At 68.3% G+C, this 46,238-nt stretch carries 40 protein-coding genes and 2 pseudogenes; 20 read left to right on the forward strand and 22 right to left on the reverse strand.

The window, feature by feature from the left end; all coding sequences use genetic code 11:
• The 3 genes from cobJ to ACFOJE_RS08580 all read left to right on the forward strand — a co-directional run.
• Nucleotides 1–1,036 (forward strand): precorrin-3B C(17)-methyltransferase (gene cobJ / locus ACFOJE_RS08570; protein ID WP_377813904.1); only part of this gene is annotated, 1,036 nt, incomplete at its 5' end.
• 259 nt (nt 1,037–1,295) lie between these two features.
• Nucleotides 1,296–1,703: a hypothetical protein gene (locus tag ACFOJE_RS08575; RefSeq protein ID WP_377813905.1), complete on the forward strand. Its 408-nt coding sequence runs from the start codon at nt 1,296–1,298 to the stop codon at nt 1,701–1,703.
• Nucleotides 1,700–3,889, forward strand: coding sequence for a heavy metal translocating P-type ATPase (locus tag ACFOJE_RS08580; RefSeq protein ID WP_377813906.1), 2,190 nt, complete (start codon nt 1,700–1,702; stop codon nt 3,887–3,889). Before ACFOJE_RS08575 ends, ACFOJE_RS08580 begins: the two co-directional genes overlap by 4 nt.
• A 13-nt stretch (nt 3,890–3,902) precedes the next feature.
• On the opposite strand, the gene ACFOJE_RS08585 is transcribed toward ACFOJE_RS08580, so the two are convergent.
• The 5 genes from ACFOJE_RS08585 to ACFOJE_RS08605 all read right to left on the reverse strand — a co-directional run bounded on the left by ACFOJE_RS08585 (nt 3,903) and on the right by ACFOJE_RS08605 (nt 9,546).
• Complete coding sequence (locus ACFOJE_RS08585; RefSeq protein ID WP_377813907.1) at nt 3,903–4,829, reverse strand: ABC transporter permease; 927 nt, start codon at nt 4,827–4,829, stop codon at nt 3,903–3,905.
• 63 nt (nt 4,830–4,892) lie between these two features.
• The gene (locus tag ACFOJE_RS08590) at nt 4,893–5,990 is read right to left on the reverse strand and encodes an ABC transporter permease (protein ID WP_377813908.1); all 1,098 of its coding nucleotides are present in this window, start codon (nt 5,988–5,990) and stop codon (nt 4,893–4,895) included.
• 11 nt (nt 5,991–6,001) lie between these two features.
• Nucleotides 6,002–7,549, reverse strand: coding sequence for an ABC transporter ATP-binding protein (locus tag ACFOJE_RS08595; protein WP_377813909.1), 1,548 nt, complete (start codon nt 7,547–7,549; stop codon nt 6,002–6,004).
• Between the two features lie 741 nt (nt 7,550–8,290).
• A complete protein-coding gene (locus ACFOJE_RS08600) occupies nt 8,291–8,878 on the reverse strand; it encodes an IMPACT family protein (protein ID WP_377813910.1) in 588 nt (195 codons plus the stop codon).
• Nucleotides 8,875–9,546 carry a TetR/AcrR family transcriptional regulator gene (locus tag ACFOJE_RS08605; RefSeq protein WP_377813911.1) on the reverse strand — a complete coding sequence of 224 codons (672 nt, stop codon included), beginning with the start codon at nt 9,544–9,546 and terminating at the stop codon, nt 8,875–8,877. Before ACFOJE_RS08605 ends, ACFOJE_RS08600 begins: the two co-directional genes overlap by 4 nt.
• 144 nt (nt 9,547–9,690) lie before the next feature.
• Here ACFOJE_RS08605 and ACFOJE_RS08610 point away from each other — a divergent pair, with 144 nt between their 5' ends.
• From ACFOJE_RS08610 to ACFOJE_RS08625, 4 genes are all read left to right on the forward strand, one after another.
• Nucleotides 9,691–10,764, forward strand: a complete 1,074-nt coding sequence (locus tag ACFOJE_RS08610; RefSeq protein WP_377813912.1) for an Lnb N-terminal periplasmic domain-containing protein — start codon at nt 9,691–9,693, stop codon at nt 10,762–10,764.
• A 162-nt stretch (nt 10,765–10,926) separates the two neighbouring features.
• Nucleotides 10,927–11,589: a tetratricopeptide repeat protein gene (locus tag ACFOJE_RS08615; protein WP_377813913.1), complete on the forward strand. Its 663-nt coding sequence runs from the start codon at nt 10,927–10,929 to the stop codon at nt 11,587–11,589.
• 274 nt (nt 11,590–11,863) lie between these two features.
• On the forward strand, nt 11,864–12,142 hold the full coding sequence (locus tag ACFOJE_RS08620; protein WP_377813914.1) for a DUF2790 domain-containing protein: 279 nt from the start codon (nt 11,864–11,866) through the stop codon (nt 12,140–12,142).
• A gap of 230 nt (nt 12,143–12,372) precedes the next feature.
• The gene (locus ACFOJE_RS08625) at nt 12,373–14,604 is read left to right on the forward strand and encodes a patatin-like phospholipase family protein (protein WP_377813915.1); all 2,232 of its coding nucleotides are present in this window, start codon (nt 12,373–12,375) and stop codon (nt 14,602–14,604) included.
• A gap of 141 nt (nt 14,605–14,745) precedes the next feature.
• On the opposite strand, the gene ACFOJE_RS08630 is transcribed toward ACFOJE_RS08625, so the two are convergent.
• From ACFOJE_RS08630 to ACFOJE_RS08640, 3 genes are all read right to left on the reverse strand, one after another.
• Nucleotides 14,746–15,210, reverse strand: coding sequence for a hypothetical protein (locus ACFOJE_RS08630; RefSeq protein WP_377813916.1), 465 nt, complete (start codon nt 15,208–15,210; stop codon nt 14,746–14,748).
• 142 nt (nt 15,211–15,352) lie between these two features.
• Nucleotides 15,353–16,291 (reverse strand): hypothetical protein, encoded by a 939-nt coding sequence (locus ACFOJE_RS08635; RefSeq protein ID WP_377813917.1) that lies wholly within the window; start codon nt 16,289–16,291, stop codon nt 15,353–15,355.
• Complete coding sequence (locus tag ACFOJE_RS08640) at nt 16,288–17,127, reverse strand: DUF2092 domain-containing protein (protein WP_377813918.1); 840 nt, start codon at nt 17,125–17,127, stop codon at nt 16,288–16,290. The genes ACFOJE_RS08635 and ACFOJE_RS08640 overlap by 4 nt, the downstream gene beginning before the upstream one ends.
• A 277-nt stretch (nt 17,128–17,404) precedes the next feature.
• Between ACFOJE_RS08640 and ACFOJE_RS08645 the strand changes: the two genes are divergently transcribed.
• The 6 genes and pseudogenes from ACFOJE_RS08645 to ACFOJE_RS08670 all read left to right on the forward strand — a co-directional run bounded on the left by ACFOJE_RS08645 (nt 17,405) and on the right by ACFOJE_RS08670 (nt 23,548).
• Nucleotides 17,405–18,175, forward strand: coding sequence for a bestrophin-like domain (locus ACFOJE_RS08645; RefSeq protein ID WP_377813919.1), 771 nt, complete (start codon nt 17,405–17,407; stop codon nt 18,173–18,175).
• Nucleotides 18,176–18,304: 129 nt separating this feature from the next.
• Complete coding sequence (locus ACFOJE_RS08650; RefSeq protein WP_377813920.1) at nt 18,305–19,402, forward strand: AI-2E family transporter; 1,098 nt, start codon at nt 18,305–18,307, stop codon at nt 19,400–19,402.
• A gap of 29 nt (nt 19,403–19,431) precedes the next feature.
• Nucleotides 19,432–20,952: an efflux transporter outer membrane subunit gene (locus tag ACFOJE_RS08655; protein WP_377813921.1), complete on the forward strand. Its 1,521-nt coding sequence runs from the start codon at nt 19,432–19,434 to the stop codon at nt 20,950–20,952.
• On the forward strand, nt 20,945–22,069 hold the full coding sequence (locus tag ACFOJE_RS08660) for an HlyD family secretion protein (RefSeq protein ID WP_377813922.1): 1,125 nt from the start codon (nt 20,945–20,947) through the stop codon (nt 22,067–22,069). The genes ACFOJE_RS08655 and ACFOJE_RS08660 overlap by 8 nt, the downstream gene beginning before the upstream one ends.
• Nucleotides 22,059–23,093, forward strand: coding sequence for a DUF2955 domain-containing protein (locus ACFOJE_RS08665; RefSeq protein ID WP_377813923.1), 1,035 nt, complete (start codon nt 22,059–22,061; stop codon nt 23,091–23,093). Before ACFOJE_RS08660 ends, ACFOJE_RS08665 begins: the two co-directional genes overlap by 11 nt.
• Nucleotides 23,094–23,106: 13 nt before the next feature.
• Nucleotides 23,107–23,548: pseudogene (locus ACFOJE_RS08670) on the forward strand (ion channel).
• Between the two features lie 160 nt (nt 23,549–23,708).
• Here ACFOJE_RS08670 and ACFOJE_RS08675 read toward each other — a convergent pair.
• Complete coding sequence (locus ACFOJE_RS08675; protein ID WP_377813924.1) at nt 23,709–24,773, reverse strand: NAD(P)-dependent alcohol dehydrogenase; 1,065 nt, start codon at nt 24,771–24,773, stop codon at nt 23,709–23,711.
• An 85-nt stretch (nt 24,774–24,858) separates the two neighbouring features.
• Nucleotides 24,859–25,143, reverse strand: a complete 285-nt coding sequence (locus ACFOJE_RS08680; RefSeq protein WP_377813925.1) for a carboxymuconolactone decarboxylase family protein — start codon at nt 25,141–25,143, stop codon at nt 24,859–24,861.
• A gap of 342 nt (nt 25,144–25,485) precedes the next feature.
• Between ACFOJE_RS08680 and ACFOJE_RS08685 the strand changes: the two genes are divergently transcribed.
• Both ACFOJE_RS08685 and ACFOJE_RS08690 read left to right on the forward strand, forming a co-directional pair.
• A complete protein-coding gene (locus tag ACFOJE_RS08685) occupies nt 25,486–26,382 on the forward strand; it encodes a LysR family transcriptional regulator (protein ID WP_377813926.1) in 897 nt (298 codons plus the stop codon).
• A 253-nt stretch (nt 26,383–26,635) separates the two neighbouring features.
• The gene (locus ACFOJE_RS08690) at nt 26,636–27,190 is read left to right on the forward strand and encodes a lipid-binding SYLF domain-containing protein (RefSeq protein WP_377813927.1); all 555 of its coding nucleotides are present in this window, start codon (nt 26,636–26,638) and stop codon (nt 27,188–27,190) included.
• Nucleotides 27,191–27,298: 108 nt separating this feature from the next.
• Here ACFOJE_RS08690 and ACFOJE_RS08695 read toward each other — a convergent pair whose 3' ends face one another.
• Nucleotides 27,299–27,772 carry an Lrp/AsnC family transcriptional regulator gene (locus ACFOJE_RS08695; protein WP_377813928.1) on the reverse strand — a complete coding sequence of 158 codons (474 nt, stop codon included), beginning with the start codon at nt 27,770–27,772 and terminating at the stop codon, nt 27,299–27,301.
• 126 nt (nt 27,773–27,898) lie between these two features.
• Between ACFOJE_RS08695 and ACFOJE_RS08700 the strand changes: the two genes are divergently transcribed.
• A complete protein-coding gene (locus ACFOJE_RS08700) occupies nt 27,899–28,522 on the forward strand; it encodes a LysE family translocator (protein WP_377813929.1) in 624 nt (207 codons plus the stop codon).
• Nucleotides 28,523–28,647: 125 nt separating this feature from the next.
• Here ACFOJE_RS08700 and ACFOJE_RS08705 read toward each other — a convergent pair whose 3' ends face one another.
• The 6 genes from ACFOJE_RS08705 to ACFOJE_RS08730 are packed head-to-tail and all read right to left on the reverse strand — an operon-like array spanning nt 28,648 to nt 38,370.
• Nucleotides 28,648–31,869, reverse strand: a complete 3,222-nt coding sequence (locus ACFOJE_RS08705) for an efflux RND transporter permease subunit (RefSeq protein ID WP_377813930.1) — start codon at nt 31,867–31,869, stop codon at nt 28,648–28,650.
• Between the two features lie 13 nt (nt 31,870–31,882).
• Nucleotides 31,883–33,076 (reverse strand): efflux RND transporter periplasmic adaptor subunit, encoded by a 1,194-nt coding sequence (locus ACFOJE_RS08710; protein ID WP_377813931.1) that lies wholly within the window; start codon nt 33,074–33,076, stop codon nt 31,883–31,885.
• A gap of 14 nt (nt 33,077–33,090) precedes the next feature.
• Nucleotides 33,091–33,873, reverse strand: a complete 783-nt coding sequence (gene fabI / locus ACFOJE_RS08715) for an enoyl-ACP reductase FabI (protein ID WP_377813932.1) — start codon at nt 33,871–33,873, stop codon at nt 33,091–33,093.
• A gap of 10 nt (nt 33,874–33,883) precedes the next feature.
• The gene (locus tag ACFOJE_RS08720; RefSeq protein WP_377813933.1) at nt 33,884–35,068 is read right to left on the reverse strand and encodes an acetate/propionate family kinase; all 1,185 of its coding nucleotides are present in this window, start codon (nt 35,066–35,068) and stop codon (nt 33,884–33,886) included.
• 4 nt (nt 35,069–35,072) lie between these two features.
• Nucleotides 35,073–36,029 (reverse strand): phosphate acetyltransferase, encoded by a 957-nt coding sequence (locus ACFOJE_RS08725; RefSeq protein WP_377813934.1) that lies wholly within the window; start codon nt 36,027–36,029, stop codon nt 35,073–35,075.
• A complete protein-coding gene (locus tag ACFOJE_RS08730) occupies nt 36,010–38,370 on the reverse strand; it encodes a DUF3141 domain-containing protein (protein WP_377813935.1) in 2,361 nt (786 codons plus the stop codon). Before ACFOJE_RS08730 ends, ACFOJE_RS08725 begins: the two co-directional genes overlap by 20 nt.
• A 268-nt stretch (nt 38,371–38,638) precedes the next feature.
• Between ACFOJE_RS08730 and ACFOJE_RS08735 the strand changes: the two genes are divergently transcribed.
• The 3 genes from ACFOJE_RS08735 (at nt 38,639) to ACFOJE_RS08745 (ending at nt 40,388) form a co-directional block, all read left to right on the forward strand.
• Entirely contained in the window at nt 38,639–38,998 is a 360-nt protein-coding gene (locus ACFOJE_RS08735) for a DUF5064 family protein (protein WP_377813936.1), read from the forward strand.
• Nucleotides 38,999–39,179: 181 nt separating this feature from the next.
• Complete coding sequence (locus ACFOJE_RS08740) at nt 39,180–39,602, forward strand: hypothetical protein (protein ID WP_377813938.1); 423 nt, start codon at nt 39,180–39,182, stop codon at nt 39,600–39,602.
• 366 nt (nt 39,603–39,968) lie between these two features.
• On the forward strand, nt 39,969–40,388 hold the full coding sequence (locus ACFOJE_RS08745) for a hypothetical protein (protein ID WP_377813939.1): 420 nt from the start codon (nt 39,969–39,971) through the stop codon (nt 40,386–40,388).
• Nucleotides 40,389–40,477: 89 nt separating this feature from the next.
• On the opposite strand, the gene ACFOJE_RS08750 is transcribed toward ACFOJE_RS08745, so the two are convergent.
• The gene (locus ACFOJE_RS08750) at nt 40,478–41,158 is read right to left on the reverse strand and encodes a DUF3313 domain-containing protein (protein WP_377813940.1); all 681 of its coding nucleotides are present in this window, start codon (nt 41,156–41,158) and stop codon (nt 40,478–40,480) included.
• A 301-nt stretch (nt 41,159–41,459) separates the two neighbouring features.
• Between ACFOJE_RS08750 and gstA the strand changes: the two genes are divergently transcribed.
• Complete coding sequence (gstA, locus tag ACFOJE_RS08755) at nt 41,460–42,068, forward strand: glutathione transferase GstA (protein WP_377813941.1); 609 nt, start codon at nt 41,460–41,462, stop codon at nt 42,066–42,068.
• A 43-nt stretch (nt 42,069–42,111) separates the two neighbouring features.
• Here the strand turns inward: gstA and ACFOJE_RS08760 are convergent, their stop codons facing one another.
• From ACFOJE_RS08760 to ACFOJE_RS08775, 4 genes and pseudogenes are all read right to left on the reverse strand, one after another.
• Entirely contained in the window at nt 42,112–43,011 is a 900-nt protein-coding gene (locus ACFOJE_RS08760) for a sensor domain-containing diguanylate cyclase (RefSeq protein WP_377813942.1), read from the reverse strand.
• A 307-nt stretch (nt 43,012–43,318) separates the two neighbouring features.
• The gene (locus tag ACFOJE_RS08765; RefSeq protein WP_377813943.1) at nt 43,319–43,978 is read right to left on the reverse strand and encodes a potassium channel family protein; all 660 of its coding nucleotides are present in this window, start codon (nt 43,976–43,978) and stop codon (nt 43,319–43,321) included.
• Between the two features lie 211 nt (nt 43,979–44,189).
• Nucleotides 44,190–45,836: a tetratricopeptide repeat protein gene (locus ACFOJE_RS08770; protein WP_377813944.1), complete on the reverse strand. Its 1,647-nt coding sequence runs from the start codon at nt 45,834–45,836 to the stop codon at nt 44,190–44,192.
• 123 nt (nt 45,837–45,959) lie between these two features.
• Nucleotides 45,960–46,238 (reverse strand): annotated as a pseudogene (locus ACFOJE_RS08775) (hypothetical protein); the annotation flags it as partial.

Here is a 46,238-nt window from a genome sequence, read left to right on the forward strand (position 1 = left end):
CGAGCTGCCGGCGCGCATGCGCGCCGCGCTGGCCGCCCACGGGCTGGCCGAGGCTGCGCTGGCCTGCCTGCTGGCGCCGGCGTCGCGCATGGCCGAAAGCGCGCTGGGCGCCGCCGCCGCCGAGATGGGCGTGCCGCTGCGCTTCGCCGCGCAGGCCGAGGGCGAACGCGGTGCCGACTGGCTGCGCCGCCTGTGGCCGCTGGAAGAGGTGATCGAGGCGGACGGCCTGTGCATCGGCCGCGCCGCCCGGCCGGTCGAGGTGGCCCGCCTGGGCCAGGCGCGCGGCCGGCTCAGCGTGATCGGCCTCGGCCCCGGCGCCGCCGAGCTGGTGGTCCCGGCGGTGCGTCGCGCGCTGGACGAGGCCGAGGACATCCTCGGCTACGAGACCTACGTGAACATGGCCGGCCCGCTGCGCGCGGAGCAGGTGCGCCACTGCAGCGACAACCGCGAGGAGCTGCAACGCGCCCGCCACGCCTTCGAGCTGGCGGCCAGCGGGCGCCGCGCGGTGGTGGTGTCCTCCGGCGATCCGGGGGTGTTCGCCATGGCCGCGGCGGTGCTGGAGGCGCTGGAACAGAGCGACGACCCGGCCTGGCATGCGGTCGAGCTGGAGATCCTCCCCGGCGTGTCCGCCGCGCTGGCCACCGCCGCGCAGGCCGGAGCGCCCCTGGGCCACGACTTCTGCCTGATCTCGCTGTCGGACAACCTCAAGCCCTGGGAAGTGATCGAGCGGCGCCTGGAACACGCCGGGCTGGCCGATCTGGTGATGGCCTTCTACAACCCGATCTCCCGCGCCCGCCCGTGGCAGCTCGGCCGCGCCCTGGAAATCGTCAGGGCGCACCGCGCGCCCGAGACGCTGGTGGTGCTCGGCCGCGACATCGGCCGCCCCGGCGCGAAGCTCACCAGCCTGACCCTCGGCGAGCTGACTCCGGAAATGGTCGACATGCGCACCCTGGTGATAATCGGTTCCTCGACCACCCGACGCTTCCCGCGCGCCGGCGGCGGCGAGTGGGTGTACACCCCGCGCTGGTATCGCTGAGGCAGGCGGCGGCAAGGGGAACCGCAGGTCGGTGCGGATCGGCGCGGCCTCCGGGGGCTGACTATGCTTCCTTGGGGATCGCCCCGGCCGTCGTCCGGCGCCCGGGCCATCCGCCCCTGTCCGCAGCGCCATCACCTCCACGGGAAATCCGGCTCGCGGCCGAGGCCCTGCCGGCCCCTCCGCCCGGGCACCGGCGGCATGGCGGCGGAAATCCAGCTGTCGAAGAGCCGGCTCTCTGCCCATTCCCAGGAGCGCTGACATGTTCCCCATCATTCCCTTCGTGGTCGGTATCGCGACCGGCGTGGTCACCAGCCGGCTGCTGCGCGGCGACAAGACCCAGCAGGGCCTGGAGAAGGCCCAGGACAGCCTGCGCGAGGCCACGGTTTCCAGCCTGGAGGCCATCGAGAGCGCTTCGGCGCGGGCCCGCGCCAAGCTGGCGGGCAAGGAAGGCAAGGGCGCCGAGCCGACCGTCCCGGCCAACGAGCCGATGCCGCCGGAAGAAGAGGGGCCGAGCGGCGCGCCCGAGGCCGCGACCCCCGGCAGCGTTCCGCCCGGCGTCAGCCCGAGCGCCGAGCCCGGCGGCGCGGAGCAGCCGCCGGCCTATGCGCCCGCCGCGGTCAACCCGCCGCTGGATTACGTGAAGGACGACAAGGACGAACTCCCGTGAGATTCGCGCCCTCCGGCCGCGACCAGGGGGCGGGCCTTTCGTCTGCCCCGTGGTCCTGCGTCGGCGGCGCCGCGGAGACGGGGGAAAGCCCTAGGGCGGGGGGCTGGTTCACCGGTTTGGAGACGCTGCACCGGGTGTCCGGGCGGGTGCGCTACCGTTACCGCTGCCGGCCCGGCGCGCCGCAGGACCGGCACAGCATCGAGCGCGAGGTGGGCTGCCTGGCGGGCGTGCGGCGGGTCCGGGCCAACCCGCCGATCCGCTCCCTGGTGGTGGAGTTCGCGCCGCAGCGCACCGATGCCGACGCCCTGGCCGGGGCGATCCGCGCGCTGTCGCCACCCGGCCTACCGCCCGCTGCGGAGCACGACGAAAACTCCCGCCTCGGCGTGGCGGTACTGAGCGGCGCCGTCCTGTTCGCCTCCCGCGGCCTGGAGCGGCCCCTGCAGGCGCCGGCCGCCGTCTGCGCTTCGCTGCCGCTGCTCGGCGAGGCGCTCGCCGACCTCTTCGCCAGGGGCATCACCTCCCACGTGCTGGAGGCTCTGGCCGTGGGCATCTCCATCGGCCGCGGCGACTTCCTCGCGGCCAACATCACCACCTTCCTGCTGGCCCTCGGCGGGTACCTGGAGGCGTCCATCGAGCGCCGCTCGGACGACATGCTCAAGCACCTGCTGCGGCCCTCGGCGGACCGGGTGTGGGTCGAGCGCCACGGCGCGGAGACGCTGATCGACGCCGCCGCGGTGCGGGTCGGCGACCGGGTGATCGCCGCCACCGGCACGACGATCCCGGTGGACGGCACCGTGCTCGGCGGCGAGGCGCTGGTCAACGAGGCGACCATGACCGGCGAGAGCGTGCCGGTGCGTCGCCGGCGCGGCGACCGGGTGCTCTCCGCCACCCTGGTCGAGGAAGGGCGCCTGCGCATCCATGCCGAGCGGGTCGGGCAGCAGTCCGCCGCGGCGCGGATCGCCGACTTCGTCGGCCAGTCCCTCGCCCTGAAGAGCCGGACCCAGCTCGAGGCCGCGCGTCTGGCCGACCGGCTGGTGCCCCTGGTGCTCGGCCTGGCCGGCACCGTCGGGCTGCTGACCGTCGACGGCCAGCGGGTCGCGGCGGTACTCCAGGCCGACTATTCCTGCGCCCTCAGGCTGGCCACCCCGGTGGCCTTCAAGGCGGCCATGGCCCGCGCCGGGCGCTCGGCGATCCTGATCCGGAGCGCCAAGGCCCTGGAGGAGCTGGCCTGGGTCGACACCCTGGTCTTCGACAAGACCGGCACCCTGACCACCGGCGTGCTGCAGGTGACCGACGCGATCGCCTTCAGCCCCGCCTACAGCGCGGAAGACCTGACCAACCTGGCCGCCTCGCTGGAGGAGCACTACGTTCACCCGATCGCCCGGGCGGTGGTGGAAGCGGCCCGCGGGCTCGGCCATCCCCGCCACTTCGCCCACCGGGCGGTGCAGTTCGTGGTGGCCCACGGGGTCGCCAGCGCGATCGGCGGGCGGCGCATCGTGGTCGGCTCGCGGCACTTCGTCGAGGAAGACGAGGGCATTTCCACCGCCGCCCATGCCGGGACCATCGAGCGCCTGCGCGGGGAGGGCAAGACCCTGCTCTACGTCGGTTTCGGCGGCGAGCTGATCGGCCTGCTGGGGATGACCGAGCGGCTGCGCGACAACGCCGCGGAAACCCTGGCGCGGCTGCGCGGGTTCGGTATCCGGCGCATTCTCATGTTCACCGGCGACCAGCCGGAGCGCGCCCGGGCGCTGGCCGCCGAGCTGGACCTGGACGGCTTCCATGCCGGCCTGCTGCCGGAGCAGAAGGTCGAGCTGCTGCGGGGGATGGTCGCCGCCGGCGACCGCATCGCCTTCGTCGGCGACGGGATGAACGACGCCCCGGCGCTGAGCGGCGCCCAGGTCGGCATCGCCATGCACGGCGGCGCGGACACCGCGCGTCTGGCCGCCGACGTCGCCCTGCTGGAGGACGACCTGGGCCGGGTCGCCGACGCCCTGGCCCTGGCACAGGCCACGCGGCGCCTGATCGAGGGCAACTTCTGGCTGATCGCCAGCCTCAACACCGGCATCCTCGGCGCGGCGGGCCTGGGGCTGCTCGCGCCGGTAGCCGCTTCCCTGCTGCACAACGGCAGCACCCTGGCCATCCTCCTGCGCGCCCTGACCGGGGCCGGCCTGCCGCGTCGGCCCTGAGCCGCGCCCGCGGTCAATGCCCCGGCTGCCACGGCTGGCCGAGGGACACCGGGGCGTACAGGCGGGTGCGCACGCCGTCGCGGGAGAGCAGCACCAGAACCAGGATGGTCGCCACGTAGGGCAGCATCGCCAGCAGGTTGCCGGGGATCGCGAGGCCGATGCCCTGGGCGACCAGGTGGACGATGCTGGCCAGGCCGAACAGCCAGGCGCCGAGCAGCACCCGCGCCACCCGCCAGCTGGCGAAGACCACCAGGGCCAGGGCGATCCAGCCGCGCCCGGCGGTCATGTTCTCCGCCCACATCGGGGTGTAGGCCAGCGACAGGTAGCTGCCGGCCAGGCCGGCCATGGCGCCGCCGAAGAGCACCGCCAGGGTGCGCACCCGCAGCACCGGCAGGCCCATGGCGCTGGCCGCGTCGGGGTTCTCGCCGACCGCCTGGACGATCAGGCCGAGGCGGCTTTTCGCAAGCGTCCAGGCGACCAGGCCGAACAGGGCGAAGGACAGGTAGACCAGCAGGTCCTGGGCGAACAGCGCCCGCCCGAGCAGCGGGATCTGGCCGAGCAGGGGCAGGGCGAGCGGCTCGAAGCCGGCCAGCGGCTTGCCGACCCAGTCGGCGCCGATGAAGGACGACAGGCCGACGCCGAAGATGGTCAGGGCCAGGCCACTGGCCACCTGGTTGGCGTTCAGGCCCAGTGCCACCAGGGCGAACAGCAGCGACAGCAGCATGCCGGCGAGGCAGGCGAGCAGCACGCCGAGCCAGAGGCTGCCGGTGGCGAAGGCGGCCATGAAGCCGATCACCGCGCCGAACAGCATCATGCCCTCCTGGCCCAGGTTGAGCACGCCGCTCTTCTCGCACACCAGCTCGCCGAGGGCGACCAGCAGCAGCGGCGTGCCGGTGCGGATCATGGCGAAGAGGATGTTGGTCAGCAGGTCGAGATCCATGGTGATTCCTCAAAACGCTTTTTCACGTAGGCGCGAATTCGTTGGCGATGAAGGCGCGCCCCATCAGGCCAGCGCCTGGCGGGGCGCGGCGCGTCTGCTCCATTTCAGCCCCAGGCGAGGCCGGTAGAGGACCAGCACGTCGCAGGCCAAGAGGAAGAACAGCACCATGCCCTGGAACAGCTGGGTGATGGACTGCGGCAGGTTGGCCGCCATCTGCGCGTTCTCGCCGCCCAGGTAGAGCAGGGCCATCAGCAGGCTGGCGAAGAGGATGCCGACGGGGTTGAGGCGGCCGAGGAAGGCCACGGTGATCGCCGCGTAGCCGTAGCCGGGGGAGACCTGCGGCACCAACTGGCCGATCGGGCCGGTGACCTCGACGGCTCCGGCCAGTCCGGCCAGCGCGCCGCTCAGGGCGAGGGCGATCCAGATCAGGCGCTTCTCGCGGAAGCCGACGAAGCCGGCGGCGCGCCGGTCGAGGCCGAGCACCCTGACCTGGAAGCCGAGGAAGCTGCGCTGCAGCAGCACCCAGACCGCCACCAGGGCCAGCAGCGCGAAGTACAGCCCGGCGTGCACGCGCAGATCGTCGAACAGCGCCGGCAGGCGGGTCGCCTCGCCGAACAGCGCCGACTCCGGGAAGTTGTAGCCGGCCGGGTCCTTGAGCGGGCCGTGCACGCAGAACAGCAGCAGGTTCAGCGCGATGTAGTTGAGCATGATGCTGGTGAGGATCTCGTTGGCGTTGAACTGCGTGCGCAGCCAGGCGCAGAGCCCGGCCCAGGCGGCGCCGCCGAGGCTGCCCAGGGCGAGCACCAGAGCCAGCGCCCAGTGCGAGTCCCAGTCGATCAGGTTGACCGCCAGGGCGCTGCCGGCCAGGGCGCCGACCAGCAGCTGGCCTTCGGCGCCGATGTTCCAGATGCGTGCCCGGTAGACCACCGCCAGGCCCAGGGCACAGAGCAGGATCGGCAGCGCCTTGACCAGCAGTTCGGAGACGCCGTAGAGGTCGGCCAGCGGGTCGACCAGCAGCACGCGCAGGGTGGCCAGCGGCGGGTGGCCGAGCACGGCGAACAGCAGCGCGCCGCTGGCCAGGGTCAGGGCGCCGGCCAGGAGCGGCGAGAGCCAGAGCATGGTGCGCGACTGCCGGCCGCGGGGTTCGAGGGAAAGCAGCATGGGTCGGTTCCTCAGGCGGCGTGGGGGGCAGGGAGCGCGGCGTCGAAGCGGCCGGCCATCCAGCGGCCGACCTCCGCCGGGGTGCACTCGGCGGTGGCGCGCGCCGGCGACAGGCGCCCGCCGCTCAGGGCGGCGAGGCGGTCGCTGATGCGGAACAGCTCCTCCAGGTCCTCGGAGATCACCAGGATCGCCGCGCCGGCGTCGCGCAGGGCGATCAGGGCGCGGTGGATGGCCGCCGCGGCGCCGACGTCGACGCCCCAGGTCGGGTGGGCGGCGACCAGCAGCTTCGGGTTCTGCAGGATCTCGCGGCCGAGGATGAACTTCTGTAGGTTGCCGCCGGACAGACTGCGCGCCGGGGCGTCGGCGCCAGGGGTCTTCACCGCGAAGCGGCGGATGACCTCCTCGGCGAAGGCGCGCACGCGGCCCTGGCGGACCATCCCCCGCTCGACCAGGCCAGGCCGCTGGAAGGCGGTGAGCAGGCCGTTGTCGCTCAGGCTCAGCTCCGGCACCGCGCCGTGGCCGAGGCGCTCGGCCGGAACGAAGGCCAGGCCGTGCCGGCGCCGCTGGTCCGGCGGCAGATGGCCGACCGGCCGGTCGCCGAAGCGGATGCGCCCGGCGTCCTGCGCCGTCAGACGCTGTTCGCCGGAGAGCAGGGCGAGCAGCTCATCCTGACCGTTGCCGGCGACCCCGGCGATGCCGAGGATCTCGCCGGCGCGCACCTCCAGCCCGATCTCGGCGAGGGACACGCCGAAGGGATCGGCGTTGCGCCAGGACAGCCCGTCCAGCCGCAGGAAGGGCGCGCCGCCCTGCGCCCTGGGATAGTCGGTCTCCAGCCCCTCGGCGTCGCCGACCATCAGCCGCGCCAGCTCCAGATCCGAGCAGTCGGCCGGCACGCAGTGCCCGGAGACCTTGCCCGCGCGCAGCACCGTGGCGCGCTGGCAGAGAGCGCGCACCTCGTTCAGCTTGTGGCTGATGAACAGGATGCTGCAGCCCTCGGCGGCCAGCCGGCGCAGCACCACGAACAGCTCCTCGGCCTCTTGAGGGGTGAGCACCGAGGTCGGTTCGTCGAGGATCAGCAGCCGGATGTCCTGCATCAGGCAGCGGACGATCTCGACCCGCTGGCGCTCGCCGATGGACAGGCCGTGCACCAGCCGCTGCGGCTCCAGGGGCATGCCGTAGCGCTGCGAAACCTCGCGGATCTTCGCCTCCAGCTGGCGGGGCGTGCCGGCGCGGGGGCCGAGGGCCAGGGCGATGTTCTGCGCCACGCTCAGGGTCTCGAACAGGGAGAAGTGCTGGAACACCATGCCGATGCCGCGCGCGCGGGCCTGGGCCGGGTCGTGCATGGTCACGGTCTCGCCCTGCCAGCGGATCTCGCCGGCGTCGGGCTGCACCGCGCCGTAGATGATCTTCATCAGGGTGCTCTTGCCGGCACCGTTCTCGCCGAGCAGGGCGTGGATCTCGCCGGGCTGGATGAGCAGATCGACGCGGTCGTTGGCCAGGCAGCCCGGGTAGCGCTTGGTGATGCCGCGCAGGTGCAGACGGGATGGGGTGGGGGACATGGGAATCTCGATGGAAACGGGCGTCGCCGGACAGAAGCAAAAACCTGGCCAGTCAGTCAGAAAAGCTCGCGGGCCCGGCGCCACGGGCGGCGAGGGGGGCACCGCCGCGTGCCGGGCTGCTCCCCGCTGGTGCGCCGGGTACCGTTCTGGCGCGTGCCGTTGCCCGTTTTTTGTACGAACGTCCGCAGCCGGCGCGGGCTCTGGCTTAGAACGGTTGCTCCCAGGCTTATGCACAAGGTTTTCCCCGTCCGCTGGTGACAACTCCGGGGTGGGAAGCGGGCGTTTCGGACTCGCCCGGCGGCGCTCGGCCTCCCGGATAAGAAGCTGATTTTTCAGTCAGTTATTTTGGGGCCTGAGCGGAATCGGCGAAATCTTGAGCAGTCCGGCGAAAGGCAGCGGCCATCGGCCCTGCAGCCGCTCATCCCGCACTTATCCCCAATCGAATCCACAGAGAATGTGGGCAAGCGTGCCAGCCGGAGCGCCCGTCGCACGGGGCCTGGGCGGGCTTTCGCGGCCGGAATCGCGAGCTGTGCCGATGCCTTCCTGTCAAGAAATTTCTTTAGGAATCAGGCGCTTCCGAAAATCTGGTCAAATAATGCGCAATTCGCTGAAACCCAGGCGCCATGCGGGTTCCAGCGCCGAAAAGGAGACTTATCCCCAGCGAGGTCCACAGAGATTGTGGGCAATCGGGACGCTCATTCCTACTCGTGGGCACGGCCGTTCTATAGGGCTGTCCCGGGATCACTCCAGCCGCTGCAGGTGACTGCGGCCGCGGCTGATATCGGCGAGCAGGCGCTGCAGGGCGGGCAGCTGCGCTTCGGGCAGGGCTAGGGTGAGGCCGGCGCCCTGGCCGTCGAACGTCTCGCTTTCCAGCAGGGCGTCGAATTCGGCCAGGCGTGCCCTGAACAGGGGCAGCTCGGCGAAGCCGCAGTGGCAGGCGCAGCGCAGGCGCGCAACCAGCTCGCGGCGCTCGCCGCCCTGCAGGCACTTGGCCGCGCTGCCGCCGTAGGCACGCGCCAGGCCGCCGGTGCCGAGCTGGATGCCGCCGTACCAGCGGATCACCAGCACCGCCACCCGGTCGCAGTCCTGGCCCTCGATGGCGGCGAGGATCGGCCGCCCGGCGGTGCCGCCGGGCTCGCCGTCGTCGCTGAAGCGGTATTGCCCGCCGATCTTCCAGGCCCAGCAGTTGTGCGAGGCGCCGGCGTCGCTGTGGGCGGCGACGAAGGCCTGCGCCTCGGCCGGGCTGGCGACGGGGGCGGAGAGGGCGAGAAAGCGGCTCTTGCGGATCTCCTCGCGGTGGCTGCAGGGGCCGGCCAGGGTGAAGCTCATGCCGGCTCGGCCTGCGGCGGGGTCAGGCCGCAGCCCTTGAGGATCACGCGGATCAGGGTGTCGGTGGCCTCGTCGAAGTCCTTCTTGGTCAGCCGGGTGCGCCCGGTGAGGCGGCAGATCTGGGTGGCGAAGTCGGCATAGTGCTGGGTGCTGCCCCAGAGCAGGAAGATCAGGTTCACCGGGTCCACCGGGTCCATCTTGCCGGCGGCGATCCAGGCCTCGAACACCGCGGCGCGGCTGCGGAACCAGGCGCGGTAGTCGTCGTTGAAATAGTCGCTCAGGCATTCCCCGCCGCTGATCACTTCCATGGCGAAGATCCGCGAGGCCAGCGGGTGGCGGCGGGAGAATTCCATCTTGGCGCGGATGTAGCGGGCCAGGGCTTCGGCCGGGTCGTCCTCGGCGGTCAGGTTGTTGAAGGTGCCGTCCCACAGATCGAGGATCTGGCTCAGCACCGCCACGTAGAGGCCCAGCTTGTTGCCGAAGTAGTAATGCAGGTTGGCCTTGGGCAGGCCGACCTTCTCGGCGATGCTGTTCATGCTGGTGCCCTTGAAACCGTGGCGGGCGAACTCCTCGATGGCGGCGGCGAGGATCGCTTCCTCGTTCTTCTGCCGGATGCGACCGGCGGGCTTGTCGGGATGGGTGTGATGGGCGGGGATCTCGAACTTCATGGGGGTTCCGGATGACAGAGGCGGCGCTGCCGCTCTGATAGCGCAAAAGCGGTGGGGGAGACAAGCGGAGTGTGAAGATCGCCCTTGTAACGGCGCCACGATCATCCAAGCTTGAGGTAAAGACCTTTCGCAGGGCACGGCCTCATGAGAAGAGCCACGTTCCGCCGCGTCCTCGCCATGTTGCTGATCGGCCTGCTGACCGCCGCCGCCGGCGGCTGGGGCACGCTGGCCCTGGTTTTCGCCGGGCCGGCCCCCTTCGGGTTGCGCTACGGCCTGGCCGGGGCCTTTGCCCTCGCCACCCTGGCGACCCTGGTCGCCCTCGGCTTCCATCGCTGGCGGCGGCGGGCGCTGGGGGGCTATCTGGTGCTGTTCGCCGGGTTGCTGGTCTGGTGGCAAAGCCTTGAGCCTTCCAACCGGCGCGACTGGCAGGAGGACGTGGCGGTGCTGCCCTACGCCACCATCGACGGCGATCAGGTCACGGTGCACAACATCCGCAATTTCGCCTACCGCAGCGAGACCGACTACACGCCGGGTTACTACGACAAGCGCTTCGACCTGCGCCAGCTGGAAGGGGTGGACCTGGTCGCCTCCTACTGGATGGGACCGGCCATCGCCCACGTGTTCCTCAGCTTTGCCTTCGCTGGCGGCGATCACCTGGCCGTGTCCATCGAGACGCGCAAGGAGAAGGGCGAGGGCTATTCCAACCTGCGCGGGCTCTTCCGCCAGTACGAGCTCTATTACGTGGTGGCCGACGAGCGCGACGTGATCCGTGTCCGCACCAATTACCGGCGCAATCCGCCGGAAGAGGTCTACCTGTACCGGATTCGCGCACCCATCGAGAACGGCCGCCGGCTGTTCCTCGAATACCTGCACGAGATCAACGCGCTGTACGCCAGGCCGCAGTTCTACAACGCCCTGACCAGCAATTGCACGACCAGCATCTGGATGAATTCGCGGGTGAATCCGGACCATCTGCCCCTCGATTGGCGGCTACTGGTCAGCGGCTACGTACCGCAGTTCCTCTACGAGCACGGGCGGCTGGACGACCACGGCCTGCCGTTCGCCGAACTGCGGCGCCGCGCCCATATCAACGGCCGGGCCCAGGCCGCCGACGGCGCGGAGGATTTCTCCCGACGCATCCGCCAGAGCAGGCGCTCGCGCCCGTCGTCCGTGGCCTCGGATCAGGGGTTGTTCGCGCGTCTGATGCCGAGGGGATAGTCTCATGCGTTATCTTTGATCGTTTTTATATAGCAAAAATGACTTAGAACTTTCTCAAAAAGTATTTGTATCCCTTGTCATTATTCTTAAATCTTAAAGCCGTAGCCTCAAGGCTCCTTCCAAGACGGTCGTTCTGTTTAAACGCGCAGGTACGGTGAAAAAATGAAAACGAAAAATCTGCTCCTCGCTATTTGCCTGGGTCTTCCCTTCAGCCATGCCTTCGCTGCTCAGGCGGATGTGGCTGCAATCCAACAGCGTGCCGAACAGGGCGATGCCGAAGCCCAGAGCAATCTGGGGGTCATGTACAGAAGCGGTAACGGTTTGACCCAGGACCACGCGCAAGCCCTGAACTGGAACCAGAAGGCTGCCGAGCAGGGCAACGCCCAGGCCCATTTCCAGCTCGCGCGCATGCACAGCAACGGCGAAGGCGTGCCCCAGGACCACAAGAAGGCCCTGGAGTACTACCGCCAGGCCGCGGAAAAGGGCAATACCAACGCCATGTTCTACCTAGGCCACATGTACCAGTTCGGTAACGGCGTGAAGCGCGATCCGAAAGAAGCCGTGTCCTGGTACCGCAAGGCCGCCGACAAGGGCGACGCCAACGCACAGTTCAACCTCGGCGCCATGTACAGCCAGGGCGAAGGCGTGAAGCGCGATTACTCCCAGTCCTACATGTGGCTGTCGGCCGCCGTGGCCAACGGCTTTTCCGCACCGGCCGGCCTCAAACACCGCGACTCCATCGCCAAGAAGCTGTCCGCCACGCAACTGTCGCAGGCCGAGAGCCAGGCTGCCAGCTACGTCGCGCAGCACAAGGCGAGCAAGTGATCCGTCCGTTCCGGCCTTTCCGGCAGGTGGGGTTCCCTGCCGGGAAGGCCGGTTTCCGGAGTAGTATTGCGGGGGTCAGAAACGGCTGCTTGATCCGGTTTCGTCCTTCGTTGGCGTCGCGTCGGCCCTGGAGCTGGGAAGAGGCGTCGTCGCTCGTGTGGATCGATACTGCGGGCGCGAAGGCGAGTTGGCTTGGTCGATCGGGTCGTGCTGGAGCCTCGACTCCGCCATGCAGGAGCATGGTTCTTAAAAATCGCAGTAATTGGGATAAAAAATGAAGAAGTGGATCGCTCTGTTCATGGCCGGTTTTTCCTGCCTGTTGGTCGCTGCCGAAAAAAACACCGATGCCGAAACCAATCAGCAACCAGCGGCACCCAAAGTCGAGGAATACAACTATTCGATGCACCTGGACATCGCCAGGGTCATCAGCCACAGCGAAGTACCCAACGTCTGCGCCGTGGTTCCGGTGCAAATGACCTACGAAGACCATCAGGGCAAGCGCCACACCCTCGAGTACGAGGTCATGGGCAACGGTTGCGGTAGCAACAACTGACCTGTAGCCGGGCTGCCCGGAGCAGGCAGCCCGGTTTTCCCCCGAAGCGACGCCGCTCGCTTCCTGCCTCCCTTCTTCTTCTCCCTCTCCGCAGCACGCGCCATAGCCTCCAGCGTCCGCGAGTCCCAGGCCGGACCGTCTACACTCTCCAGACAGTGACACGAGCCCGTCCCGAGCGATAACTGGGCCGTCGTACAACGAACCGGAGCAGCGCACAGGGAGAGTGGTGCATGCACCTTCGCTATCGACTTGCCGTGGTCGCCCTGGGGCTGGCGTTGGTTGCCCTGTCGCCGCCGGCCGCCGCCGAGGACGGGCTGCGACCGGCCAACAGCCTCGGGCGGCCGAAGGTTTGCGTGGTGCTTTCCGGTGGCGGGGCGCGGGGCGCGGCGCATGTCGGCGTGCTCAAGGTTCTGGAGGAGTATCGCGTGCCGGTGGACTGCATCGCCGGTACCAGCATGGGTTCCCTGGTCGGCGCCGCCTATGCGACCGGCACCACGGTCCCGGAGATGGAGCAGATCATCCGCGGCATCTCCACCGAGCTGCTGTTCAAGGAGAACCCGCCGCGTCGGGAGCGCGCCATGCGCCGCAAGCAGGACGACTACCTGCCCCTGTTCAGCCCCGAGATCGGTCTGGAAGGCGGCAAGCTGGAGTTCCTCAAGGGCCTGGTCTCCGGCGTACAGCTGGAGACCGTGCTGCGCCGGCTGTCCAAGGCCAAGGGCGAATACCAGTTCGACCAGCTGCCGATCCCCTTCCGTGCGGTGGCCACCGATCTGGTCACCGGCAAGGCCGTGGTATTCCGCGAGGGCGAACTGGCCAACGTGATGCGTGCCAGCATGTCGGTGCCCGGCGCGGTGGCGCCGGCGGAGTTCGAGGGGATGCTGCTGGTCGACGGCATGCTCACCAGCAACCTGCCGGTGCAGGCCGCCCGGGAGATGGGGGCGGACGTCATCATCGCGGTCAACGTCGGCACGCCGCTGCTGAAGCGCAACGAGTTGAGCGGCATCTTCGGTGTGACCGAGCAGATGATCAGCATCCTCGCCGAGCAGAACGTGCAGGCTTCGCTGGCTCAGCTCAAGTCGACCGACATCCTCATCTCGCCGGAGCTGGGCGCTTTCTCCACGGCTGATTTCGACCATCTGCCGAAGATCGCCCCGCTGGGCGAGACCGCGGCGCGCAAGCTGGGCGACCGCCTCAAGCGCCTGTCCATTCCGGAGAAGGAATACGCCGCATTGCGCGAGCGCCAGCGGATCGTGGTGGTTCCCGATCAGCGCCCGGTGGACGAGATCCACTTCGAGGACCTGCAGCGGGTCAACCCGGACACGGCGCGGGCGAGCCTGAAGACCAGGCCGCATCAGCCCATCGACCAGCAGACCCTGGACGAGGACATGCGCCGCCTGTACGGCATCGGCGATTTCGAGCACGTGAACTACCGCTTCCTCGAGGAGCCGGGGCGGCGGGTGCTGGCGGTGGATGCCGTGGAGAAATCCTGGGGGCCGAACTATCTGCGCTTCGGCCTCGGGCTGACCAGCGACTTCTCCGGCGATGCCTTTTTCAACCTGCTGGGCAGCTACCGTAGGACCTGGCTCAACTCCCTCGGTGCGGAGTGGCGCACCGACGTGCAGCTCGGGCGCACCAGCAGCCTGAACAGCGAGTTCTACCAGCCCCTCGAGGCCGAAGGGACCTACTTCGTCGCCCCGCGGCTAACTTTCGAACGGCGTACTTCGGACCTTTACCGGGACGACGACCGGGTCGCCACCTACCAGCTGACCTCGGCACAGCTCGGCCTGGATCTGGGGCGGCAGCTCTCCCGCTACGGCGAGCTGCGCTTCGGCATCCTCGGTGGCCAGCTCAAGCCCAAGCTGGACACCGGCCCGGAATTCCTCTCGCCGGGGCCGTCGCAGATCGCGCAACGGGGATTCGCCACCCGGCTGGTGCTCGATCAGCTCGACAGCGTGGACTTCCCGCGTTCGGGGTGGCGTGCGGGGCTACGGTTGTACGACTCTATCAGCGGGCTCGGCGCGGACGACGCCTACACCAAGTGGGACGCGGACGGCACCGGGGCGATTTCCTTCGGCGAGCACAGCCTGAACCTCTCCTTCAAGGTCGGCGGCCGGATCGGCGGCGACCCGCTGCCGCGTTACGACCAGTTCCAGTGGGGCGGTTTCCTGCAGCAGTCCGGCTACGCCACCGGCCAGCTGCTCGGGCAGAAGCTGGAGTTCGCCCGCCTGATGTACTACCACCGCATCCTGCGCGGCAGTCTTCTGCAGGGAGCCTACAGTGGCTTTTCCCTGGAACTCGGGCGCATGCGCGAGCCGCTGGTGCCGGACAATTCGGAGGACTGGCTGACCTCGGCGAGCATCTTCGTCGCCACCGACACCCCGATCGGGCCCATGTACCTGGGCTACGGGCATGCCAAGGGCGGCAACAACAGTTTGTATTTCTATCTGGGTAGGCCGTATTAGGTCGTCGGAGGCCTTGGTAATGCAGATCGGCACCGGCCCACCAGCACGGCACGATGCCGACGGCGACCAGGTTGCGGATGGCCGCCAATTCGACGCAGCACGGTCAGGCGGTCATGACGGCGCACGCCTCGACTTTCCGTCTTAGGGAGTGACCTGATAGCCGCGCTGCTGCATGCAGTCGATGTAGGCGGAAGAGGCGGCGCCAGCGTTCTGATCGGCATTCCGGCGCTCCTGACGGCGCTCCTGGCGTTGCCGGGAGCCGCTCACCGCTGCGCCGGCCACCGCCCCCTGTTTGGCCCGGTCCTGGCGGTATTCCTGTTGGACGTCCTCGTCGATACGGTCGTACACCTCCTCGTGCTGACGCGCCCGTGCATTGGCGGCGGCTGCACCGGCCGCCGCCCCGGTCGCGGCGCCACGGGCACGTTCGCCGGGTTGCGAGGCGGGGCCGGTGCTGCCCGTGCTGCCGGCCTGCGCCTGGCAGGCACCGATGTCCTGCTGGATGGTCTGGGGAGACTGCCCCTGTAGCGGCGTCACCGTTTCGGCGGTGGCGGAGAGGCATACCATCGAGAAGAGCGTTGCGAGGCAAAGGGCGGGGGATTTCTTCATGGCAGGCACCACTTCGGTATGGGAGGGCCTCGGCGAGGCCAGTTCCAGAGTGGGGAAGCATCGTCCAGAGATGCGCTCCCCATGCTTCGACGGCAGGCGGCACCAGACCCCGGCGCCGGCGATCTGCGCAGCCTGCGCTTCGTCACTGCGGCGGCTGCACCGGCATATAGGTCGGCCCGGAGGCGCCATAGGCCTGCATGTAATAGGTCTGTCCGCAGCGGTAGTAGGTGGTGCCCTGAACGTTCAGCACCTCCGGTGCGCAGGGCAGGCCGGCGGGTGCTGCCGAGGTAGGCGCCGCCGGGGCTGGCGTGTAGACCACCGTGGTGTCGGATTGGGCGGGTGCGCTTTCCGAGGCGGCGGAGGTGACGACCGAGCCGACCACTGCCCCGCCGATGAAACCCAGCGCTGCAGATCCGCCATCCCAATCGTCGTCATCATCATCATGGTAATCGGGGTAATAGGCCGGCGGCGGATAGTAGGCGGCGCCATTGGCATAATTGGCCTGGCGCGCCGTCGCCGCCTGCTGCCGCGTCTGCACGTTCCGGTTCGAGGCCTGCTGCCGTTGTGCCTGATTGGCGGCGCTGGCGCTCTGACGCGTTGCCTGATTGGATGCGGCGGCGCTTTGCCGGGCCGCCTGGTTGGCCGAGGCGGCACTCTGTCTCGAAGCCTGTCGGGCCTCCTGGCTGGCCGAGGCGGCGCTCTGTCTCGAAGTCTGGCGGGCCGCCTGGTTGGCCGAGGCGGCGCTCTGTCTCGAAGTCTGCCGGGCCGCCTGGTTGGCCGACGCCGCGCTCTGCCGCGAAGTCTGCATAGCCTGCCGATTGGCGGACAGGTTGCCGGCAGCCTGTGTGCGCGAGGCGCCTGCCGCGGTAGCGCCCCGGGCACGCCCTCCGGCGGAAAAACTGCCGGCGGCAGCGGGGCCCTGGCGTGAGAAGCTTCTGCCGGCCGCCGCGCCTCCTCCGCGAGCGCCGCCACCGGAGAACCGGGCGCCGAATGCGTCACCATCCGGCATCATCCAGCCTCCCAACAGCAGTACCGAGAGCGCCAGCATGGAAAGGGTGCCGGTCGGTTTCCTGGCAGTCATGGCTTGGCTCCTTGATTCGCGCGCTCGCCCGATGGCGGGCTGCTCGCGGCAGGCAGCAGCTGAACGGCGAACAGGATCCGCTTCGCGTCGTCGGCTGGTTTGAACTTGAAGGCTTTCTTGCCGAAACGCGGCGACAGGTCCCAGTCGGAAAAGTCGGCGCGAAATTGCGGCTGGCCTTCGGCCGTGGGGTAGTTCATCACGATGCGCAGCGGCAGCGGCTGCTTGTCGTCCGCGATCCATACCTGGAAGTCCACGTTCGCGGTGCGCGCGGCGATGTGATGCGCTGGCTCGCCCAGGATATCCGTGTGCTCGACGTAGTCGATGCTGCGCACGCGGCGCTGCAGCTCGTCGGCGGACTTCGCCATCAGCAGGGGGGCGAGCGGCAGGCGCATCTGCAGATCGCGGACGAAATGCACCACTGTGGCATCGATGTCGCCGGGTTGAGGAGCCTGGGCATACACCTTCGCTGCATCGTCGGAGATGGTGATGAACCGGCCGTCGAAAAGCATCGAGTTATGGTCGCCGTCGCTGGAGGTCGCCACGATACGAATGCGGTCCGGCCGCTGGACCGCGAGCTCCCGAGTTTCGCCGAACTCGATCTTCTGGCCGTCGTCCTGCACCACGTCATAGGCGATGCGCAGCGAGGCGCTGAAGCGGTCCGTCTTCCCCAGGAATCTGGCCATCTCCATCAGGCGGTCGCGGGCGAAGCGCTGGGACTCGGTCGCCGGAGCTTCGGGCGCAGCGGTCGTCCGGTTCGGGGGGGCCGACAGCTCTTCCGCCCGGACGGCGGACATGGCCATAAGGGATACGGCCAGCAGCAGGCTCGCTCGCAGCATGGTTTCTCTCCGGGTCCGATGCCTCGGTTGCAGGGATCGCGCTACTCCGGCCAGGACGGCAGCGATGACGCCCGAGCCGGCAGGCCCCGGGCTCCCGGCCTCGTCATGGGGTCAAGCCTAGCAGCGTCTGCGGAGCCGGCCATAATCCAGAGGGAGAGCCCGACTTTCGGTCCGTCGGCCAGCGTGCCGGCAACCACCGAGCGCTCTGCGAAGCTTTGCTTTCATTTCCCTATCAGGAGTCCGCTACCCAGGCCGCCGGCCTGACCGGAGGAGGGCGATGCCCACGTTCACCTACTACCTGACCCTGGCGCTGCTCATCGGCATGCCCTGTGCCATGGAGATCGGCCGGCGCGTCGCCCTGGCCCGCGGCGAGGACTTGGCCAAGGAGTCCGAGCCGGGGGTGAGCGCGCTGGACGCCTCGATCTACGGCCTCTTCGGCCTGCTGCTGGCCTTCATCTTCTCCGGTGCGGCCACGCGCTTCGATCACCGGCGCGAGCTGATCGTCGAGGAAGCCAACGCCATCGGCACCGCCTACCTGCGCGTCGATCTGCTGCCGGCGGACAGCCAGGTCAGCCTGCGTCCGCTGTTTCGCCAGTACGTCGAGTCCCGTCTCGCCACCTATCGCGACATCCGGAGCCTGGAGAGCGCCATGGAAGACTACCGGCACAGCCAGGAGCTGCAACTGCAGATCTGGCGACAGGCGGTGGCAGGGGCCCAGCGCACGGCCAATCCGGCCGTCTACAGCCTGGTGCTGGGGGCGCTCAACGAGATGATCGACATCACCACCACGCGCCTGGCCGCTTCGCGCTTCCACCCGCCCCAGGTGGTCTACCTCATGCTCCTGGCCCTCGGCCTGGCGTCCTCCTTCGTCGCCGGCACGGCCATGGCCCGCAGCAGGACACGGCAGTGGTCGCACATCCTGGTCTTCACCCTGGTCATCTCCTCGGCCGTCTACGTGATTCTCGACATCGAGTTCCCGCGCCTGGGCTTGATCAAGGTCGAGGCGGCCGACCAGTTGCTGGTGGAGCTGCTGGAAAGCATGCGTTAGCGCCGCGGCGCCGGACACGGCCGGCCCTTGGACTATGCTTCGAGTACGCTTCGTCTCCTCGCCGCTGACCGGCGAGCGCATTGCCGGGGCGATGGACCGCCCGGAACACGTCGAGCCAAGGAACGCTCCATGCACCCGAACGCCCCCATCCCGCATCGCCCCGAGAACCCGTTGGACATCCTGATCCACGCCGGGCTGATCGCCATTCTGGCGATCTCCTGCTACCTGGTGTTCAAGCCCTTCCTCAACCTGCTGCTGTGGTCGCTGATCCTCGCCGTGATGCTCTATCCGCTGCACGGCTGGCTGAAGGCCCGCCTGGGCGGCCATGACGGTCTGACGGCCAGCCTGATCGTGGCGCTGTGTCTTCTGGTGCTGCTGGCGCCGACCTACCTGCTGACCGTCTCGCTGATCGATTCGGTACAGCATGCTCTGGAGGCGATTCGGGGCGGCGGGCTGCTGATCCCGCCGCCGCCCGATTCGCTGGCCGACTGGCCACGGCTGCACGCCCTCTGGCAGGAGGCATCCACGGATCTGGCCGGGGTCCTGCGCCGACTGGTCCCCGATTTCCGCCAGTTCTCGCTGGATCTGCTGCGCCGGGTCGCCGGTATCGGAGCCGGCTTCATGATGCTGGTCGGCGCGCTGGTCATCGCCGGCATCATCATGGCCTTCGGCGCCCTCGGCCACCGCAGCGCCCGGCGCATCTCCCGGCGGATCGTCGGGGTGCAGCGGGGCGACCGGATAGTGGCGCTCTGCACCGCCACCATCCGCACCGTGGCCCTGGGCGTGCTCGGCATCGCCTTCATCCAGATGCTGCTGATCGGCGTCGGCTTCGTGCTCAAGGGCATCCCCGGCGCCGGCCTGCTGGCCCTGGTGGTTCTAGTGCTCGGCCTCGCCCAAGTGCCGGCGACCCTGGTCACCCTGCCGGTGATCGCCTACGTCTTCGCCACCGAGGGGGCCAGCGTGACCACCGTGATTTTCGCCGTCTACAGCATCCTCGCCGGGCTGGTGGACAACGTGCTCAAGCCGCTGCTGCTCGGCCGCGGCGTGGACGTGCCGATGCCGGTGGTGCTGATCGGCGCCCTGGGCGGCATGGTGGCCAGCGGCATCATCGGCCTGTTCATCGGGCCGATCGTCCTGGCGGTGGGCTATCGGCTGTTCTGGGAGTGGGTGGATGGGACGGGCAGCGAAGATGCGACCAGGGCAAGCAGCGAGCCGGATGGCCGATAGGTATCGGCGGCCCGCGCGACCTGGCCGGCATGAGAGTCTGGCTGAGCAGTTTCCTGCTGCTGGCGCTCCATGGCCTTGGTGGCTGTGTCCGCCTCGGTCCGGACTTCCAGTCACCCCGGGAAACCTGGATCGAGCGCTGGGACAGTGACATGCTGGCCCGAGGTAGCGTCATGCGCATGCAACCGGACAGTCTCCAGTGGTGGGTACAGTTCGGCGATCCCTTGCTCGACCGGCTGATCGCCCAGGCCGATGCCGGAAATCCGGATCTGCGCATTGCCGGCCTGCGCATTCTGGAAGCACGGGCGCAGCTCGGCATCGCCCGCAGCGGCCTCTATCCGCAACTGCGTCAGATCACTGCCGATGCGCTTTACCTCGATCGCGAGCAATATGGTGGGCGCAATCCACGGGACAGCCATTTCTGGCAGTACCAGGCGGGCTTCGACATCGGCTGGGAACTCGACTTCTGGGGCCGCTACAGCCGTGCGATCGAGTCCGCCGACGCCACCTACTTCGCCAGTCAGGCCGATTACCAGAACGTGCTGGTGCTGTTGCGGGCTCAAGTTGCGCAGACCTATTTCGCCCTGCGTACCGCCGAGGCCCGCCTGCGCATCGCCCGCGACAACGCCGCGCGGCAGAAACGCAGCCTCGAGATTACCGAGCGCCTGTTCTTGAGCGGCAACAGCGACGAACTCGACCTGCAGCAGGCCAAGACCCAGTATCTCGGTACCTTGAGTACTATCCCGGAGTTCGAGGCGCAGGTACGGCAAACCCGCAATGCCCTCTCTGTGCTGATCGGCGTCCCGCCCGGTGCCTTGCCCGAGCTAGCGGTGCAGACCGGGCTGATTCCCCTAGTCGATCGCGCGCTGCTCGACGATGTGCCGGCCAACCTACTGCTGCGCCGCCCGGACGTGCGTGCCGCCGAGCTGGAGGTGGCCGCGCAGTCGGCCCGGATCGGCGTGGCCGAAACCGATCTTTACCCCTCTCTGAGCCTGCTGGGCCGGATCGGCTGGTCGGCCACCTCGCTGAGCGGCAGCGCCGATACCCTCGAGCTTTTCGCCGGTCCCAGCCTGCTCTGGAACGTCTTCGACCAAGGACGCCTGCGCAACAACGTGCGAATCCAGGATGCCCGCCTGCAGCAACTGATCGAGGCCTACCGCGATCGGGTGCGTCAGGCCGCCCGAGAGGCCGACGATGCCGCTACCGGCCTGGTCAAGGCCCTGGAGCGCGAACAGATCCTACGCGACGCGGCGTCGAGCGCCGAGCGCGCGCTGACCTTGGCCTCGGCTCGCTACCGCGAGGGCTATTCCGACTTTCAGCGCGTGCTGGAGGCGCAACGTGCCCTACTGGCCCAGCAGGACAGCTACCTAGTCACCCGCGATACCGCGGTTAACAGTCTGATCGCCCTGTACAAGGCCCTTGGCGGCGGCTGGTATAGCGAGCGCCCACTGATCGATGCGAGCACCAGCGAACAGATGAAACGACGCACCGACTGGGGCGGCCTGCTGGATGAGGTCAGCGCTCCAGCCGGGGAGGCAGACCGCTATGACTGAAGGACCGGAGACGCCTGCCGCCGCGGCGGCCGAGCCGGGGGCGCCGGCCGATCCCAGCCGCAGTGGGCTGCACTGGAGCATGGCCTTGATCGCGCTCAGTCTGCTCTGGTACCTCTTCGCCGACCGCTACACACCCTACACCCAGCAGGCCCGGGTGGAGGCCTATGTGGTGGCGGTGGCGCCAGAGGTCGCCGGGCGGGTGATCCGGGTCGCAGTACGCAACAACCAGACCGTGGAGGCGGGCCAGCTGCTCTTCGAGCTAGACCCGGAGCCCTACCAGATCGCCGTCGAGCGAGCGCGGGCCGAACTGGAGAGTGTGCGCCGGCAGGTCGGCGCCAGCACCGCCGGCATCGACTCCGCCCTGGCCGCCCTGCGCGCCGCCGAGGCCGGCGAGCTGGAGGCCCGGCAGGATCGCGACCGCCTGGAGCGCCTCTATCGCGAAGACCCGGGCACCATTTCCTTGCGCCGCCTGGAGATCTCCCGAGCCGCCTTCGAGCAGACCTCCAGCCAAGTCGCCGCCGCCCGGGCGGAAGTCCAGCGCGCCCGCGAACAGGAAGGCGGTAGCGGCGAGGACAACGCCAAGCTACGCAGTGCCGCCGCGGCCTTGGAGCAGGCCGAGCGCGACCTGGGCAACACGCGCTTGCGCGCCAGCTCCGCAGGCCTGATCACCGACCTGCGTACCGAGGTCGGCCTGTACGCCGGTACCGGCACCCCGGTGCTGACCCTGATCGCCCTCAACGATCTGTGGATCAACGCGGAAATGACCGAAAACAACCTGGGCCATCTGCAGCCCGGTACGCCCGTGAGAATCGTGCTCGACGCCCATCCCGGGGAGGTGTTCGACGGTTACGTGCGCAGCATCGGCGCCGGCGTCAGCGTCGGCCCGCAAAACCCGCCCGGCAGTCTGCCGACGGTGCAGAACAACCGCGACTGGCTCCGCGCCGCTCAGCGTTTCCCGGTGATCGTCGAGTTTGCTCCGGGCGCGCTGCGCGATCGCGGGAGCCTGCGCATAGGCAGTCAGGCGGAGGTGATGGCCTTCCCGCTCCAGGGCAATCCGCTCAATCCGCTCGGCCGCGCCTTCCTGTTCCTGATGAGCTGGCTGTCCTATGCCTATTGAGGCGTCCAGCGCCGATCCCCGGCCCCGGCGGGCCCTGCGTCTGGCATTCGGCAGCGCAGCCTGCCTGGCCGCCAGTTATGGCTTGGCTTTGCCGATTTCCTTCCTCCCGCCGCTGCTGACGCTGCTCCTGCTGGCCGCACGCAATCAGCCGCTGCCTTTGAAGGCCTGCCTTGCTCTGGCCCTGCTGGCGGCCCTCACCACCGGTGGCGGTCTGCTGCTGATCCCGCTGCTGCGCTACTACCCGGCCAGCGGTGTCCTGCTGGTCGCGCTCTGCCTGTTCCTCTGCTTTCACCATGGGCTGTACGGTGGCAATCCCCTGGTGTCGACCTTCCTGATCATCGGCCTGACCCTGGTTTCCGCCACGGGCTCCCGTGACGTCGCCGCCGCCCTGGCGGTCATCGAGGCGCTGGTCATGGGGCTGCTTCTGACCGGCTTCGCCGTGGCCCTGGGGCACGGGGTGTTTCCCGAGCCAGGCGGGCTCGCCGCGCCGCCCGCCAAGCCCTTGCCCACCCCGGAGGAGGCCGCCTGGATCGCCCTGCGCGCCACCCTGGTGGTGATCCCGGCCTTTCTCCTCGCCCTGATCGACCCGGCGAGCTACGTGCCGCTGGTGATGAAGTCGGTGGGGCTTGGCCAGCAGGTGTGCAGCACCAGCGCCCGCGATGCCGGACGCGAGCTGCTCGGCTCGACTCTCCTGGGGGGCTTGCTGGCGATAGTTTTTTGGTGGGCGCTCGGCCTCTTCCCACACCTGTGGATGTTCTGCCTGTGGATGCTACTGTTCATCCTGCTGGTGGCGCGCCGGCTCTATCGAGTGACCGCCACCCGCCAGACGCCGGGCTTCTGGCTGAATACCGCCGCCACCCTGATCATTCTTCTTGGCCAGTCGGTGCAGGACAGCGCCGCCGGCAAGGACGTCTACACGGCTCTCGCCGTGCGCATGGGGTTGTTCGTCGCGGTTGCGCTGTACGCCTGTGCAGCGGTCTACCTGATCGACCGCAGACGCTGGCGCCCGCGCTCCGCGGCCTGAAAGGAGCCCCGTCATGCTGCTCAATCCTGCTGATCGGAATCCCCATCATGCTGGTCTGCCTGCTGTTCCAGGCGGTCTTCGTGGCCATCTGCGTGCGCCGCTATGGCGTTTTTCGTCAGCGCCACGCGTTGCACAGGCCGCTGTCGCAGATCGTCTTGCTCGGCCTGGTGATGTTGCTGGCGTTGCTCGGCAATTTTCTGCAGATGTCCACCTGGGCCGGGGTCTTCGTCCTGCTCGGCGAATTCGTCGATTTTCCCACTGCGCTGTATCACTCGGCGGTCAACTTCGCCACCCTGGGCTATGGCGATATCGTCATGTCCGTGCGTTGGCGCCTGCTCGGCGCGTTGGAGGCGGTCAACGGCATCCTCATGTTCGGCGTTTCTACCGCGATGATGACCGCGGCGCTGACCGATTTGATCAAACAAGGCAGTCTGGGCGAGTCCGAGAAGACCTGAATTATCGCGTTTGTCCGGGGGCTCGCCACTCGGCGAGCCGCCCAGCGTGTCCTGAAGAGCTGCCTGCCGACCCGCAGCGTGTCACCCAGCGAGGCCGGCGAGCGGCGGCTGCGGAGGCTCGTGCCGCGGGCGGATGCCGATGGCGAAATCCGCGTGCCGGTCAGTCGCACGCCCGGACCGGGGCCGGCAGCGAGGCCATGTCGATCACGAAGCGATAGCGGACATCGGCGCGCTCCAGGCGCTCGAAGGCCTCGTTGATCTGCTCCATGCGGATCATCTCGCAGTCCGGCAGGATGTTCTTCTTCGCGCAGAAGTCGAGCATTTCCTGGGTTTCGCGGATGCCGCCGATCAGCGAGCCGGCGACCCGGCGGCGGCCGAGCAGCAGCGGCACGGTGGAGGGCTCGGCCAGCGGGCCGACCTGGCCGACCAGCACCAGGGTGCCGTCCACCTTCAGCAGCGGCAGATAGGGATTGATGTCGTGCTTGACCGGCACCGTGTCGATGATCAGGTCGAACGTGGCGGCGGCCCGGCTCATGGCATCGCCATCCGTCGAGACCAGCAGGCGGTCCGCGCCCAGGTGCAGGGCGTCGGCCTCCTTGTCCCGGCTGCGGCTCAGCACGGTCACGTCCGCTCCCAGGGCCACGGCGAGCTTCACCGCCATATGCCCGAGCCCGCCGAGCCCGATCACGCCGACCCGGCTGCCCGGGCCGGCGTTCCAGGTGCGCAGCGGCGAGTAGGTGGTGATCCCGGCGCACAGCAGCGGCGCAGTGCGGGACAGGTCCAGCCCTTCCGGCACCCGCAGGACGAACTCCTCGCGGACCACGATGTGCTTGGCGTAGCCGCCGAAGTTGTTCTCTCCGCTGATGCGGTCGGGGGCGTTGTAGGTGTCGCCCCGGCCGTCGAGGCAGAACTGCTCCTCCCCCGCGTGGCAGTGCCGGCATTCCTGGCAACTGTCGACCAGACAGCCCACGGCGACGCTGTCGCCGACCCGGTAGCGGGTGACCCCGCTGCCGATGCCGATCACCCGACCGACGATCTCGTGTCCCGGCACGGCGGGGAAGACGGTCCAGTTCCAGTCGTTGCGGACCGTGTGCAGGTCGGAGTGGCAGACGCCGCAGTAGAGGATCTCGATGGCCACGTCGTTGGGCCGCAGCTGGCGACGCCGGAACTCGAAGGGCGCCAGCGGGGCGCCCGCGCTTATGGCCGCGTATCCGATGGTGAACATGATCGGTTCTCCTGTTGCAATCAAAGGCGAGAGGCGCCCGGAACCGGCCGGGCGCGCGTCATTCGAGGGGGAGGGCGGCCGGCGCTCAGGGGCTGTCGGGGGCGCCGTCCGCGGGTTCGCTCAGCGTTCTGCGGGAAAACAGGCCCCGGGCGATCGCTTCGAACAGCTCCTCCCGGCTGACGCCGCTTTCCAGGGCCTTGTCCAGCTGCAGCGGCAGCTCGCCGGTGCGACGCAGGGCGACCAGGTTCGCCACGCTGGCGAGGCAGTGCTCGCGCGGGGAGAGTCCGGGCCATTCCCGGACGTTGCCGGTCGCCGGGACCGGGGACGGATCGCTAGAGCAGTCGCAGGCAGTAGAGATGGGGTCGGACATGCGCGCTCTCCGTATCGCCGGTCGTATCGTTTTCGTGGTGGCGCCGGCGCTCCCGGCTCGGCGCCCCCGCTCAATGCCGCAGGGCGAGCCGGGATGCCGGAGCCGGACCTGGCGGTATGGTACGAGCCGCACATCGATCGATTAAGGGCATGGGTACGCATGCTCCTATGAGCTGGGCTCATGAATGCCTCCGGCCGGTCGGGACGATTTCCAGCACCTGGCCCAGCGGGCATCGTGCCGGGGCAATCGAATGTGCCTATGCCTCCCGTCCTCGTCGCTTGGGGACTGGATGCGTGATGGGGATGGCATAATCCGGGGCCCTTTCATGCGTGGAGCCGATGAATGGCCCGGGAAAACTACAGCGATCTGCTCGCCTTCATGGCCGTCGCCCGCGAACGGAGCTTCACCCGCGCCGCCGACCAGCTGGGCATCTCCCAGTCGGCGCTCAGCCATATCATCCGCAACCTGGAGGCCCGGCTCGGGCTCCGGCTGCTGACCCGCACCACCCGCAGCGTCTCGCCCACGGAGGCGGGGGAACGGCTGCTGCGCAACGTGGCTCCCCGCTTCGAGGAGATCGACAGCGAGCTGGCCGCACTCCGGGAGCTGCGGGACAAGCCGTCCGGGACCATCCGCATCACCGCCACCGATCAGGCGATTGATACCATCCTCTGGCCGAAGCTCTCGAAGATCCTTCCCGACTACCCGGACCTGAAGATCGAATTCAGCAGCGATTACGGCCTGTCGGACATCGTCGCCGACCGCTTCGACATGGGTGTGCGGCTGGGAGATCAAGTGGCCAAGGACATGATCGCCGTGCGCATCGCCCCCGACATGCGCATGACCATCGTCGGCTCTCCCGCCTACCTGGCCGGGCGGCCGCTGCCGACGACTCCCCAGGACCTCACCCGGCATACCTGCCTCAACCTGAGGCTGCCGACCCGGGGCGGCCTGTATGCGTGGGAGTTGCAGAAGGACGGGCGGGAGTATCAGGTGCGGGTCGAGGGGCAGGTGACCTTCAACGGCATCTACCCGATTCTCGACGCCGCCCTGGCGGGATTCGGCCTGGCGTACATCCCCGAGGAGCTGGTGCAGCCGCACGTCGCAGCCGGGCGCCTGCTGTACGTCCTGCAGGACTGGTTCCCGACGTTCCCGGGCCTGCACATCTTCTACCCGAGCCGACGCCAGTCTTCGCGGGCGCTGGCGCTGGTGGTCGACACCCTGCGCTATCGGGGCGAGTAGCGCCGCGCTTCATCGACCGCTTTCCGTCGGGAGCCGGCGCGCCCCCGCCACGCTCATCGGGCCTGCTGCCGTTCTCCGTGCCGATCGCCGCTTTCATCGGAAAGCTCGGGAAGGGAAAAGCACGCCGGAAAATCCGATCTATCCTTCAGACCGTGAAGCGAGCCGGGCAGGGGTTTACGGCTGAAGACCAGCCGATCCGGGGCTTGCGCCAAGGCGCGCGAGTGACCTGCGATCCCCCAGGGAGATCAAGGATATGTCACGAAAACTGCTTTTCTCGCTCCTGCTCGCAGGCCTTGCGCTGCTGGCGACCGGCTGTGCCGGTTCGGGATCGTCCTCGACCGCCGAGAACATCGACCAGGATTCCCGGCAGGCGCTGAAGACGCTCTACTCGACCAATCCGGAGGCCCGGGAGATCGCCAGGCAGGCCAAGGGGATTCTCGTCTTTCCGAAGATCATCAAGGCCGGGCTCATCGTCGGCGGCAGCTACGGCGAGGGTGAGTTGATCGTCGATTCCAAGGTGCAGGGCTATTACAACACCGTGAGCGGCACCTACGGGCTGCAGGCCGGCGCCCAGTCGTACGGCTACGTCTTGTTCCTGATGAACGACAAGGCCTTGGACTATCTGCGCAAAAGCAGTGGCTGGGAAATCGGCGTGGGGCCGTCGGTTACCGTCGTCAATGCCGGGGTCGCGAAAAAGCTGTCGTCCACCACGCTGCGCGACGATGCCTATGCCTTCATCTTCAGTCAGCAGGGCCTGATGGCGGGACTCGGCCTCGAAGGAACCAAGATCACCCCCGTCGAGCGCTGAAACCCGCTCCGCTCGAGGGCTTGCACGCTTCCCTGTCGGGTAGCCGGAAGCGTGCGGCCGATATCGCTTGGGGGCGAGCGAATTCGCGATGCTGCTGTTTTTGCCTCGTCAAATTGGCAGTGCAGACGAGGACTTCACGTCTCGCAGGGAAAGGTTCGACTGGATCGATGCCACACCGGGCAGTTTGCGTAGGCGGTCTCGAACAAAGGTCCCGTAAGCATCGAGGTCTGCGGCCACTATCTGCATCATGTAGTCGCAGTCGCCGGTGACGTTATGGCAGGACAGTATCTCGGGCATGCCGGCCACGAGCCTTTCGAAGAGCAACGGCGTTTCTCCGGCATGGTTGCCCAAGGTCACCTGAACGAACGCCACGACGCCATACCCGAGTTTCTTTCGGCTGAGATTGGCTTGGTAGCCCTCGATGACCCCCTCTGCCTCGAGACGTTTCAGACGACGCCAGCACGGCGTTTCGCTCAGAGCCAGCTTCTCGGACAGCCTGGCATTGGACAACCTGCCATCCGCTTGCAGCGCTCTCAGGATGGCCCGGTCGGTTTCGTCGAGAATGGCATTTGGCGGATTCATTTCATCTTGGTCGCGATATTGAAAGACTCTTGCGAAGAATAAGCCGCTCACCGGAAAGATAGCGGCAAAATTTCCCCTCGATCATGGGAATATTCTTCATCCTTTAGCCTGCTGTCGAGCGCTGTGATGATCGATCCGTCGGACCTTCTTGTTTTCATGGCCGCGCTGGCGGCGGTCTATCTGCTGCCTGGTCCGGACATGGCATTGGTCATCTCCACCTCGGCTTTACGAGGCCCGAAGAGCGGCCTGATGGCTGCCCTCGGACTGGCTCTCTCCAGGACGCTGCATGTCACGCTGTCCGCGCTCGGTCTGGCAGCGCTGTTCCATACCCACCCGATCTTGTTCGATGGCGTGCGCTGGGTGGGCGCGGCGTACTTGATGTGGCTTGCCTGGAAGATACTCAGCCGCGCTGATGGCGACGCAACGGAAATCGCGACGGAAACAGGTGCCGGCTGGGCGGCGATTCAGCGAGGGGTTCTGACCAATCTGCTGAATCCCAAGGCGTTGATGTTTTGCGCGCTTTTGTTGCCCCAGTTCGTTTCGACGCAGCACGACCTCGCAGCGCAGTACCTGATTCTCGGCAGCGTTCTGGTCGGGCTGGGGTTCTTGTTCGATGTGGTCTATGCGCTTGCCGCATCCAGCGTTGCCAAGCGCTTCTCCGGCTCGCGTTCCATCCGGAAGATCTCGACGCTGGCGTTCTCAGGCATCTTCGGCTTTGCCGCCATTCGCCTGGCAATCGGAGGCAGCTAACCAGGGCGGCAACATCGGTCAAAGGCCGCTCTGCAATGCCCTCAGGTCTGGCCGAGCCTTCGACGCTTCGCCGAACAGCCAGCCATCGACTGGAGCCAGGGAGACCCCTGGTTTTCCGCTCCCGCTCAGTCCCCCTCGCGCTTGTCTTGGGGCGCGCCGCTCAGGGTGCCGCCCAGCGTCGGCGGTTCGGCGGGATGGGATGGTGGGGGGGCGGGCTGCTTCTTGGCGCTGGCCTTTTCGGAGAGCCGCTCCACCAGGTAGTAGAACATCGGGATGAAGAACACGGCGATCACCGTCGCCGCCAGCATGCCGCCGATCACCCCGGTACCGATGGAGTGGCGGCTGTTTTCCGAGGCGCCGACGGCGATGGCCAGGGGCACGCAGCCGAGGATGAAGGCCAGCGAGGTCATCACGATGGGGCGCAGGCGCTCCCGGGCCGCGGTCATCGCCGCGTCGAACACGGACATGCCCTGCTCGCGGTTGAGCACGGCGAACTCGAAGATCAGGATGGCGTTCTTCGCCGCCAGGGCCACCAGCATGGTCAGGCCGATCTGGAAGTACACGTCGTTGACCAGGCCGCGCAGGAGGATCGCCAGCAGCGCGCCGAACAGGGCGAAGGGTACCGCCAGCAGCACGCCCAGCGGCAGGGTCCACTTCTCGTACTGGGCGGCGAGGATCAGGAACACCATGACCAGACCGAAGACGAACACCTGGGACGAGGTGCCGCCGCTCTTCTTCGCCTCGAACGCCTCGCCGCTCAGGGCCATGGCGTAGTCGCTGGAGAGGACCTGCCCGGCGACCTGTTCGAGGGCCGCCAGCGCCTGCCCGGAGCTGTAGCCCGGCGCGGCGTTGACGGTGATCTTCACCGCCGGGAAGTTGTTGAAGCGGGTCACCAGGTCCGGGCCGGTGACGTAGCGGCTGGTCACCAGGGCCTTGAGCGGTACCATCTCGCCGGTGCCGTTGCGCACGTAGATCTGCTGCAGGTCCTCGACCTTCAGGCGGTAGGCCGGCTCGGCCTGCAGGATCACCTGCCACAGGCGGCTGAACTTGTTGAACTGGGACACGTATAGCGAGCCGAACATGGTCTGCATGGTGCTGTACACGTCCTCCACCGGTACGCCCAGGGTCACCGCCTTCTCCCGGTCCACGTCGGCCAGCAGCTGACGCGAGGCGGCGTTGAAGGTGGAGGTGATGCCGCCCAGCTCCGGGCGTTTCTTCGCCTCGGCGACGAAGTTGCCGACCACCTCGGCCAACTGGCCGATGCTGGCGTCGCCTTTGCTCTGCACCCACACCTCCATGCCGCCGGTGGTGCCCAGGCCGGGAATCGAGGGCGGGTTGACCGGCAGGACGATGCCTTCCAGCACTTTCGAGAAGGCCCCGGCCGCGGCCCGGATGACCGCCGGGGCGCTCTGCGCGCGGATGCTGTCCGCGTCCTTGTAGCGTTCCTCGAAATCCTTGAAGCCGACGAAGAAGGCGCCGGCGTTGTTCTTGTTCTGGCTGTCCAGCAGGCTGTAGCCGTTGACCACGGCCACGCCCTCGACCGCTTCGTTCCCGATGAAGTAGTCGCTGACCAGCTGGCCCACCTCGCTGGTACGGTCCAGGCTGGCTGCGTCGGGCATGATCACCGCGCCGAGCAGGTAGCCCTGGTCCTCCGGCGGCAGGAAGGCGCCGGGGATGCGCTGCGCCATCAGCACCGTGAGCACCACCATCCCGGCGAACAGCAGCAGCCCGAGCACGAAGCGCTTGATCATGAAGGCCACCGAGCGCGAGTAGCCCTCGGTCATGCGCTCGAAGTTGCGCTCGAACCAGCGGAAGAAGCCGCGCTTCTGGCCGTGGGCGGGCTTGATGAGCAGGGCGGCCAGGGCCGGCGACAGGGTCAGGGCGACCAGGCCGGAGATCACCACGGAAATGGCGATGGTGATGGCGAACTGCTTGTAGAGCTGGCCGGTGATGCCGCCCATGAAGGCCACCGGAACGAACACCGCGCAGAGCACCAGGACGATGGCCACCACCGGGCCGGCCACCTCGTCCATGGCGCGCTTGGCGGCGTCCTTGGGGCTCATCTGGTGGACCTGCATGTTTCGCTCGACGTTCTCGATCACCACGATGGCGTCGTCCACCACGATGCCGATCGCCAGCACCATGCCGAACAGGGTCAGCATGTTGATGGAGAAGCCCATGACGGTCATGCCGATGAAGGTGCCGACGATGGACACCGGCACCGCCAGCACCGGGATCAGGGTGGCGCGCAGGCTCTGCAGGAACACGTAGACCACCACCACCACCAGCACCAGGGCCTCGAAGAAGGTGTGCACCACCTCGCTGATCGAGGCGCGGGTGAAGGCCGTGGTATCCATCACGATCTTGTACTCGATGCCCTCGGGGAAGCTCTTCTTCATCTCCGCCAGGGTCGCGGTGACCGCCTTGGACACGTCCAGGGCGTTGGCGCCGGGCTGCTGGTACACCGACATCAGGGTCGCCGGCTTGCCCTGGTAGGTGCCGCGCAGGGAGTAGTCCTTCTGCCCCAGCTCGGCGCGGCCGACGTCGCGCAGGCGGACGATGGCCGCGCCGCCGCTGGCCGCGCGGATGATGATGTCCTCGAACTCCTCCGGCTGGGTCAGGCGGCCCTTGGTGGTGACCGCGAAGGACTGCTCCACCGCCTCGCCGGTGGGCGACTGGCCGATGCGGCCGACGGCGAACTGCTGGTTCTGGTTGGCCACCGCCTGCTGCACGTCGGTGGCGGTGATGCCGAGCTGGGCCATGCGGTCGGGCTTGAGCCAGATGCGCATGGCGTAGTCCGGGGTGCCGAAGATGCTCGCCTGGTTGGCGCCGGGAATGCGCTTGATCGCGTCGAGCAGGTAGAGGTTGGCGTAGTTGGCGATGTAGGTGCTGTCGTAGCGGTTGTCCGGCGAGTAGACCGCGATCACCATCATGAAGGCCGAGGACTTCTTCTGTACCTGGATGCCCTGGGTCTGCACCGCCGAGGGCAGCTGCGGCAGGGCCAGGTTGACCCGGTTCTGCACGTCCACCTGGGCCAGCGAGGGATCGGTGCCGATCTCGAAGTAGACGTTGAGGGTCATGTTGCCGGTCGCCGAACTGGACGAGTTCATGTAGATCATGTTGTCGGCGCCGTTGACCTGCTGCTCGATGGGCGCGGCCACGTTGTTGGCCACCACCTCGGCGTCGGCGCCGGGGTAGGTGGCGGACACGGTGATCTGCGGCGGGGTGATGTCCGGATACTGGGCGATGGGCAGATTGAGCATCGCCACCGCGCCGGCCAGGGTGATGACGATGGAGATCACCGAGGCGAAGATCGGCCGGTCGATGCAGTAGTGGGAGATGCTCATGGCGGCGGCTCGCTCAGGGTCCGGCCGCGGCGGCGGCGGGCTGCGCCGGCGTGGGCGCCTCGACGATCTTCAGCGGCACGCCGGGCGCGACACGGATCGCCCCGTCCACCACCACCCGCTCGCCGACCTGCAGGCCCTGGGTGATGAACCAGTCGTCGCCGTGCCAGTCGCCCACGTCCACCACGCGCTGCTCGGGTTTGCCCTGCGGGTCGATGACCCACACGTACTGGCTCTTGGCGCCCTGCAGCACGGCCCGCTGCGGCACCAGAATGGCGTTGGGCCGCGCCGCCCCCTGGAGCAGGGCGCGGACGAACTGGCCGGGGCGCATCAGACCGTTCGGGTTGGCCACCACCGCCCGCACCAGGAAGGTGCCGGTCTCCTTGCTGAAGGAGAAGTCGGCGAAGTTCAGCCGGCCGCGCTCGGGCACCATCGAGCCGTCCGCCAGCACCACCTCCACCTCGAACTCGCTGTTGGGCGGGAATTTCAGCCGGCCGGCGGCCATCTCGCTGCGGTACTTCAGCAGCTCGTTCTCGGAGATGCTGAAGTTGACGTAGATCGGGTCCATCTGCGCCACGGAGGTCAGCAGGCCCTCTTCGCCGGGGGTCACGTAGCTGCCTTCCTGCTTCTTGGCGAAGCTGGACAGGCCGGTCAGCGGCGAGACGATGGTGGTGTAGCCGAGGTTCAGCTCGGCGGTGCGCAGCACGCCCTGGGCGCTGAGCACACTGGCGCGGGCCTGCAGCTCGCTGCTGATGGCGTCGTCCAGTTGCTTCTGGCTGATCGCGCCCCGGGCCGCCAGCGGGCGGAAGCGGGTCAGATCGAGCTTGGCCGTCTCCCAGCGCGCCTCCTGCTGGGCCAACTGGCCGCGGGCCGAGAGCAGCTCCGCCTCGAAGGGCTTGCGGTCCATCTGGAACAGGACCTGGCCCTCCTTGACCAGCTCGCCCTCGGTGTACAGGCGTTTTTCCAGGAAGCCGGCGACCCGGGCGCGGATCTCCACCTCGCGGGAGCTCTGGGTCTGGGCGACGAATTCGAAGGTCACCGGGGTGTCCCGGGCCGTCACCGTCATCGCCGTCACCTCGGTGGGAGCGCGCGTCGCCACCTGCTTCTCCTCGCCGCAGCCGGCGAGCAGGGCGAGGCCCAGCAGGGCGAGCCGCCAGCCGACGCGGGTCGGGGCGCGCAGGGAGCCGAACCAGCCGTCCGTGGATTTCATGCTCGGCGCCCCGCTCAGGCCATGATGTTCACGCCGCCGTCCACGTACAGCGTCTCGCCGGACAGGCGACGGGCGTAGGGGGTGGCCAGGTAGGCGCAGGTGAAGCCGACGTCCATGATGTCCACCAGCTCGCCCAGCGGCGCGCGCTGGGCGGCCTGGTTGAGCATCAGGTCGAAGTCCTTGAGGCCGGAGGCGGCGCGGGTCTTCAGCGGGCCGGGGGAGATGGCGTGGACGCGGATGCCCTTGGGCCCCAGCTCGTAGGCCAGGTAGCGACAGCAGGCTTCCAGCGCGGCCTTCACCGGGCCCATCAGGTTGTAGTTGGGCACCACCTTGCTGGCCCCGTAGTAGCTCATGGCGAACAGGCTGCCGCCGTGGCTCATCAGGGGCGCGGCGAGGCGGGCCATGCGCACGAAGGAGTGGCAGGAGATGTCCATGGCCTGGCCGAAGCCCTCGGCCGAGGAGTCGAGCAGCCCGCCCTGCAGGTCCTGCTTGGGCGCCCAGGCGATGGAGTGCACCAGGATGTCCAGGCTGCCCCATTGCTGGCGGATGGCCTCGAACACCGCCTCCAGTTCGTCGGGACGGGTCACGTTCAGCGGCAGGAAGATCGGCGCCTTCAGGGCCTGGGCCAGCGGCTCGACGTAGCCGCGAGTCTTGTCGTCGGCGTAGGTGATGGCCAGCTCGGCGCCCACCTCGGCGAAGGCCCTGGCGCAGCCGTAGGCGATTGAGTGCTCGTTGGCCATGCCGGTGATCAGGGCCTTGGCGCCCTGCAGGATCGGACGGGGATGCTCCGGGCTCATGGGCGTCTCCTCAGGTCGGCGCGAGCGCCTGCCGGGTGTGGCGGGCGATCATCAGTTCTTCGTTGGTGGGGATCACCCAGGCCGAGACCGGGCTGGAGGCCGTGCTGATCCGCGGGCCGCCGCCGGCGTTGGCCGCTTCGTCGAATTCCAGGCCGAGCCAGGCGGCGTCTCGACAGACGCGTTCGCGGATCTCGGGCGCGTGCTCGCCGATGCCGGCGGTGAACACCAGAGCGTCGAGGCCGCCGAGGGCCGCGGCCAGGGAGCCGATCTCGCGGCCGATGCGGTAGACGAACAGGCCCACCGCCAGGGCGGCGCGGGGATCGTCGCTGGCCAGCAGCTCGCGCATGTCGCTGGAGATCCCCGAGACGCCGAGCAGGCCAGACTCCTTGTAGATCAGCCGCTCGATGGCCCGGGCGTCCATCTTCAGCTCGTCCATCAGGTAGAGGATCACCCCCGGATCGAGGTTGCCGCAGCGGGTGCCCATGGGCAGGCCGTCCACCGCGGTGAAGCCCATGGTGCTGGCCATGCTCCTGCCGGCGGCCATGGCGCAGAGGCTGGCCCCGTTGCCCAGGTGGGCCACCACCACCCGACCGTCCGCCGCCTCGGGCGCCACCTGCGGCAGGACGCCGGCGATGTATTCGTAGGACAGTCCGTGGAAGCCGTAGCGCCGCACGCCGCGCCCGGTGATGGCCGCTGGCAGGGCGAACAGCTGCGCCAGTTCCGGCTGCCTGCGGTGGAAGGCGGTGTCGAAGCAGGCCACCTGCGGCAGCTGCGGGGCCCGCTCGGCCACCGCGCGGATCGCCGCCAGGTTGTGTCCCTGGTGCAGGGGTGCGAGGGGCACCAGTTTCTCCAGGCGGGCGAGGATGTCGCCGTCGATCAGCGCCGGCTGGGAGAATTCCGGGCCGCCGTGGACCACCCGGTGACCGATGGCCAGCAGCTGGTAGCGATCGCGAAAACTACGAAGGAACTCAACCAGATGCAGGGCCGCGCGGTCCTGGCCGAGGCGGTCGTCCTCGCTCCAGTGGCGCTCGCCGAGGGTCTGGCCGGCGGTGTCCACGGCGACGAAGTGCGCCGCGCCGTAGAGCCCTTCCACCTGGCCCTTGAAGCGCAGTTCCGGCCCGTCGGGGGCGTCGGCGAAGAGGGAGAACTTGAGGCTGGAGGAGCCGGCGTTGAGGACCAGGATCACCTTTTCCATGGGCTCACCCCACCACCTTGCCGGTGCTCTCGCGCCGGGCCTTGGCCACCAGCGCCGCCACCGCGCAGGAGGCGAGGCGGGTGGTCAGCGAGTCGGCGCGGCTGGTCAGGATGATCGGCACCCGCGCGCCCAGCACGATGCCCGCGGCATCCGCCCCGGCGAGGAAGGACAGGCTCTTGGCGAGCATGTTGCCGGCTTCCAGGTCGGGCACCACCAGCACGTTGGCGCGGCCGGCCACCGGCGAGTCGATCTTCTTGATCTGCGCCGCCTCCAGGCTGATGGCGTTGTCCAGCGCCAGCGGCCCGTCGAGGACGGCGCCGGTGATCTGCCCGCGGTCGGCCATCTTGCACAGGGCGGCCGCCTCGATGGTGGAGGGCACGGCGGGGTTGACCGTCTCCATGGCCGAGAGAACGGCCACCCGCACCTCCTGGTACGACTCGCCGATCTGCAGGGCATGGGCCAGGTCGATGGCGTTCTGGGTGATGTCCATCTTCTCCGCCAGGGTCGGTGCGATGTTCACCGCCGCGTCGGTGATGATCAGGGTTTGTTCGTGGTCCGGCACGTCCATCACGAAGCAGTGGCTGACCCGCCGCGCGGTGCGCAGGCCGGTGTCGCGCTTGACCACCTCGCCCATCAGTTCGTCGGTATGCAGGCTGCCTTTCATCAGCGCCTCGGCCCGCCCTTCGCGCACCAGCTCCACCGCCCGGGCGGCGGAGGCCCTGCTGTAGGGGGCGTCCTCGATGGGCAGGCCGCCGATGTCGAGGCCGTGCTGCTGGGCCAGGGCTTCGATCCGCTCCCGCGGGCCGACCAGGATGGGGGCGATCAGGCCGCTCCTGGCCGCATCCACCACGCCTTCCAGGGAAGCCTGGTCGCAGGGATGGGCCACCGCCGTGGGGGTGGGCGGCAGCGAACGGCAGTAGTCGATCAGCCGGCGATATTTTTCATGCTTGCCCGTGGTCATGGGGACCCTCCGTTTTCTTCGATGAAGCCCGCCGGGGGGCCTGGCGCTTGGGAGCCGGACGGCTGCCCAGCAGACTGCGGATGCGTTCGAGCATGGCGCGCTGCTCGGCGGTCGGCTCGGCCCGCTGCACGCGCTCGTCCTGCATCAGCCGGTCCAGCAGGGTCAGCAGCCGCTCGCGGTCGTCCGGGTCGGCCAGCAGGTCGGGCAGGGTGGCGAGGGCCCGCTCGGGTTCGTAGCGGACGACGATTTCCTGCTCGCCGCGCAGGCGGCGCCACTGTGCCGGGGGCAGCTCGGGCAGCAGCTCGGCGTAGTCCCGGGCGACCTCCTGGCGGGTCGCCAGCAACGACAGGGGCAGATCGCCCTGGCGTGCGAGCAGGGCCATCACCCGGGCGAAGGCCTCGCCGTAACCGCCCTGATCGAGGCTGGCGAGGGTTTCCCGGACGAAGTCCAGCTCCCGCGGCTCGACCTGGGGAGTCGCCTGCGGCTGCGCCTCGGCCTTGGCCGGCAGGTAGAGGGAGTAGAGGCTGCCGTAGATCTGGAAGAACAGCGCCTCGCAACTGGCGTCGCGCAGGGCCCGGTAGCAGTCCAGCGAGGCGCTGAGCAGTTCGGAGCCGTACCGCTCGAGGCGGTAGGGCGTGGCGTCGGACTCGGGCTTCTGGCGCTGAGCCTTGACCGCCTGGGCGGCCGGGCCTAGCCACCAGAGCCAGGGATTGCGGTCGGAGCAGCCCCAGTGCTGTACCCGCAGCGGATGGAACTCGCGCAGCAGGTTGGCGGTGCGCTCGTTGGAGAGGAGCTGCACCAGCGGCTGGGCGAAGAGCTGGTAGGCGCGCTGGTTGAACTCGGAGAGCGCGGCCACCGCCTCGAAGGCCCGCTCGTCTACCCGCTGGAAGCGGTTGAGACGGGGGAGGATCTCCTCCAGCCGGTGCTCGCGGAACTCCACCTCGTAGGTCACCCGGCCGCCGTCGCCCTTGCGCTCGATGATGTGCATGCCGTACAGGCCGGGCGGCAGCACCTCGATGGACTCCAGCACCGAGACGATCTGGGTGTGCTCCTTCTTCGCCACCTTGCCCGAGACGAATATCCCCAGGTGGCCGATCTCCTGGTGCACCAGACCGACGATGACCTGGCCGCGGGCCTTGATCTCCTCGGTGCTGCCGTAGACGTCGGCGACCCAGTTGAAGGCCTGCTGGGGCGGGGTGATGTTGTCGCCCATGGAGGCGAACAGGATGATCGGCGACTTGATCGCCCGCAGGTCGAAGGCCTCGCCGCCGGGACCGCGGGTGTCGCCGCTCCAGAGCCGGTTGCCGACGAAGAGGTTGCGGGTGATCCACTCGATCTCCTCGCGGTTCATCAGGAAGTAGCCGCCCCACCAGCGCTCGAACTCCAGGAAGCGCGGCGGCTCGGTATCGATGTTGGCGAACAGGTTGTAGTACTTGTCCCAGTAGCTGTTGGCCGGATTGAGGTTCTCGAAGTTCTGCACCAGCCAGGCGCCGTCGAAGACGCCGTTGCCCAGGTCGGAGGCGAAGGAGGCGAGCCAGGTGCCGCCGAGCAGCCCGCCGCTGTAGCGCATCGGGTTGTCGCCTTCGCCGGCCTGCCAGGCACCGCCCCAGTAGGACATGGGTGCGCCGTTGATGACCACCGGACCCGTGTCGTCCGGGACCGAGGCGGTCAGCATCATCGCCGCCCAGCCGCCTTGGCAGTTGCCCACCAGCACCGGCTTGGGACTGTCCGGGTGCAGCTCGCGCACCCGGTGCACGAAGCGCTCTTCGGCGACGCACACGTCGAGCAGGGTCTGCCCCGGCTCCGGCTCGCGGTAGAAGATCATGAAGTACACCGGATGCCCGGCGCGCAGGGCTACTCCCACCTGGGAGTCGTCCTTGAAACCGCCGATTCCCGGCCCGTGCCCGGCCCGCGGGTCGAGGATCAGGTAGGGCCGTCGCTTCGGGTCCACCTGCACGCCGGGCGGCGGCACGATGCGCAACAGGGCGTAGTTGACCGGCCGCTCGAAGGTGCGGCCGTCCAGCAGCGTCTCGTAGTCGAAATGCAGGACCGGCGGTTGGCCCTGCTCCAGGTGCTCCAGATAGGCGTTGCCGCGCTGGCGCAGCGTGTCCCAGAAGAGAATGGAGCGCTGGATGACGTCGACGCCGTAGCGGCACCAGTCGCTCCAGAGGTTCCACGGCGCGACGGGCCTGGTGGACAGATCGGCGATTTCCCGGTCGTAGGCATGGCGCACCCGCTCCCGGAAGTTCTCCTGGGCGATGCCCATGCGCTTGTGCAACACCTTCCCGGCCTTGGTGGAAATCTCGTGGCTGCGTGCCAGCCGGGCTGCCAGGTCATCCATGTTTCTGCCCTGCGGTTGGATTTCAGGGGAAGTGTAGGAGCTGACGCGGGATTGCCCGTACCGGTGGTCGGTTGAGACGAGCGTGTCTTCCTCGGATGCCCGTCCGAGGACATGACGCACCGGCCGGCCCGGCTCGGCGGCCGAACGTCGCCGCTGGGCATGGCGCGCCGTGCAGGCTGCGACCGAGTGTCTAGACTCAGCGCAGGCGGAGCTCGTCCCCCCTGCGGCGGACGGGCTCCCAGGACGGCCTTTGACGAGGAGACCTCCAATGTTCGAGCCGGGTCATGTGCATCGCGCAGTCGAGAAGAACGAGTTCAACCCGCAGGGCTTCACCGTCGACGTCTACTATGACGTCCGCGAAGACCCCACGGAGGGCAAGATGCTGCACATGCGCATGGAGGGGGACATCGACGGCAGGCACTTCGCCGACGAGTGCGAGCTGTACCGCGACGTGGCCTACGACTTCATGCGCGCCCTCAACCAGATCGCCGTGCGCAACGGCTTCAACCCCCGCCAGGGTCCGGTGCTGCGCGATCACCGGGAGTACGACGCGATGTACCACGACATCCGCACCAAGCTGGACCTGAAGCCGGGCGAGCCGATCAACTTCGACCATCTCAACTTCTAGGTTGGTAGGTTGGGTCATTTCCCCCGGTCGCTCCCAGCCCTCCTTCCGGGTAGGGAATGCAGGCCAATCGCCAACCAATGTATGGAGAGCGTAAAGGTGGGTCGGCGAGGGTAAAGGCGCTGGATCGGCGGCGAAGGCGTGCGGTGAAATGACCGCTCAAACGTCTTGCATGAGGTGAAAAATGCTCAAGTTTCAACATGTTGCCTTGCTGGCCTGTCTCGCCGCACCGCTGTCGATGGCCGCCGAGCGGGATGCCGGACATCAGGAGGGCGGTCGCCATATGGGCCCGCCGCCGGGTGCGGCCGAGGCTTGCGAAGGCAAGTCGGCGGGCGACAAGGCTTCCCTCTCCGGTCCGGACGGCAAGACCTTCTCCGGCGTCTGCCGCGAAAAGGACGGCAAGCTGGTGCTGGTGCCTGAGCACGGTTCGCGCGAGGGGGGCGAGCACGAGGGCCGTCGCATGGGCCCGCCGCCGGGTGCGGCCAAGGCCTGCGAAGGCAAGGATGAGGGCGACGAGGTTTCCCTGTCCGGTCCGGACGGCAAGAGCCATTCCGCCGTCTGCCGCGAAAAGGACGGCAAGCTGATGGCGATGCCCGAGCGCGACTGATTTCAGCTCAGCCGCCCCATCTCCCCCCTGGGACGGCTCACGGCGGCGAGGCCGGTAGGCCTCGCATTGAAGACCGGCGTTTCGCTGGTCTTCTCTTTTCCTCTACCGATAGCGGCAGGCTTTGCCGATACCGCGCTGGCGTCGTCCGATCGGAAGAGTCTTCTCCGGGCTCCGATCTTTCTCCGGTCGCCGCTCCGAATCGCCTGGATTTCGCACCGCCATCGAGCTTTTTTGCGGCTTTTTTGCTGCATTTTGGTGCGAATTGTGTGCGGACTGTAAGCAATGTATGCGGAACGTAAAGAAACTCGATTTCCGGGACGAGCGTGCCTTGTAATGAAGACCCACCCGCCTTCAACGAGGTAAAAAATGCTGAAGTTTCGTCATATCGCATTGCTGGCCTGTTTCGCCGCACCCATGGCGATGGCCGGAGAGCACGAGCACGGGCATGAAGGAGCCGGTCAGCACATGGGACCGCCGCCGGGCGCGGTCGAGGCCTGTGTCGGCAAGCAGGCGGGCGACAAGGCGACCCTGAACGGTCCCGACGGCAAGAGCCTTACCGGCGTCTGCCACGAGATGGATGGCAAGCTGATGCTGATGCCCGAACACCATCACATGATGCTGCCGCCCGAGGCGGTCAAGGCCTGCGAAGGCAAGGCGGCCGGCGACAAGGTCAGCTTCACCGGCGAGGAAGGCCGGACCCATAACGGCGTCTGTCACGAGCACAACGGCAAGCTGCAGCTCGTGCCTGACACCTACATGGGCGAGCCCGGCGGCCACCACGACTGATCCCCGGCCAGCCGGTCGGCTGGCGTCCCATTACAGAGGCCGTGGCGATGCGGCCTCTGCCCCGTTTTCTCCCGGGATCCTTCCCGTCATCACCTGAACTGATCGATGTCGCGCACCATGGTGTCGATCACGCCCTTGAGGTTCTCCAGGCTGAGCTGCTGGCGGCGGCTCGACAGTTCCTTGCCGTAGCCCTTGCGCACCACCTGCACCACCGGCTGGCCGGTGCTGGCGTCGATCAGTTCGGCCTCGACGAAGAGTTCCGTGTTCTGGTTGCGTTCGCCGATCAGGGTCATGGTGGCGGCGGCGGCGATGGCGATCGGCAGCACCTCGTAGGGCCTAAGCGGTTTGACCCCGGTGGACACGCCGGTGATGGCGGCACGCAGGATCAGGGTCTGCGAGGCGGGTATGGCTTCCTCCTGCGCCGAGGTCAGCGGGCCGACCGTGTAGCGCCGGCTGAATGCCGCCGTGACCTTGTCGGACAGGTATTTCTGCAGGTCGTCCAGGGTCTTGGCGCTGATCTGCTTGGTCGGCTCCGGCGTGGGGTAGAAGCGGATGCTCTTCACCAGCACCTGGCGGTAGTTCTCCGGCCTGAACCCGGGCGCGATCCAGCGCATGACCGGATAGCCGCTGGCGGATTCGGCCCGCTCCAGGCGCGAGTAGTCGGAGAGGAACCCGGAGTACTGCTCGGGCTTGGTGATTTTCGAGGTGCAGCTGCCGAGCAGCAGGGCGGCGAGCACTATCCCGGGGAGGGCGAGGGTGGAACGTTTCATGGGGTTGCTCCTTCGTCTTGGCGAGTCGGTCGATGACGCCATGGGCTGGAACCGCCGGGGCTGGAGGATGGCCGGAGCGGGTGCCCGGGGCAGGCGCCGGAACCGCCTGATTCCCTGGCTCAGAGGCGCGGGCATGTCTCCTGCCCTGACGAAGGTATAGCCGAGATTCGCCGAGCCGGCGCGGGGGAAAGCCGGGGCTTTCCGGGACGCGGCCGTCCGGCTCGGCCATTGCCGTAATGGCGAGGTCGGCGGGGGCGGCCTAAGCTGGCTGAGGCTGCAACGATAATGGAGACGTGAAGCGATGAAGCTCTATTACACCCCCGGTGCCTGTTCCATGGCCGTGCACATCGTCCTCTGCGAGCTGGGGCTGCCCCATGAGCTGGTGAAGGTGGATCTGAAGAGCCACACCACGGAGAGCGGAGACAATTTCAACACCATCAATCCCAAGGGCTATGTGCCGACCCTGCAGTTGAACGACGGGCAACGGCTCACCGAGGTTCCGGCCATTCTCAACTACCTGGCCGAGCACCTGCCCGAAGGCGGCCTGCTGCCCCCGGCCGGCAGCCTCAAGCGCTTCCGCGTCCAGGAGTGGCTGGCCTTCATCGGCAGCGAGCTGCACAAGAGTTTCGGGCCCCTGTTCCGGCCGGACCTCAACGAGGAGTGGAAGGCCGCCCTGCTGGCCAACATCGAGAAGCGTCTGGCTTACCTGGACAATGCCCTCACCGGGCAGGACTACCTGACCGGTTCCCGCTTCAGCGTCGCCGACGCCTACCTGTTTACCATCCTCAACTGGGCCGGGCCGATGCACATCGACCTGTCGCGCTGGCCCTCCCTGCTGGCGTTCCAGAAACGCGTCGCCGCCAGGCCGGCGGTGGAGAAGGCCATGCGCGCCGAGGGCCTGTTGCACTAGGCACTAGACGGGGGCGCGCTGGGGACGGGCTCGTCCGCCGGGGTCAGCCGCAGTATTCCACCCGGTTGCGGCCGAACTCCTTGGCCCGGTACAGGGCGTCGTCGGCTTCGCAGAGCATCTCGTCGAGATCCTTGCTGCCATGGTCGCAGGCGGCCACGCCGAAGCTGGAGGTGCAGCGGATGAGCGCCTCACCGTTCTCGATGAGGATGTCGGCGATGGTCGCGCGCAGCCGCTCGGCGACGTTCAGCGCCTCCGACAGGCGGGTTTCCGGCAGTATCAAGGCGAACTCCTCGCCGCCCAGACGGCCGAGGATGTCGCTCTCGCGCACCAGCGGACGGACGTTGTTGGCCACGGCGATCAGCACCCGATCGCCGACGTAGTGGCCGTGGGTGTCGTTGATCAGCTTGAAGTGATCCAGATCGAACATGATGACCGAGATGGCCCGGCCATGGCGGGAGGCGTGGTGGAAGAGCTGCAGGCCCCGGCTGACGAAGGCCCGCCGGTTGTCCAGGCCGGTCAGCTCGTCGGCGTGGGCCAGGGCTTCGGCGCGCAGCTTGGCGGCGGCCAGCTCTTCCTTGATGCGCTTGCTCTCGGTGATGTCGATGGCGACCTCGACGCGCACCAGGCGGCCGTCCTCCCAGCGCATGGCCCGGTCGCGGCATTCGTACCAGCGCAGGTTGCGGGTGTTCTGGATTTCCCAGACATGGACGCCGGCCGGCTCGCCGTGGGCGTCGACCAGCAGCGGATTGCTGCAGAAACTGCAGGGGCCGGTCTGCCCCGCCTGGAGCAGTTGCCAGCATTTCTTGCCGGCCGGCTCGCCGTACAGGTGGCGCCCATAACGGTTGAGGAACAGCAGCTCGTGGCTCTCCATGTCGGCCACGTATACCAGTGCATCGAGGTTGTTCAGGATCGCTTCGAAGCAGCCGTCATGGGCTTTGGTCATTGCATTGCTTCCGTTCGCGAGCCGTCCGTCATCGAAACGGCCGGCCGGGGCTTTGTCGGTGAGGCGTGACGCTTGTTGTTCGGGGTTGTCCGCGCGCCTGTACTGGCAAGCCATCCATTGCTGTGATGGCGTTTTGATACGCCACTTTATAGACCCGCCGGCGAACTGGAAAGCACCCGCGGGCCAAGGCAAGCCGATTAAAGTATTAATTCAGCAATATCGGCTATTTCCTTGTATATATTGTGGATTTTTGATACGGAGAAGGCACCCGCGCTGCGGCACTGGCAAATGTCGCGCCAGGCGCCGCTCAGGGCCGCCGCGAGGCGATGGTCAGGCCGATCAGCCGCGACACCACCAGGGCGATGTACATCACGCCGGAGAACTCCTCCAGCATCACCAGCGAGCGGGCCATGGGCGTGAGCGGCAAGATGTCGCCCAGCCCGACGCCGGAGAGGGTGGTGAAACTGAGGAACAGCAGCTCCATCCAGGTGCGCGGCGCCTGCGGGGCCAGCTGGGCGCCGAAGCTGCCGGGGTTCAGCATCTGGCAGACCATGAAGAGGTAGGCGAAGGCCCAGGCCAGCAGGGTGAAGGTGGCGCCGGCGGCGAACAGTTCGTCGGTGGTGGCGCGCTGGTCTTCCATCATGTAGGCGATCAGGCTGCCGGCGGCATACAGGTAGAACGAGCCTTCCAGCGCGGCGAGCAGCAGGGCCGGCAGGGGGGCGGGAGCCAGCGCGTTGGCCAGCATGAGGGCGAGGATCAGCGCGGCCAGCACCACGGCGATCCACACCACCGCCGGGCTGCGCCGCACCATGCGCAGCGCCGCGGCCAGCACGACCACGCCGAAGGCGCTGAGCAGCGCGCGTCCCTGATGCAGGTCTTCCAGCAGGGGGTAGAGCAGGATGCCGAGCAGCTGGATCAGCAGCAGCCCGGCGGAGGGGAGGCGGACGAGATGGGAAGTCAGGGGCATGGCGTGAATTCTGCGCTATAGCGGTGGGGGTCGAACTGCGGCGCGGTAATCGGCGCCATCGGGGCGCCAGTGTAAGAAGGCGCGGCCGAGTCGGCCATCGGCCTCTCGGCTATTTATTTATCGATACGCGCGGTCTGGCCCGGCGCAGCCATCGAGCCATGATGCGCGTCGAGGTGAGCAGCGACGAACCCGGATGAGTCCGGGGCGGCGCCTACTGACCGGCGGTCCCGGCTGCGGCGTCCTTCAGAAACGCCTTGGCTTGCACCAGCTCGGGCCGCTCCGTGTCGTGCTGGGCGGCGACTTCCACAAGCTTCGCGTAGTAGTGCCCGGCCTTCTGCCGGTCGCCGGCGCGCTCCGCCGCCTGGGCGGCGCCGTACAGCGTGCCGAAGCGGTTGGGCTCGCGCGCCAGCGAGCGCTCGTACTCGCTCAGGGCCTCGGCCGGGCGGTCGCTGGCGAGCAGCATGTCGCCCAGTAGCTTGCGCGCCGGTACCACATTGCCCGGCGTCACCGGGTGCTTGTCGCTGGCGTCCTCGCTGTCGGCGGCGCCGCGCATCAGGGCCAGCGCTTCTTCGGGTTTCTTCTCGGCCAGGGCGGTCCAGGCGTTCAGCGTGGCGATCTGCACCTCGGTCTGGCCCGCCCAGTAGCGGTCTCCGGCAGCGACGATGTTCTGCTGCAGGGCCTGCAGGCGCTGCAGCGCCTTGCGCGCCGCAGCGATATCGCCGCTGCGCGCCGCGCCCAGCCCGCGGGCGAACACCAGCACGGCCTCGGCCTGGGGGAACCTGTCCCAGGCCAGCTCGGCCGGCGCCAGCTGCAGCCCCGCCGCCTGCTGCCAGTCCTCCCGCTCCACGGCGTAGCGGGCCGGGATGGCGGCGAAGGCGTAGGCTGCCGGCAGGTTTTCCACGTTGACCTTGCGGATCGCCGCCGCCTCCTCGACCAGTTGCCGGGCGGCCTGGTCCTGGGCCTGCTGGAGATGGCCGTAGACCAGATAGTCCATGGCGTGCAGCGCGTCGTAGGTGCCGACGTCCAGGGTGCCGGCCTGCAGTTCGCGCCTGGCCGCCTGGTAGGAGACCTGATTGCTCTTGACCATCTCCGGCCAGAGGCCGAGGCGGGCGAAGATGTGCGAGGGCATGTGCTGGGCGTGGGGCACCGAGGGGGCGATCTCGGCGTAGGCCAGGGCCGCCGGCAGGCCTTTCTCGGCCAGCGGGGCGTAGTCGTAGGTGTGGATCAGGTAGTGCGTCACCCCGGGGTGCTGCGGCAGCCGCCGGTGCAGCGGCTCGAGGATGCTCGCGGCCCTGAGCTGGTTGGCGTAGGTCCCGTCGTTCGGCGGCGCGGTGGCATCCAGCACCAGGGCATAGAGGATCTGCGACTCGTCGTCGTCCGGATAGGTCGCGGCGAGCTTGCCCATGGCCTGTTCCAGGGCCGTCGCGCGGGTGCGGTAGTCGCTGTTGCGCCAGTCGGCGAGGAAGACGCCGAGGGCGTCGATGTAGTCCCGCTCGCGCTGGCTCGGCGCACCGAGCCGCTGGGCTTCGCCGATGGCCGACGCGGCCGCCTCCATGGCCTTGGGATTGGCCGGCCAGCCGAACGGATTGCCCATGGACATGAAGGCGATGCCCCAGTAGGCCATGGCGCAGCCGGGGTCCCGTTGCAGGACCTTGCGGAACGACTCGATGGCTGGGGCGAACCAGAAGGAGTGGAACAGCGCCATCCCCCGGTCGAACTCCTGCTGCGTGCCCTCGCCGCAGGAGATGGGGAAGCTCACCTGGCCCAGGCGTTCCGGCGGGATGGCGTCGTCGGCCCGGGCTCCGGACAGGCAGGCGCCGAGCAGCAACGCCATGCCGAGGCGGATCAGGATCTTCATCGGGTTCCCTCCTCCAGCGGCCGGGGCCATCGGGGCCGCCCCTTTGCTGGGACGGGCGCACTCCCGTTCAGTACAGCACAGCGACCGGCCTCCGCCGCCGGCCCCGACCGGCGACGGGGCGCGTCAGGCAGCGGAAGGCGAGAGTCCCTCCGCCCGCGGCGCGGGCTGCAAGTCGTGCCGGCCTAGCAGCCGGCCGGACGGACCGGCAGGCGCCGCCCGCGGCGACAGGGCGGCGGGGCGCGCCGCACCGGAGGCGGCCGGCACCGCGGGGGCAGCGGGCGACTCGGGCTCGGCGAGCGGGGCCGGCGGGAGCTCCGGCTGCTGCGTCTGGTCGGCGTCCGGATCCGGATCCGGATCCGGCTCCGGCGCCGTGGCGGCGGTTTCCTCCGCGGGCGCGGCCGG

This window comes from Azotobacter bryophylli, assembly GCF_042643485.1.
GTDB classification, from domain to species: domain Bacteria; phylum Pseudomonadota; class Gammaproteobacteria; order Pseudomonadales; family Pseudomonadaceae; genus Azotobacter; species Azotobacter bryophylli.

Excerpts from the sequence above, each read along its gene's own strand:
- ACFOJE_RS08575 (WP_377813905.1), top strand. The coding sequence starts at position 1,296 with ATGTTCCCCATCATTCCCTTCGTGGTCGGTATCGCGACCGGCGTGGTC.
- ACFOJE_RS08585 (WP_377813907.1), bottom strand. The coding sequence starts at position 4,829 with ATGGATCTCGACCTGCTGACCAACATCCTCTTCGCCATGATCCGCACC.
- ACFOJE_RS08590 (WP_377813908.1), bottom strand. The coding sequence starts at position 5,990 with ATGCTGCTTTCCCTCGAACCCCGCGGCCGGCAGTCGCGCACCATGCTC.
- ACFOJE_RS08595 (WP_377813909.1), bottom strand. The coding sequence starts at position 7,549 with ATGTCCCCCACCCCATCCCGTCTGCACCTGCGCGGCATCACCAAGCGC.
- ACFOJE_RS08600 (WP_377813910.1), bottom strand. The coding sequence starts at position 8,878 with ATGAGCTTCACCCTGGCCGGCCCCTGCAGCCACCGCGAGGAGATCCGC.
- ACFOJE_RS08605 (WP_377813911.1), bottom strand. The coding sequence starts at position 9,546 with ATGAAGTTCGAGATCCCCGCCCATCACACCCATCCCGACAAGCCCGCC.
- ACFOJE_RS08610 (WP_377813912.1), top strand. The coding sequence starts at position 9,691 with ATGAGAAGAGCCACGTTCCGCCGCGTCCTCGCCATGTTGCTGATCGGC.
- ACFOJE_RS08615 (WP_377813913.1), top strand. The coding sequence starts at position 10,927 with ATGAAAACGAAAAATCTGCTCCTCGCTATTTGCCTGGGTCTTCCCTTC.
- ACFOJE_RS08620 (WP_377813914.1), top strand. The coding sequence starts at position 11,864 with ATGAAGAAGTGGATCGCTCTGTTCATGGCCGGTTTTTCCTGCCTGTTG.
- ACFOJE_RS08625 (WP_377813915.1), top strand. The coding sequence starts at position 12,373 with ATGCACCTTCGCTATCGACTTGCCGTGGTCGCCCTGGGGCTGGCGTTG.
- ACFOJE_RS08630 (WP_377813916.1), bottom strand. The coding sequence starts at position 15,210 with ATGAAGAAATCCCCCGCCCTTTGCCTCGCAACGCTCTTCTCGATGGTA.
- ACFOJE_RS08635 (WP_377813917.1), bottom strand. The coding sequence starts at position 16,291 with ATGACTGCCAGGAAACCGACCGGCACCCTTTCCATGCTGGCGCTCTCG.
- ACFOJE_RS08640 (WP_377813918.1), bottom strand. The coding sequence starts at position 17,127 with ATGCTGCGAGCGAGCCTGCTGCTGGCCGTATCCCTTATGGCCATGTCC.
- ACFOJE_RS08645 (WP_377813919.1), top strand. The coding sequence starts at position 17,405 with ATGCCCACGTTCACCTACTACCTGACCCTGGCGCTGCTCATCGGCATG.
- ACFOJE_RS08650 (WP_377813920.1), top strand. The coding sequence starts at position 18,305 with ATGCACCCGAACGCCCCCATCCCGCATCGCCCCGAGAACCCGTTGGAC.
- ACFOJE_RS08655 (WP_377813921.1), top strand. The coding sequence starts at position 19,432 with ATGAGAGTCTGGCTGAGCAGTTTCCTGCTGCTGGCGCTCCATGGCCTT.
- ACFOJE_RS08660 (WP_377813922.1), top strand. The coding sequence starts at position 20,945 with ATGACTGAAGGACCGGAGACGCCTGCCGCCGCGGCGGCCGAGCCGGGG.
- ACFOJE_RS08665 (WP_377813923.1), top strand. The coding sequence starts at position 22,059 with ATGCCTATTGAGGCGTCCAGCGCCGATCCCCGGCCCCGGCGGGCCCTG.
- ACFOJE_RS08675 (WP_377813924.1), bottom strand. The coding sequence starts at position 24,773 with ATGTTCACCATCGGATACGCGGCCATAAGCGCGGGCGCCCCGCTGGCG.
- ACFOJE_RS08680 (WP_377813925.1), bottom strand. The coding sequence starts at position 25,143 with ATGTCCGACCCCATCTCTACTGCCTGCGACTGCTCTAGCGATCCGTCC.
- ACFOJE_RS08685 (WP_377813926.1), top strand. The coding sequence starts at position 25,486 with ATGGCCCGGGAAAACTACAGCGATCTGCTCGCCTTCATGGCCGTCGCC.
- ACFOJE_RS08690 (WP_377813927.1), top strand. The coding sequence starts at position 26,636 with ATGTCACGAAAACTGCTTTTCTCGCTCCTGCTCGCAGGCCTTGCGCTG.
- ACFOJE_RS08695 (WP_377813928.1), bottom strand. The coding sequence starts at position 27,772 with ATGAATCCGCCAAATGCCATTCTCGACGAAACCGACCGGGCCATCCTG.
- ACFOJE_RS08700 (WP_377813929.1), top strand. The coding sequence starts at position 27,899 with ATGATCGATCCGTCGGACCTTCTTGTTTTCATGGCCGCGCTGGCGGCG.
- ACFOJE_RS08705 (WP_377813930.1), bottom strand. The coding sequence starts at position 31,869 with ATGAGCATCTCCCACTACTGCATCGACCGGCCGATCTTCGCCTCGGTG.
- ACFOJE_RS08710 (WP_377813931.1), bottom strand. The coding sequence starts at position 33,076 with ATGAAATCCACGGACGGCTGGTTCGGCTCCCTGCGCGCCCCGACCCGC.
- fabI (WP_377813932.1), bottom strand. The coding sequence starts at position 33,873 with ATGAGCCCGGAGCATCCCCGTCCGATCCTGCAGGGCGCCAAGGCCCTG.
- ACFOJE_RS08720 (WP_377813933.1), bottom strand. The coding sequence starts at position 35,068 with ATGGAAAAGGTGATCCTGGTCCTCAACGCCGGCTCCTCCAGCCTCAAG.
- ACFOJE_RS08725 (WP_377813934.1), bottom strand. The coding sequence starts at position 36,029 with ATGACCACGGGCAAGCATGAAAAATATCGCCGGCTGATCGACTACTGC.
- ACFOJE_RS08730 (WP_377813935.1), bottom strand. The coding sequence starts at position 38,370 with ATGGATGACCTGGCAGCCCGGCTGGCACGCAGCCACGAGATTTCCACC.
- ACFOJE_RS08735 (WP_377813936.1), top strand. The coding sequence starts at position 38,639 with ATGTTCGAGCCGGGTCATGTGCATCGCGCAGTCGAGAAGAACGAGTTC.
- ACFOJE_RS08740 (WP_377813938.1), top strand. The coding sequence starts at position 39,180 with ATGCTCAAGTTTCAACATGTTGCCTTGCTGGCCTGTCTCGCCGCACCG.
- ACFOJE_RS08745 (WP_377813939.1), top strand. The coding sequence starts at position 39,969 with ATGCTGAAGTTTCGTCATATCGCATTGCTGGCCTGTTTCGCCGCACCC.
- ACFOJE_RS08750 (WP_377813940.1), bottom strand. The coding sequence starts at position 41,158 with ATGAAACGTTCCACCCTCGCCCTCCCCGGGATAGTGCTCGCCGCCCTG.
- gstA (WP_377813941.1), top strand. The coding sequence starts at position 41,460 with ATGAAGCTCTATTACACCCCCGGTGCCTGTTCCATGGCCGTGCACATC.
- ACFOJE_RS08760 (WP_377813942.1), bottom strand. The coding sequence starts at position 43,011 with ATGACCAAAGCCCATGACGGCTGCTTCGAAGCGATCCTGAACAACCTC.
- ACFOJE_RS08765 (WP_377813943.1), bottom strand. The coding sequence starts at position 43,978 with ATGCCCCTGACTTCCCATCTCGTCCGCCTCCCCTCCGCCGGGCTGCTG.
- ACFOJE_RS08770 (WP_377813944.1), bottom strand. The coding sequence starts at position 45,836 with ATGAAGATCCTGATCCGCCTCGGCATGGCGTTGCTGCTCGGCGCCTGC.